Origin of the sequence: Chryseobacterium sp. RR2-3-20, from assembly GCF_017808115.1 — a bacterium.
Lineage (GTDB): Bacteria > Bacteroidota > Bacteroidia > Flavobacteriales > Weeksellaceae > Chryseobacterium > Chryseobacterium oryzae.
The window spans coordinates 1-57,671 of sequence record NZ_JADQBD010000006.1 but is presented as its reverse complement, the minus strand read 5'-3'; the positions used below and the strand labels follow the sequence as shown (position 1 = coordinate 57,671).

Annotated in this window: 59 protein-coding genes (1 of these 59 running past the window's edge); 24 read left to right on the top strand and 35 right to left on the bottom strand. The window is 34.8% G+C overall.

All coding sequences use genetic code 11. The features are described 5' to 3' along the window. The 3 genes from IV513_RS02770 to IV513_RS02760 form a co-directional block, all read left to right on the top strand. Positions 1 to 1,442, top strand: the 3' portion of a protein-coding gene (locus IV513_RS02770) for a cation:proton antiporter (protein ID WP_209388992.1). It extends 679 nt beyond the left edge of the window; only the last 1,442 of its 2,121 coding nucleotides appear in the window; its start codon lies off the left edge, out of view; the stop codon is at positions 1,440 to 1,442. 59 nt (positions 1,443 to 1,501) lie between these two features. Next, the gene (locus tag IV513_RS02765) at positions 1,502 to 1,855 is read left to right on the top strand and encodes a hypothetical protein (RefSeq protein WP_209388991.1); all 354 of its coding nucleotides are present in this window, start codon (positions 1,502 to 1,504) and stop codon (positions 1,853 to 1,855) included. Between the two features lie 213 nt (positions 1,856 to 2,068). Next, positions 2,069 to 2,302 carry a hypothetical protein gene (locus IV513_RS02760; protein WP_209388990.1) on the top strand — a complete coding sequence of 78 codons (234 nt, stop codon included), beginning with the start codon at positions 2,069 to 2,071 and terminating at the stop codon, positions 2,300 to 2,302. A 49-nt stretch (positions 2,303 to 2,351) separates the two neighbouring features. Here IV513_RS02760 and IV513_RS02755 read toward each other — a convergent pair whose 3' ends face one another. Together IV513_RS02755 and IV513_RS02750 are read right to left on the bottom strand one after the other, a co-directional pair. Continuing rightward, positions 2,352 to 3,461, bottom strand: coding sequence for a 5-(carboxyamino)imidazole ribonucleotide synthase (locus IV513_RS02755; RefSeq protein ID WP_209388989.1), 1,110 nt, complete (start codon positions 3,459 to 3,461; stop codon positions 2,352 to 2,354). Between the two features lie 76 nt (positions 3,462 to 3,537). After that, positions 3,538 to 4,113, bottom strand: coding sequence for a DUF1543 domain-containing protein (locus tag IV513_RS02750; protein ID WP_245168837.1), 576 nt, complete (start codon positions 4,111 to 4,113; stop codon positions 3,538 to 3,540). Between the two features lie 294 nt (positions 4,114 to 4,407). Here IV513_RS02750 and IV513_RS02745 point away from each other — a divergent pair, with 294 nt between their 5' ends. Continuing rightward, positions 4,408 to 5,238 (top strand): sulfite exporter TauE/SafE family protein, encoded by an 831-nt coding sequence (locus IV513_RS02745; RefSeq protein WP_209388988.1) that lies wholly within the window; start codon positions 4,408 to 4,410, stop codon positions 5,236 to 5,238. Then, a complete protein-coding gene (locus tag IV513_RS02740; RefSeq protein WP_209388987.1) occupies positions 5,235 to 5,618 on the top strand; it encodes a DUF1634 domain-containing protein in 384 nt (127 codons plus the stop codon). Before IV513_RS02745 ends, IV513_RS02740 begins: the two co-directional genes overlap by 4 nt. A gap of 59 nt (positions 5,619 to 5,677) precedes the next feature. On the opposite strand, the gene IV513_RS02735 is transcribed toward IV513_RS02740, so the two are convergent. Beyond that, a complete protein-coding gene (locus IV513_RS02735; RefSeq protein ID WP_209388986.1) occupies positions 5,678 to 6,055 on the bottom strand; it encodes a VOC family protein in 378 nt (125 codons plus the stop codon). A 173-nt stretch (positions 6,056 to 6,228) separates the two neighbouring features. Here IV513_RS02735 and IV513_RS02730 point away from each other — a divergent pair, with 173 nt between their 5' ends. Then, positions 6,229 to 7,314, top strand: coding sequence for an endonuclease/exonuclease/phosphatase family protein (locus tag IV513_RS02730; RefSeq protein WP_209388985.1), 1,086 nt, complete (start codon positions 6,229 to 6,231; stop codon positions 7,312 to 7,314). 86 nt (positions 7,315 to 7,400) lie between these two features. Here IV513_RS02730 and IV513_RS02725 read toward each other — a convergent pair whose 3' ends face one another. From IV513_RS02725 to IV513_RS02690, 8 genes are all read right to left on the bottom strand, one after another. Beyond that, positions 7,401 to 7,997 (bottom strand): TlpA disulfide reductase family protein, encoded by a 597-nt coding sequence (locus IV513_RS02725; RefSeq protein ID WP_209388984.1) that lies wholly within the window; start codon positions 7,995 to 7,997, stop codon positions 7,401 to 7,403. Between the two features lie 4 nt (positions 7,998 to 8,001). Further along, a complete protein-coding gene (locus IV513_RS02720; RefSeq protein ID WP_209388983.1) occupies positions 8,002 to 8,715 on the bottom strand; it encodes a thioredoxin domain-containing protein in 714 nt (237 codons plus the stop codon). A gap of 2 nt (positions 8,716 to 8,717) precedes the next feature. Beyond that, entirely contained in the window at positions 8,718 to 9,014 is a 297-nt protein-coding gene (gene trxA, locus IV513_RS02715; RefSeq protein WP_209388982.1) for a thioredoxin, read from the bottom strand. Between the two features lie 220 nt (positions 9,015 to 9,234). After that, the gene (locus IV513_RS02710; RefSeq protein ID WP_209388981.1) at positions 9,235 to 9,717 is read right to left on the bottom strand and encodes a DUF6691 family protein; all 483 of its coding nucleotides are present in this window, start codon (positions 9,715 to 9,717) and stop codon (positions 9,235 to 9,237) included. A gap of 11 nt (positions 9,718 to 9,728) precedes the next feature. Next, complete coding sequence (locus IV513_RS02705) at positions 9,729 to 10,292, bottom strand: YeeE/YedE family protein (RefSeq protein WP_209388980.1); 564 nt, start codon at positions 10,290 to 10,292, stop codon at positions 9,729 to 9,731. Positions 10,293 to 10,303: 11 nt separating this feature from the next. Further along, a complete protein-coding gene (locus IV513_RS02700) occupies positions 10,304 to 11,719 on the bottom strand; it encodes a rhodanese-like domain-containing protein (protein ID WP_209388979.1) in 1,416 nt (471 codons plus the stop codon). A gap of 141 nt (positions 11,720 to 11,860) precedes the next feature. Next, the gene (locus IV513_RS02695; RefSeq protein ID WP_209388978.1) at positions 11,861 to 12,655 is read right to left on the bottom strand and encodes a sulfite exporter TauE/SafE family protein; all 795 of its coding nucleotides are present in this window, start codon (positions 12,653 to 12,655) and stop codon (positions 11,861 to 11,863) included. Between the two features lie 67 nt (positions 12,656 to 12,722). Next, positions 12,723 to 13,355 carry a Crp/Fnr family transcriptional regulator gene (locus tag IV513_RS02690; protein ID WP_209388977.1) on the bottom strand — a complete coding sequence of 211 codons (633 nt, stop codon included), beginning with the start codon at positions 13,353 to 13,355 and terminating at the stop codon, positions 12,723 to 12,725. A 179-nt stretch (positions 13,356 to 13,534) separates the two neighbouring features. Between IV513_RS02690 and IV513_RS02685 the strand changes: the two genes are divergently transcribed. Together IV513_RS02685 and IV513_RS02680 are read left to right on the top strand one after the other, a co-directional pair. Then, complete coding sequence (locus tag IV513_RS02685) at positions 13,535 to 13,999, top strand: cytochrome c (protein ID WP_209388976.1); 465 nt, start codon at positions 13,535 to 13,537, stop codon at positions 13,997 to 13,999. A gap of 43 nt (positions 14,000 to 14,042) precedes the next feature. Further along, on the top strand, positions 14,043 to 14,456 hold the full coding sequence (locus IV513_RS02680; RefSeq protein ID WP_209388975.1) for an Rrf2 family transcriptional regulator: 414 nt from the start codon (positions 14,043 to 14,045) through the stop codon (positions 14,454 to 14,456). Here IV513_RS02680 and IV513_RS02675 read toward each other — a convergent pair. From IV513_RS02675 to IV513_RS02615, 13 genes are all read right to left on the bottom strand, one after another. Continuing rightward, positions 14,446 to 15,651: a hypothetical protein gene (locus IV513_RS02675; protein WP_209388974.1), complete on the bottom strand. Its 1,206-nt coding sequence runs from the start codon at positions 15,649 to 15,651 to the stop codon at positions 14,446 to 14,448. The two genes, IV513_RS02680 and IV513_RS02675, sit on opposite strands and share 11 nt — an antisense overlap. A gap of 2 nt (positions 15,652 to 15,653) precedes the next feature. Continuing rightward, on the bottom strand, positions 15,654 to 15,869 hold the full coding sequence (locus IV513_RS02670; protein ID WP_209388973.1) for a hypothetical protein: 216 nt from the start codon (positions 15,867 to 15,869) through the stop codon (positions 15,654 to 15,656). A 31-nt stretch (positions 15,870 to 15,900) separates the two neighbouring features. Then, positions 15,901 to 16,269 carry a DUF488 domain-containing protein gene (locus tag IV513_RS02665; RefSeq protein WP_209388972.1) on the bottom strand — a complete coding sequence of 123 codons (369 nt, stop codon included), beginning with the start codon at positions 16,267 to 16,269 and terminating at the stop codon, positions 15,901 to 15,903. Between the two features lie 24 nt (positions 16,270 to 16,293). Then, a complete protein-coding gene (locus IV513_RS02660; RefSeq protein WP_209388971.1) occupies positions 16,294 to 16,746 on the bottom strand; it encodes a hemerythrin domain-containing protein in 453 nt (150 codons plus the stop codon). Positions 16,747 to 16,811: 65 nt separating this feature from the next. Beyond that, positions 16,812 to 19,055 (bottom strand): nitric-oxide reductase large subunit, encoded by a 2,244-nt coding sequence (locus IV513_RS02655; RefSeq protein ID WP_209388970.1) that lies wholly within the window; start codon positions 19,053 to 19,055, stop codon positions 16,812 to 16,814. A 12-nt stretch (positions 19,056 to 19,067) separates the two neighbouring features. Continuing rightward, positions 19,068 to 19,793 (bottom strand): iron-sulfur cluster repair di-iron protein, encoded by a 726-nt coding sequence (gene ric, locus IV513_RS02650; RefSeq protein ID WP_209388969.1) that lies wholly within the window; start codon positions 19,791 to 19,793, stop codon positions 19,068 to 19,070. Positions 19,794 to 20,043: 250 nt separating this feature from the next. Next, entirely contained in the window at positions 20,044 to 20,469 is a 426-nt protein-coding gene (locus IV513_RS02645) for a c-type cytochrome (protein ID WP_168638225.1), read from the bottom strand. Positions 20,470 to 20,488: 19 nt separating this feature from the next. Continuing rightward, positions 20,489 to 21,052, bottom strand: coding sequence for an SCO family protein (locus tag IV513_RS02640; protein WP_209388968.1), 564 nt, complete (start codon positions 21,050 to 21,052; stop codon positions 20,489 to 20,491). A gap of 5 nt (positions 21,053 to 21,057) precedes the next feature. Continuing rightward, positions 21,058 to 21,894, bottom strand: a complete 837-nt coding sequence (locus IV513_RS02635) for a formylglycine-generating enzyme family protein (protein WP_209388967.1) — start codon at positions 21,892 to 21,894, stop codon at positions 21,058 to 21,060. Positions 21,895 to 21,935: 41 nt separating this feature from the next. Then, on the bottom strand, positions 21,936 to 22,973 hold the full coding sequence (gene nirK, locus IV513_RS02630; RefSeq protein WP_209388966.1) for a copper-containing nitrite reductase: 1,038 nt from the start codon (positions 22,971 to 22,973) through the stop codon (positions 21,936 to 21,938). 84 nt (positions 22,974 to 23,057) lie between these two features. Continuing rightward, the gene (locus tag IV513_RS02625) at positions 23,058 to 23,489 is read right to left on the bottom strand and encodes an Rrf2 family transcriptional regulator (RefSeq protein WP_209388965.1); all 432 of its coding nucleotides are present in this window, start codon (positions 23,487 to 23,489) and stop codon (positions 23,058 to 23,060) included. Positions 23,490 to 23,744: 255 nt separating this feature from the next. Next, entirely contained in the window at positions 23,745 to 24,794 is a 1,050-nt protein-coding gene (locus IV513_RS02620) for a glucokinase (RefSeq protein ID WP_209388964.1), read from the bottom strand. Positions 24,795 to 24,907: 113 nt separating this feature from the next. Beyond that, positions 24,908 to 25,480 carry a transporter gene (locus IV513_RS02615; protein WP_209388963.1) on the bottom strand — a complete coding sequence of 191 codons (573 nt, stop codon included), beginning with the start codon at positions 25,478 to 25,480 and terminating at the stop codon, positions 24,908 to 24,910. Positions 25,481 to 26,024: 544 nt separating this feature from the next. Between IV513_RS02615 and IV513_RS02610 the strand changes: the two genes are divergently transcribed. Both IV513_RS02610 and IV513_RS02605 read left to right on the top strand, forming a co-directional pair. After that, positions 26,025 to 27,395 (top strand): DUF1800 family protein, encoded by a 1,371-nt coding sequence (locus IV513_RS02610; RefSeq protein ID WP_245168836.1) that lies wholly within the window; start codon positions 26,025 to 26,027, stop codon positions 27,393 to 27,395. A gap of 56 nt (positions 27,396 to 27,451) precedes the next feature. Further along, entirely contained in the window at positions 27,452 to 28,642 is a 1,191-nt protein-coding gene (locus IV513_RS02605) for a DUF1501 domain-containing protein (RefSeq protein WP_209388961.1), read from the top strand. A 262-nt stretch (positions 28,643 to 28,904) separates the two neighbouring features. Here IV513_RS02605 and IV513_RS02600 read toward each other — a convergent pair whose 3' ends face one another. From IV513_RS02600 to IV513_RS02575, 6 genes are all read right to left on the bottom strand, one after another. Next, positions 28,905 to 29,237 carry a HopJ type III effector protein gene (locus IV513_RS02600; RefSeq protein WP_209388960.1) on the bottom strand — a complete coding sequence of 111 codons (333 nt, stop codon included), beginning with the start codon at positions 29,235 to 29,237 and terminating at the stop codon, positions 28,905 to 28,907. A 95-nt stretch (positions 29,238 to 29,332) separates the two neighbouring features. Further along, a complete protein-coding gene (locus IV513_RS02595) occupies positions 29,333 to 29,773 on the bottom strand; it encodes a hypothetical protein (protein ID WP_209388959.1) in 441 nt (146 codons plus the stop codon). A gap of 16 nt (positions 29,774 to 29,789) precedes the next feature. Then, on the bottom strand, positions 29,790 to 31,064 hold the full coding sequence (locus IV513_RS02590) for an alpha-amylase family glycosyl hydrolase (protein ID WP_209388958.1): 1,275 nt from the start codon (positions 31,062 to 31,064) through the stop codon (positions 29,790 to 29,792). A 140-nt stretch (positions 31,065 to 31,204) separates the two neighbouring features. After that, complete coding sequence (locus IV513_RS02585; protein WP_209388957.1) at positions 31,205 to 31,798, bottom strand: hypothetical protein; 594 nt, start codon at positions 31,796 to 31,798, stop codon at positions 31,205 to 31,207. A gap of 133 nt (positions 31,799 to 31,931) precedes the next feature. Further along, positions 31,932 to 32,963, bottom strand: coding sequence for a cell wall metabolism sensor histidine kinase WalK (locus IV513_RS02580; RefSeq protein WP_209388956.1), 1,032 nt, complete (start codon positions 32,961 to 32,963; stop codon positions 31,932 to 31,934). 48 nt (positions 32,964 to 33,011) lie between these two features. Beyond that, positions 33,012 to 33,689 (bottom strand): response regulator transcription factor, encoded by a 678-nt coding sequence (locus IV513_RS02575; RefSeq protein ID WP_209388955.1) that lies wholly within the window; start codon positions 33,687 to 33,689, stop codon positions 33,012 to 33,014. A 186-nt stretch (positions 33,690 to 33,875) separates the two neighbouring features. On the opposite strand from IV513_RS02575, the gene IV513_RS02570 reads away from it, so the two are divergent. Continuing rightward, a complete protein-coding gene (locus IV513_RS02570) occupies positions 33,876 to 36,365 on the top strand; it encodes a TonB-dependent receptor (RefSeq protein WP_209388954.1) in 2,490 nt (829 codons plus the stop codon). A 25-nt stretch (positions 36,366 to 36,390) separates the two neighbouring features. After that, positions 36,391 to 37,602, top strand: a complete 1,212-nt coding sequence (locus IV513_RS02565) for a hypothetical protein (RefSeq protein WP_209388953.1) — start codon at positions 36,391 to 36,393, stop codon at positions 37,600 to 37,602. Positions 37,603 to 37,703: 101 nt separating this feature from the next. Here IV513_RS02565 and mnmE read toward each other — a convergent pair whose 3' ends face one another. Beyond that, positions 37,704 to 39,089, bottom strand: a complete 1,386-nt coding sequence (gene mnmE, locus IV513_RS02560) for a tRNA uridine-5-carboxymethylaminomethyl(34) synthesis GTPase MnmE (protein ID WP_209388952.1) — start codon at positions 39,087 to 39,089, stop codon at positions 37,704 to 37,706. A 248-nt stretch (positions 39,090 to 39,337) separates the two neighbouring features. After that, the gene (locus tag IV513_RS02555) at positions 39,338 to 41,107 is read right to left on the bottom strand and encodes an aminopeptidase P family protein (protein WP_209388951.1); all 1,770 of its coding nucleotides are present in this window, start codon (positions 41,105 to 41,107) and stop codon (positions 39,338 to 39,340) included. A 267-nt stretch (positions 41,108 to 41,374) separates the two neighbouring features. Here IV513_RS02555 and IV513_RS02550 point away from each other — a divergent pair, with 267 nt between their 5' ends. From IV513_RS02550 to pruA, 4 genes are all read left to right on the top strand, one after another. Next, positions 41,375 to 41,812, top strand: coding sequence for a DUF6526 family protein (locus IV513_RS02550; protein ID WP_209388950.1), 438 nt, complete (start codon positions 41,375 to 41,377; stop codon positions 41,810 to 41,812). Between the two features lie 35 nt (positions 41,813 to 41,847). Beyond that, positions 41,848 to 42,015, top strand: a complete 168-nt coding sequence (locus tag IV513_RS02545) for a phosphatidate cytidylyltransferase (RefSeq protein WP_209388949.1) — start codon at positions 41,848 to 41,850, stop codon at positions 42,013 to 42,015. Positions 42,016 to 42,018: 3 nt separating this feature from the next. Then, on the top strand, positions 42,019 to 43,122 hold the full coding sequence (locus IV513_RS02540) for a DNA topoisomerase IB (RefSeq protein WP_209388948.1): 1,104 nt from the start codon (positions 42,019 to 42,021) through the stop codon (positions 43,120 to 43,122). Between the two features lie 116 nt (positions 43,123 to 43,238). Continuing rightward, positions 43,239 to 44,864 (top strand): L-glutamate gamma-semialdehyde dehydrogenase, encoded by a 1,626-nt coding sequence (gene pruA, locus IV513_RS02535; protein ID WP_209388947.1) that lies wholly within the window; start codon positions 43,239 to 43,241, stop codon positions 44,862 to 44,864. A 76-nt stretch (positions 44,865 to 44,940) separates the two neighbouring features. On the opposite strand, the gene IV513_RS02530 is transcribed toward pruA, so the two are convergent. Beyond that, positions 44,941 to 46,107, bottom strand: coding sequence for a class I SAM-dependent RNA methyltransferase (locus IV513_RS02530; protein ID WP_209388946.1), 1,167 nt, complete (start codon positions 46,105 to 46,107; stop codon positions 44,941 to 44,943). 142 nt (positions 46,108 to 46,249) lie between these two features. Between IV513_RS02530 and IV513_RS02525 the strand changes: the two genes are divergently transcribed. Both IV513_RS02525 and IV513_RS02520 read left to right on the top strand, forming a co-directional pair. Beyond that, the gene (locus tag IV513_RS02525) at positions 46,250 to 46,987 is read left to right on the top strand and encodes a cyclopropane-fatty-acyl-phospholipid synthase family protein (RefSeq protein WP_209388945.1); all 738 of its coding nucleotides are present in this window, start codon (positions 46,250 to 46,252) and stop codon (positions 46,985 to 46,987) included. Positions 46,988 to 46,995: 8 nt separating this feature from the next. After that, positions 46,996 to 47,712: a ZIP family metal transporter gene (locus IV513_RS02520; protein WP_209388944.1), complete on the top strand. Its 717-nt coding sequence runs from the start codon at positions 46,996 to 46,998 to the stop codon at positions 47,710 to 47,712. A gap of 74 nt (positions 47,713 to 47,786) precedes the next feature. Here the strand turns inward: IV513_RS02520 and IV513_RS02515 are convergent, their stop codons facing one another. Then, a complete protein-coding gene (locus tag IV513_RS02515; protein ID WP_245168835.1) occupies positions 47,787 to 49,190 on the bottom strand; it encodes an OmpP1/FadL family transporter in 1,404 nt (467 codons plus the stop codon). A gap of 52 nt (positions 49,191 to 49,242) precedes the next feature. After that, on the bottom strand, positions 49,243 to 50,352 hold the full coding sequence (locus tag IV513_RS02510; protein ID WP_209388942.1) for a prolyl-tRNA synthetase: 1,110 nt from the start codon (positions 50,350 to 50,352) through the stop codon (positions 49,243 to 49,245). 147 nt (positions 50,353 to 50,499) lie between these two features. On the opposite strand from IV513_RS02510, the gene proS reads away from it, so the two are divergent. From proS to IV513_RS02480, 6 genes are all read left to right on the top strand, one after another. Beyond that, positions 50,500 to 51,975, top strand: a complete 1,476-nt coding sequence (gene proS, locus IV513_RS02505) for a proline--tRNA ligase (protein WP_209388941.1) — start codon at positions 50,500 to 50,502, stop codon at positions 51,973 to 51,975. 128 nt (positions 51,976 to 52,103) lie between these two features. Next, positions 52,104 to 53,393, top strand: a complete 1,290-nt coding sequence (locus tag IV513_RS02500) for an OmpA family protein (protein WP_209388940.1) — start codon at positions 52,104 to 52,106, stop codon at positions 53,391 to 53,393. A 114-nt stretch (positions 53,394 to 53,507) separates the two neighbouring features. Next, positions 53,508 to 54,839, top strand: a complete 1,332-nt coding sequence (locus IV513_RS02495) for an Nramp family divalent metal transporter (RefSeq protein WP_209388939.1) — start codon at positions 53,508 to 53,510, stop codon at positions 54,837 to 54,839. A gap of 651 nt (positions 54,840 to 55,490) precedes the next feature. After that, positions 55,491 to 56,027, top strand: coding sequence for a nucleotide exchange factor GrpE (locus tag IV513_RS02490; protein ID WP_209388938.1), 537 nt, complete (start codon positions 55,491 to 55,493; stop codon positions 56,025 to 56,027). A 99-nt stretch (positions 56,028 to 56,126) separates the two neighbouring features. Then, positions 56,127 to 57,242, top strand: coding sequence for a molecular chaperone DnaJ (gene dnaJ, locus IV513_RS02485; protein WP_209388937.1), 1,116 nt, complete (start codon positions 56,127 to 56,129; stop codon positions 57,240 to 57,242). A 138-nt stretch (positions 57,243 to 57,380) separates the two neighbouring features. Continuing rightward, on the top strand, positions 57,381 to 57,593 hold the full coding sequence (locus IV513_RS02480; RefSeq protein WP_209388936.1) for a hypothetical protein: 213 nt from the start codon (positions 57,381 to 57,383) through the stop codon (positions 57,591 to 57,593). Positions 57,594 to 57,671: the final 78 nt, after the last annotated feature.

Sequence of the window (57,671 nt, the reverse complement as noted above, 5' to 3'; positions counted from 1 at the left end):
TTGTTCTGGTCATGATTTATCTAGCTGCATTATTGGCTGAGTTGGCGGGAGTTGAAGCCATTATCGGAGCTTTTTTTGCAGGATTGGCATTAAACAGATTAATTCCTCACACCTCATCTTTAATGAATCGCGTAGAATTTGTTGGAAACGCCATTTTTATTCCGTTTTTTCTAATAAGTGTGGGAATGCTGATAGATTTTAAAGTGTTTTTCAAAAGCTGGGAAACCTTAGAAGTAGCTGCAATAATGCTTATTGCATCTATCGGTGGAAAATACATATCGGCAGTAGCCACGCAAAAAACCTTCAGATTATCTAAAGAAGAAGGCAAACTCATTTTCGGGTTAAGTTCTGCTTCGGCGGCTGCAACACTAGCTTCGGTAATGGTTGGTTATAATATAATTATTTCTGAAAGCGAAACCGGAGAACCTGTTAGATTACTCAATGAACATGTTTTGAACGGAAGTATCTTGCTGATTTTAATTTCCTGTACAATTTCTTCATTTGTTTCAATGGCAAGTGCCCAAAAAATAGCTGAAAGCGATAATGAAGATACTGTTTCCGGAAATAATCACGAAGAAGAAAGCATATTATTGGCTCTCAATTATGAAAAAACAGTAGAAAGAATGGTGAATCTTGGAATATTGATAAAAGCTCATTCCAATATTCAGGATTTATTTGCTCTCAACATCATTAATGAAGAAAACAATGAATCTTCCCTAAAAAATGCCGAGAAGTTACTTCATACTGCTACAGACGCTGCCGCATCTGCAGATGTAAAAATTAAAACTTTAAAAAGATTCGACAATGATGTTATCAACGGTGTAAACAACGTTATTAAAGAACAGAAAATTACAGATTTGATTATCGGAATAGAAGATGAGAAAGGATTTTCTCCATCGTTGGTCTACAATCTTTATAACGGTTACCTTCAGAATGATGATGTGAATGTTTTGGTGTATCATGCAGCACAGCCTTTATCTACCATCAAAAGATATGCTGTAATGATTCCTGAAAATGCTCATAAAGAAGCGGGGTTCTTCCATTCTTTGGTAAGAGTATGGAATATTGCAAGAAATTCCGGAGCAACCATCATTTTTTATGCACCCGAAAACATTTTGGATATCCTTCAGAATATTGTAAAAAAAGCCAATATCGAAGCAGAATTTATCATCATGAATACCTGGAAAGATGGTGAGGAAACCGCAGCACAGCTGAAAGATGATGAAGCTTTAATTATTTTTATGGCAAAGAGAGGTATGAAATCTTATATACCGAGAATGCGGCTCATTCCTGATCTTCTGAATAGAAGTCTATCGGACAAAAATTATCTTTTAATTTTCCCTTATTCTGAATTTGATAAAAATAATTCAGAAAAAAGAGCCGTAGGAAACCATGATGATTTTATGGAAATAGGAAATGTTATCAAAAAAATATTTAAGTAAATGTAAAAACTTTAGCATAGTTTTGAACTGCTTTATTATTTAACATTTTAAAAAATTGAATGAAGAAGAAAGCCCTTATTATAGCCTTATCAGCAATAGCCATCATTGTTTTATCATTTATCGTGTATTGGAATCTTCCGATTGAAATTACCTACCACTCCGAAATCAAAAAAGGGAATACAATTGTGGAGAATATCGAAGATTATAAAAAGAATAGTTATAAACTTCCCGAAAATGATGATTGGCAAACTTTAGAGCAACTCGGTTTAGAAAAAGATCAGGCAGATAAACCTATTTATCAAAAATATGATACCGAAAATTATGAACTATATTACCCAGATCAACTTGGAGGACCTTATTTAATTTATATTTCAAAAGAGAAAAAATGGTCTGTTGATTTTCCTAAAAATTAAAAAACTTCTAACCTAATGAAAGAAATTGAAAAAATAAACGAAGAACTAAGAAACTATAAATTATTTAAAATTCAAAGAGCTAAAAAAAGAGAACAAGAATTTAATATTTTAAAAAATGATATTATAAAAATACAGAAAAAAGAATTTTTAAATTATTTTTTTATCTGTTTTAATACAATAATGATTATAACATTTATATACAATTGTTTTAAGATGATTATAAATCCTAATATTTATTATCAGAACAACAAAGAATTTATAATTTTCAATTTTATATTAGTTATTGTGGGGTCTTTTTATTTTACTTATCATTTTTTAAGAGTAAATTTCCAACTGAAAAAACATTTGAAAACTGCAGAAAATGCAGAATTATATTTCATCAATGAAAGCGAAAACCTAAAAAGTGTTTACGAGGATTATGTAAATAATTATCTTCAAAGAAATTAAAAATGAAAAAAGACTGCTTATTCGCAGTCTTTCTAATTTTCAAACGATCTTAAGCAATAACTCTTACCATAGATTTCACTTTTATCAGTTTTTCCATGAGTTCTTCGCGCGAATCTGCTAAAACATTAATGTGTCCCATTTTTCTTCCGGGTTTAGTTTCGGTTTTGCCGTATAAATGTACATACGTTTTGGGAAGCTTTAAAACCTCATCCATTCCTTCATAAATAACTTTTCCCGAAAAACCTTCTGCTCCTACCAAATTGAGCATTCCACTGAATGTGAAAGTATCGGTATCTGCCAAAGGAAGATTTTTTATCACACGATACATCTGCTCAAACTGAGAATTGGCATTGCCTTCCTGGCTTTGGTGTCCCGAATTGTGAAGTCTTGGAGCTGTTTCGTTTACCCACACTTTTCCTTCTTTATCTAAAAATAATTCAATAGCAAAAAGACCAGGAGAATGTACTGTATTGAGGAATTTCTCGGTAATACATTTAATCTGACTGTCGATATCTTCACTCAAAAAAACCGGACAAACATTAAAATCCAGAAGATTAAGCTTAGGATCTGCCACCATTTCTGTTACCGGAAACGTTTTTGTTTCTCCATTTTCGTTTTTTGCAACAATAACAGAAAGCTCTTTATCAATATCCACAAGTTTTTCGATGACAGAATCCTGCACCCAAAGGTTTTTCATATCCTCGTTATTTCGGATCACCTGTACCCCTTTTCCATCATAACCTCCGGTATTCATTTTTTGCACGAAAGGAAGAGGCATTTTTATTTCGTCTGAACTTCCGTCCATAATTTCAAACTCCGGACTCGGAATATTATTTTCTTCATAAAACTTTTTCTGAAGAATTTTTTGCTGAATTGTTTTTATAATTCTTGAATTTGGAACCACTTTAATACCCTTATTTTCCAGTTCTGCCAATGCATCTGCATTTACATGTTCTATTTCTATGGTTACTACATCCTTATCTTTACCAAATTCTAAAACGGTTTCATAATCATTAAAATTTCCTTGAGTAAAATAAGAAATATGATGACATGGTGCATCTGAAGCCGGATCTAAAGTATAAAATTCATCATCATATTTTAAAGCTTCCTGAATGAGCATTCTTCCCAATTGTCCGCCACCTAAAATTCCTATTTTCATTTTTAAATTTTATTTTTTGTTAGATTTATTTCGTTAATAAAGAGATTATCCTGTAAATTCCGAATAAAAAATGATTTTATATTTTATCAATTTTCAAATACCCGGTTTCTGTAGGATTTAACTGATTGTTGCTTGTAGATTTTTTTAACACAATCGAATATTGTTCTTTCATTTTTTGAGGAAGTATATCATGAACATTAAAAATATCATCAATATCCACTCCGTGTTTATCGTCTATATGACTTACTGCACCTTCAAACCCCATCGTTTTGTAAAAATGGGTGTTTTTTGCCTTTTTAACAATTTCTGCCATAGAATTTCCAACCATTAAATGTTGCTCGTGAAATTCTTCAAAAAAACCCTTTTTATATCCTCCTAAATTAATGAAGTACAGTTTATCTTCTGAAACCTGTTCCGTTCTTTCTACAATTTCAACTTCAAAACCATCTGCAAAAAGAACTTCCTGATAACAGTCGATATGGATTTTACCATCGGCTTCTTTCCAAAATTCTTTCATATCCGGAACGAGTTCTTTCAGGCTTTGGGCAATGCCGAAAAAAACATCGTGCTGCTCAATATTTCTACCTTTAGGAGTCGCTCCCAAAATAACATAAAAAAGTTTTAAACCTGTCTTCATGGTACAAAAATACATCAAATTTATTTTTTTCCATGAGTTTAGGATCAGCTTTTAAATTACATCTCAAAATCAGTGGTGAATATTAAATTTTGTATTTCGGAAATAATTGAAATAACTTTTTTAACCTTTATTTTAGTATTTTTTTAATCCTTAAAGAAATACAACCGTTGAAAGAAAGTTATTTGAATTTTAAATACTAAGTTGATACATACATTTAGATTCTATTTTAGTTATTTAAAAAAAAATTAAAAATGATGTTTCTGTTATGTTTTGTTTGTCGGAAAACCTCAAGAGTTTTATATTTGTAACATGTCGGAGATCATCATACTTTTTCTGGGCGCTATTTCAGCAGGTCTTTTAGGTTCGCTTACCGGTTTAGGAGGTGGGGTTATTATTATTCCATTATTAACGCTTGGTTTTGGCGTTCCTATGCATTATGCCATTGGTGCATCCCTTATTTCGGTTATCGGAACTTCTTCGGGAGCTGCCGTTGCATTTGTAAAAGAAGGTTTTACCAATATGCGGATAGGAATGTTTCTGGAAATCGCTACCACAGCAGGAGCCATTGCAGGAGCTTTGGTTTCCGGAATGCTGAATCCTAATACCATTGGAATTATTTTCGCCAGTATTCTTCTGTTAACGGTAATCTTAAATTTAAAAGGAAAACCCGATCATCAGGAACCTCTTATCAAAGGGAGCCTTGAAGATAAGCTGAAACTGTACGGCACTTTCCCAGACAAAGGCGTAATTAAAAGTTATGCAGCACGAAATACCATCCCTGGTTTTTTTATGATGATGTTTGCAGGAGCCATGTCCGGGCTTTTAGGAATAGGTTCCGGAGCTTTGAAGGTTTTGGCAATGGATAATATGATGAGACTTCCTTTTAAAGTTTCTACTACCACAAGTAATTTTATGATTGGCGTAACAGCAGTTGCAAGTTCGCTTATTTACTTCCAGAGAGGAGAAATTATTCCGGTAATTGTAGCTCCTGTTTTAGTTGGTGTTGTAGTAGGAAGTTTTATAGGATCTAAAACCTTAATGGTATCTAAAACCAAAAAACTGAAAACCTTTTTTGCAATAGTAATAACGATTCTTTCAATTTACATGATGTATAACGGTATAAGAAGCAATTTCTCATGAGAAAAGATTTTACAGACCTAGACCTCAACCGTTCTGTCGGGAATCTTCTTCGTTTAGGAGTTATTCTTTCGGTGAGTACTTCCATCATTGGCTTTATAAAGCTTTTTACTGAAGGTTTTAAAATGCCAAGAAAATATACCATGCTGGAAATGGGAAATTCTTCGGAAAAAGTATGGAGCCATTTTTGGGAAACACTCATGAAAGGTGATGGTATGGCAATTATTCAGTTGGGAATTCTGATGCTTATTTTCACCCCTTTAATGAGAATTATTTTCGCATTAATCGGCTATATGAAGGAAAAAGACTACGTATATGTCGTAATATCTACAATTGTTTTGGCAATTATGGCGATTAGTTTCTTTACGGGTTATGCCCATTAATAATCATTAATGATTAATGATTGATGATTGATGATTGATGATTGATAACGGTAACTGATTTAATTCTCATAAAATTCAAGCGGTAAATAATCCGGATCTTGGGTAAAGAAAAATTCTTTTCCAGTAAACTCATCGATACGGATTTCTTCACATTTTAATCCTTTTCGAATTAATTCTTCGCGTTTTTCATTAACATTTTCCACAGAAAACGCTAAATGCCTCAAACCACATGCTTCTGGTTGAGATGAACGTTTTGGAGGGTTGGGAAAAGAAAAAAGTTCAATAACATAGTCCTCTCCTATTCCAAGATCTAATTTGTATGACTGTCTTTCTTGGCGATACACTTCACGGAGGATTTTCAAGCCCAAAACTTCTGTATAAAATCTTTTAGATATTTCGTAATCTGAGCATATAATTGCAATATGATGAATTTTCATTTCTATTTTTATAGGTTTTCAAAACTATACATTAATCTTCAAAAAGACAAAATTCCGGTTTATAATTACTTGATTTAAACGAAACTTAAAATGTAAAAAAGTTTTCAAAATTTTAAATCTCATCAACACGAAATTGCGGAGAAAAACCTATTTTTATCGCTTTATAAAAAAATATGCAGACTGCTTATTATATACTTGTATTTTTATTGTTTTTATTTTCTGTACTTCCAAAAATCCCAAGTCAGCACTGGATTTTCAGGGTGCCAGATTCCGGAAAAATTCAGGTAACCATTATTGCTGCATTTGTTTTTTTTTCGGCATTCCTTATTCAAGATAAATTCCCTCATTTTTGGTATTATCAGGCATTTTTACTGTTTTTATTAATTTATCACTCTCTAATTCTTATTAAATATACACCGCTGTATAAGATTAAAAAGCATAAACCCGGTAAAAATTCTTCAGAAAAAATTCATTTTATATCTGCTAACGTTTATCAGTTCAACAAAGATTATCAACGATTCATCCATTTAATTAACGATTGTAAACCAGAAATGTTTCTCACGATGGAAAGCAATGGGAGTTGGGAAAATGCCTTAACGGTATTAGAAAAAAATTATCCTTTTCACCATAAAGTAACGCTGGAAAACACGTATGGAATGCACTTTTATTCTAAAATAAAAATTGAACAATCTAAAACTCATTTTTTCGTTGCCGATGATATCCCAACCATTGAAGCCCATTTGAAAACTGATGACGGCTATAAATTTGTATTTTTTGGAGTTCATCCACCGCCGCCAAGTCCTACTGAAGAAGAAACGTCTAAGGAAAGAGACGGCGATTTGTTATCCACTGCAAAAAGGGTGCGCCAAATAGAACAACCCGTGATTGTTGTGGGAGATTTCAACAATGTAGCATGGTCTAAATCTTCTATATTATTCAGAAAAACAAGTGAGCTGATTGATCCCAGAATTGGTCGTGCTTTGGTTTCTACATTTCATGCCAAATATAGACTGTTCAGATTTCCTATAGATTTAATGTTTCACAGTGAAGAAATTTTTATCGAAGACCTGAAAACATTAGACAATTTTGGTTCTGATCACCTTGCTGTTTTTTGTGAATTTTTTATCGATCATAAAAATGATGAACAGGAATCTCAAATTGAAACTGCTGATTTTCAAGAAAAAGCAGAAGCCGAAGAAATGATTCTGGAAGGAAAAAAAGAAAGCAGCGAACGTGAAAAAATTGCTACCGAAGACTAATTTTTTTAAATATTTTTCATTAAAATACCATCAAAAAAAAACAGAAAATCTAATGATTCTCTGTTTTCTGGAAATTTATATTGAAATTACTCATTCAAAAGACGATTAATTTCTTCATAAAATGAATTTTTACTGTAATCTGCCATTCCATTATGCTGCATTCTGATTTTTCCTGATTTATCTAAGATTACTGTGGTTGGAAGAGATCCATTGAAATATTTTTCTGAAATAGAACCACTCGGAGTTAAAAACGGAATACTGAATTTTTCTTTTCTAAGATACATTTTCCCGGCACTCGGATCATCATCCAAATTTACCGTTAGAAAAACCAGATTTTTATGGTTCTTATATTCATTGTAAAACTTTTGAATTGAAGGAAATTCGGCACGACACGGAGGACACCATGATGCCCAGAAATTGATGAAAACTACCTTACCTTTAAGATCAGAAGTCTGAATAATTTCATCATTTTCATTTTTAACGATTAAATTTTCTGATTTTTCTTCTATCTTTTCAGTACTCGTTTCGTTTTGTTCTTCAATTTTCGGATTGAATATTCCGGTTGAAAGAATTTGTCGCATCGTCCATGCTTTTGCATCTTTATTCACCAGTAATACTACAAATAATGAAAAAAGTAATACTGTACTCCAATTTTTTTTAAGCCAAAGTTTAAACTTTTCCAAAATTTTAACGTTTGATTTCTGAGATTTGCTTTTTCACCTGTTCTTCTGTTACAAAACCAAGATTATCCCAAACCAACTGATTGTTTTTATATAATTTAAGAACCGGAAGTGCAGAAACCCCCAATTCTTTACATATCTCGGTATTTTCGTCTGCATTAATTCTTACAATTTTTACTTTATCCGGCATTTCCGCAGACATTTTCTTTAAATAAGGTTCCATTTTTTTGCACGGAGCACACCATTCTGCATAGAAATCTACCAAAACAGGAAGATCATTTTTAATCATTTCATTAAATTGAGCTAAACTTATTCCTTTGGAAGTAGACTTTTTAATTTCAGAAAGATTGGCACTCCTCCATTTCATCATTCCACCTTGCAAATCATAAACATTTTTAAAACCCATTTCTTTTAATTTGGCAGCTGCAGCGGTACTTCTTGGACCGCTCATGCAATAAACAAAAACAGGTTTTTCTTTATTAAGAGTTTTTACTTTATCCGTAAAATCTTCTGCATTCCAGTCGATATTCATTGCATTTTTAAGATGCCCGTTCTGGAATTCTCCGGGCGTTCTCACATCTACTAACTGTGCATCTTTGGTCTGTTCCAGCTTTTTAGAAAAAACAGCAACGGAAAGACTGTTTTCATTGGTATTTTGTGCATTTCCGACTCCAAAAAATGCAATAACAAACAGAATTGTGATTATATTTTTTCTCGACATTTTTAGCTGTTTTGTTTAATGAGTTTTTCCAATTCCTCTGCCTGAAAAACACCAGACTGCTTCCATTTTACTTCTCCGTTTTTAAAAATCATCAAAGTAGGAACACTTCGAATTCCGAATTGTGCAGCAACTGCCTGATTTTTATCAACATCAATCTTAACAATACTTGCATCATCACCAATTTTCTTTTTCAAATCCTGAAGAATAGGAGCCTGCATTTTGCAAGGACCGCACCATTCTGCAAAAAAATCTACCAAAACAGGTTTATCCTGATTAATAAGTTCCTGAAATTTATTCATTATATTATTTTTTAATTTATTTTCCGTTTCGAGTGTAAATTGAAATTTTAACTTTATAAAATGTTCATTTATTGCATTCTATGAATCAAAAATTTCTCCAAAAAGAATGAATATAGAGTTTTTATTATATCTTTTCTAAAATATGAACTAAAATACAAATTTCAGTTTTTAAAGTTGACTCTGCATTCTTTTTTTCAATTAAATTTACATTATCTACACGTCAATGCGGTAATTTTTCCCGGAAATATCCGTAAACCCATGTTCCGAAAACAGCACTTAATAAGGTAACCGTTATAGCCAAAGCTCCTGTTCCTATTTGTGCAAAAAGTGGCCCCGGACAAGCTCCGGTAATTGCCCAGCCAAATCCAAAAATAAGTCCGCCGTAGATTTGACCTTTGTTAAACGTTTTCGGAGCAATAGAGATTTTCTCTCCGTAAATAGTTTTGATATTGAATTTTTTGATGATGAAAACCGATAGCATTCCCGTAACAACAGCACTTCCAATAACACCGTACATGTGAAAAGACTGCAAGCGGAACATTTCCTGAATCCTGAACCAACTGATAACTTCTGCTTTTACAAATACAATCCCGAATAAAATGCCCAATACAAGATATTTCAGATTGTGATACCATTGGTGCTTCAGATGGCTTTCGTTGGTACAAACACTGTCCTGATGACGGATATCTTTTTCTTTTTCCATTGATTTTAAAATTAAAGTGAAAGAATAATGGGCAGAATTACATTCGCCATGAAAAAGCCACCTACCATAAAACAAACTGTTGCCACCAAAGACGGCCATTGCAGATTAGACAACCCCATAATAGCGTGTCCGCTGGTACAACCACCCGCATAGCGGGTTCCGAAACCAACTAAAAATCCGCCGACCACCATCATTATGAAACCTCTTAATGTTAATAAACCTGCAAAATTCATTAATTGAACCGGGACAAGATTGCTGTAATCTGTAATTCCGTAATTTGCAAGTTCTGTTTTAAGTGCAGGATTTACGGACATTTCTCCGGGATTCATTAAGAAATGGGAAGCAATGATTCCGCCTAAAAAAATTCCGAAAACAAAAAAAAGATTCCAAAGCTCTTTTTTCCAGTCGTATTTGAAAAAACCGATATTGGCCGGGACACACGCTGCACAAATATGCCTGAGCGATGAACTAATCCCAAATGATTTGTTACCCAAAATAAGCAAAGCCGGTACAGTAAGCCCAATTAAAGGACCTGCAACATACCACGGCCAGGGTTCTTTTATAATTTCTAACATTGATGTTTTTATTAAATATTTAAAATCTTGGTTTGACAAACAAAATCACTTTTAGGAATATCTGTTTGTGCAATGGCATTGAAACCGCCCTCAATTTCGGAAAAATTTCTGTAACCTCTTGCCTGAAGAATGCTTGCAGCCATCATACTCCTGTAACCTCCGGCACAATGAAGGTAAAAATGCTCTGCAGGATTTATTGTATTTATCCAATCATTAATATAAGCCAAAGGTCTGTTGAAAGCCTCCTGAACATGTTCTGCATTATATTCGGATTCTTTTCGCACATCCACAATTGTTGCTTCTTTTCCTTTTATTTCTTCTTCAAATTCCTTCGCAGAAATTCTGTTGACTGAGTCTATTTCTTTTCCACTATTTTTCCAATCTTCAAAACCACCTTGCAGAAATCCTAGAACATTATCGAAACCAACTCTGCTCAGTCTTGTTACCGTTTCTTCCTCTTCATTTCTGTTGGTAATGAGAAGAATTGGCTGCTTTACATCTACCATCAACGCGCCTACCCAAGGTGCAAAATCACCATTCAGCCCAATATTGATGGATTGTGGCACAAAACCTTTCGCAAAATCGCCATTTTCCCTAACATCCAATACCAACGCTCCGGAATGTTCTGCCAATTCTTCGAACTTATCAGGGGAAAGTGCCTGTAAACCTTTAGATAAAACCTCATCGAAGCTATCGTATCCTTTTTTGTTCATTGCTACATTCATCCCGAAATAAGCAGGTGGCGGTAAAAGACCATCCGTAACTGCTTTGATAAAACTTTCCTTATCTTTCTGATTCAGTGCATAATTGGTCTTTTTCTGGTTTCCCAAAGAGTCCACCGTTTCTTTCTGCATATTTTTACCACATGCAGAACCGGCTCCATGCGCTGGATATACGGTAATATCATCATCCAGAGGGAGAATTTTATTATATAAACTCTCGTAAAGCAACCCAGCCAACTCTTCCTGAGTCATATTTGCCGCTTTTTGTGCCAAATCCGGACGGCCCACATCGCCCAAAAACAATGTATCTCCGCTAAATAGGGCTTTATCTTCACCATTTTCATCTATGAGGAGAAAAGAAGAACTTTCCATGGTGTGACCAGGCGTGTGCAGAACTTTTATTTTGATATCACCTACCCAAAAAACCTGATGGTCTTCTGCAATAATAGCTTCGAATTCTGGTTGTGCAGTGGGACCGTAAACTATGGGTGCATTGGTTTTGGTACTTAAATCCAAATGTCCGCTTACAAAATCGGCGTGAAAATGTGTTTCAAAGATATATTTGAGCTTCACATTGTCTTTTTGCAATCTGTCGAGATACGGTTGAGTTTCTCTTAAAGGGTCAATAATGGCAGCCTCACCATTAGAAACGATATAATATGCGCCCTGTGCAAGACATCCTGTATAAATCTGTTCTATTTTCATTTTTTTATGATTTAAATTTTATAATTGATTTTATTTGATACAAATTTCCAGGTTTATGATTTTCTGTACAGTCACTTTTGTTACATAAGAAATTCATTTCTAAAACAGAGAATTTCTCGTGGCTCGGTGAAGCCAAAATATTTATAAGAAGATTTCCTTTATAATGATATAAATTCCCATCACCAAAATAAACCAACCGAATGCAGGTTTCAACTTTTTACCATCAATTTTTTTTGATAATTGTGACCCGATAATAATCCCTACAATAGCAATGGATGAGATTGTTAAAAGTAATTTCCAGTTGATTGCCAAATTGTTGGCCGATACAAAAAATCCGATGAGCGAATTGAGTGAAATGATGACGAGTGAAGTTCCAATGGCAATTTTCATAGGTGTTTTGAGAAGATTAACCAATGCCGGAATAATCATAAAGCCACCTCCTGCACCTACCAAACCTGTCAGAATGCCGACAACTGAGCCTTCGCCCACCGCCAAAAGCGTATTATCTTTCTGAAATCCGGGGTTTTTAGCCTTGTTTTTAGAATTTTTGATAATCATTTTATAGGAAGCCAAAATCATAAGAACAGCAAAAACCAGTAATAGCAAAATATTTTTGGTTAGAACGAAACTATTGACAGTAAAAACATTATTCGGGATTATCGGTAAAATATAATTCCGGGTAAGAAAAATAGAAATGATGGAAGGAATCCCGAAAACCAAAGCCGTTTTAAGATTAACCAAACCGTTTTTAAAGTAAGATACAGAACCGACTAAACTACTTATTCCTACAATGAAAAGTGAGTATTCTGTTGCCAAAAAAGCATCCATCCCAAAAAGATATACCAAAACGGGAACGGTAAGAATACTTCCGCCGCCGCCGATTAATCCCAATGAAATTCCTATAAAAACTGAAGCGATATATCCAAAAATTTCCATTTCTCAACTTTATGCTGTAAAGATGAAACTCCTGGAAAAGGTGTACCGCTACTTTTGTTACATAAGACTAGATTGTACTTAAAAGTTCGATTTTGTTTCTTCCCAATTTCAGTTTTCCTGAATATTCCAATTGTTTTAACAATCTCGAAATGACTACTCTTGCAGTTCCAAGTTCGTTGGCGAGTTGCTCATGCGTTACGGAAATCGTTGTAGAATTAAGGATTTCGGATTTTTTATGGAGAAGATTCAGTAATCTTTCGTCCACTTTTTTAAATGCAATAGCATTGATAATATCCAGCAATTCTTCAAAACGCTTGTGATAAAGCCTGAAGATATAATCCAGCCATTCCGGATATTCTTTAATGAAAAGAGAAACTTTGTCCACGGGGAGAAAAAGAATTTCGGTATCTTCCTCAACTTCAGCTTTTACAATGCTTTTTTCGTTGTGCATTCCGCCGAGAAAAGACATAATGCAGCTTTCACCCGCTTTAATGTAGTACAACAGAATTTCTCTACCGTCTTCTTCGGTACGGATGACTTTCAGCATTCCATTCATCACAATCGGAATAGATCGGATTGAGGCATTTTCATCTAAAATAATATCACCTTCACAATACGTTTTTGCAACACCGTTTTTGTAAAGTTTCTCTACCAGTTCTGGCGAAGAAGTAAATTCTGAATTAAGAATAGATGACTGCATATAACGAATTTAGCATTATAAATCTGCAAAGTTCACTAAATTTTATGTTTTATACAATTCCATCATGATTTTTCCCATAAAACACTGTTTATTTTTTTAAATAAGATACTTTTATCCGATTAAAGAACTACCTTTGCTATGATAAAAAATATTCATATTCAATTTCAAATACAGTCAAAATGTATAAAAAAATCACCATTGTAGCTTTAATTATTTCCCTTGTGGCAAACGCAGTCCTCATTTACAAATTCTTTTATCAGGGCGAAAAAGTTGAACTTGCAAAAGATGGAAGAACAGAAATAAAAATGCCTAAAGAAAACCGAGAGTTTATAATGAAAGAAATGCGAGGTTTTTTGGAAAGTGTACAGCAAGTTAATGAAGGTATTGCTAAAAATGATCCTCAAATTATTGCTAAAGTGGAAAAACAATCCGGAACCTGCAAAATAAATGAAGTTCCACAAGGGATGATACGTTCCCTGCCTCTCGGATTTAAAGAAATGGGCTTCAATACCCACGAACTTTTTGATGCTATGGCAAAAATGGCTCAAAAAAATTATGACCGACAACAGATTCAGGAAAAAATGAACCAACTCCTCAACAACTGCGTTTCCTGCCATAAAACCTACAAAATAACTGCTGAGTAATTTAACCACAAATACTTAACTTTGCTATACTTGAAAAATGTAAATGCTGATTTTTTCCAACACCTGTCAATACGCAATTAAAGCCTGCATTGTTCTCGCCAACGAGAATGAGAAAACCGGAATAAAAGCTATTTCTGAAAAAATTGGTACACCTGCAGCGTTTACTTCCAAAATTTTGCAGCAACTTACAAAAAAAGGACTTATCTCTTCCGGAAAAGGAAAAGGAGGCGGCTTTTTTATGACCGAAGAACAAGTTGAGAAATTAACGATACAGGATATCTATGAAAATTTTGAAGGAAAAGAAGTTCTCTCTTCATGTCTTTTAGGGCTGAAAACGTGCAATTCGCAAAACCCTTGTCCCATACATCATTTAGCGGCTGAAATAAGACAGAAAATCATCATGATGTTTCAGTACAAAATTAAAGAATTGAAGGACTTCGGAACTCTTATGATTTAAATTTCAATGTTTTGAACAAAGTAACAATGGAAATCATCATCACCAACGAAGCAAATAACAGCCAAAATTTCGCACTTAAAAAAGGAATGTAAAAGACAGAAAATATCCCTGAAAGTCCTAAAATCAGTTCATTCAAAACAATTCCGAACACAAGCATTAGAATGCTTATTTTAAGTATTTTATTGATTTTGATGTTGGATACCGTTACGATGTTCCAAATCAGAAAAAGGCTTATTCCCATTAGCAAAACCAAATGAAGATAGGCAATAATCAGATTTATATTGTTGAAGAAAAATACACCCAAAGGTGGTATTACCGACAAACTCTGAAGAACGAATTTCCCCAAAAAAGCCAATCCAACCACAGACAAAAGTAATTTACCCGTAAAATTCTGATTCTGAAACCAATTGATTTTTCTTATCCAGTTTAGAAATAAAACCGCTCCAAGTAACTGAACAATGGCAATCAAACCGAAGAAAAAGAGCCAATAATCACTCATTTTTATCCACAAAATAGAAAGTCCATATCCGAAGAAACAGCCTATTGAAAGTAAATAAAAAACCGTTTTATTCCATTTTTCCGAAATGTTGATTTGATATTTTTTTAAAGCAATCAAAAACAAACCAATGCACGAAAACAAAAAGAATCCGTTGTACTGGTAATGCAGATAAAAATAAGTGGAAGCTCGGAAAAGCACTTCAAACTCATCTTTCTTCGATGAAAAATAAGCCAATCCAAAAATTCCTATCGCAGAAAATGTGGCGAAAAAAGCACCGGTTTTCAGCCAGATCATTTCGGGATTCTTATTATGTTTGGTATCGGAAAGTAAAAATCCAAAATAGGCAAAACCCGTAAACAATGCCACAGAAGAAAAAACGATGGAAAGCCAAAAATAACCGCCATATAAAAAACTGAACAACATCCCATAAGAACCTATCTGATTGAAAATCATCATCCATTGGTATTTTTGGAGATTGATTTCTTTTTTACTTTCGCTGAGATATTTCGTCACAAAAAGATAAATCGCAGCACTTACCCAACCGTAAAATGCAAAATGGGAATGCGATTCCTGCATAAACTGATGAGAAAACCAAGGAAGGGAAAACGCCATTTCGTACCGCATCATCACGCCCACAACCGACACAATGAAGAAATTGAAAAGGCAGAGTTTTACCCAAAATCCAAAGTTTTTCATAGTTAATCCGCGATTCTTTCCATGGTGCGACATTTGGCTTTATCACCAGTTTTCACCACCGAAACATCCAGATATTTTACAGTTCCGGAGCTGGCTTTTTCAAACTGTTTTGCTTTTTTGTCGGCATAATCGTAGGTGTATCCAATTCCCATTACCACTTTGTGTCCGTTGCACTCTCCCATTGCCAGATAAAGATAATCTCCTAAAGTATGATTCATTTAAGTTAAAGTTTTTAATTTAATATCAAAGTTATTTTTTTGATTTGCTGTTGAGCAATTGTTCCAGATAGTCTTTCAAAACCAAAGGATGACAATGTTTTTCATCTTTTGCTGCATAAACCAACGTGATTTTTTCCTGTTGCCCATTTTTTTCTAAAAAAGGCTTTCCGGGATTTCGCTCCAAAAGCTCTTCTTTATATTTCCGGGAAAACTCGTCCCAAAGCAAAGGATCGTGATGAAACCACTCCCGAAGTTCTGTTGATGGTGCAAGATCTTTGTCCCACTCATCCAAAGCGGCTTTTTCTTTTGAGATTCCTCTTGGCCAAATCCGATCTACCAAAACACGGTAACCATCTTCGGGAGAAGCATCTTCGTACACTCTTTTTAATACGATTTCCATTGATTTATTTTTTAAAATTGATGATTATTTCCAAAATTCATCCTCATAATCATCTTCTTCTTTGTGATGATGTTGGCTTAATTCTAAACCTATTGTATCCATCTGTTCATCGGAAAGATGTTCTTCAAGATAAGGAAAAACACTTCTTTCCTCAAAACGGATATGTTTGTATAAAGCATCAGCAAAATCTGATAGCAACTGTTGGTTATTTGATTGATTGATACTTCCAATTAAACGGCTAATTTCGCGATGTTCTTTCTCCATTTGGTTCTGTAAACCCTCGTTCGACAATTCCGGAAGCACATCATCTTCAGTCTTGAAATGGTTATGAAGATTCTTTTCCCAATAATAATTAATGTAATTTTTGATTCGTTCGTAAGAAACCTCTTTTTTGATGCCCTGACGGATTTTCCAGCAACAAAGCAAACCAAAATGATGGTCTCGGGAAAGCAGGATTAAATTTTCGTTTCTTTTCATAACTTAAAATTTAAAAAGAACTGCCACTACAAAAGCAATGACAGTTCTCATGATTAAATAATTGATTATCTTTTCTCTTTAAGCGACCAGCCGGTTTTCAGTCCGATAATGAAAATTACCAACAGCATCTCTCCTAGCGCCAGTAAAATGTCACCGGGAACACGCAGCCAACGTAAAGTATGCATCATATCGGTCTGCATAAATTCTGCGGAACGAGCGTACCAATATCCTTCTTTAATAGAGGCTACGGATTGCATAATTCCTATCGGCAACAAACTGATGGTTACCATTACTAACAATCCGATATTTGTTAGCCAAAATGCCCAGCCGATGAGTTTATCATTCCATTCTCTGTCAGGATATAATCCTCTCAACATAAACATCATTAAACCAATTCCCAAGATTCCATACACTCCGAACAGTGCGGCGTGGCCGTGAACTGCGGTTGTATTGAGTCCTTGAATATAGTACAATGCAATCGGTGGATTGATGGCAAACCCGAAAATACCTGCACCAAGGAAATTCCAAAAACACATGGCGATGAAACAGTAGATTGGCCATTTGTATGCTTTGATCCATTTGGTAGATTTACTGATCTGATAATTTTGATAAGCTTCAAACCCAATTAAAACCAAAGGAACAATTTCAAGTGCGCTGAATGTAGCTCCCAAAGCCAAAACTGCTGTTGGCGTCGCACTGAAATACAAGTGGTGGAACGTTCCCAAAATACCTCCCGCTAGGAAAATAATGGTTGAAAATAATACAGCATGAGTTGCTGCCTTTAATCTTAATAATCCCAATCTTGTAAATAAAAAGGCTGCTACAACGGTTGCAAAAACTTCGAAGAATCCTTCTACCCAAAGGTGAACCACCCACCATCTCCAGTATTCTGCAATGGCCATATGGGTTTGTCTTCCGTACATCAATCCGGCTCCATAGAATAGGGCAATTGCTACTGCGGAAAGTGTGAACAATAATAGTAAATGTCTGTCACCATCTTTCTTTTTCAATGCGGGTAAAAGTGCTCTTACCATAAGAATTAACCAAAGAATTAATCCTACTAACAATAAGATCTGCCAAATTCTACCCAGTTCTACATATTCGTAACCCGAATGTCCCCAAAGAAAATTATCTACATATCCTAATTTCTGCATTACTCCTAACCATTGTCCTGCTAAAGAACCGAAAACAACAATCAGTAATGCTCCAAATAAAATATTGACTCCTAAAACCTGATACTTCGGCTCATAGCCTGAAACTGCGGGAGCAATGTACAATCCAGTGGCTAACCAAGATGTTGCAATCCAGAAAATGGCTAATTGTACGTGCCAACTTCGGGATATTGATTGTGGTAAAAATTCATCCAAAGGAAAACCATAGAATCCACTTCCCTCGACTCCGTAGTGCGCTGTGATGACACCGGCAAGCATCTGCACCAAAATCAGTAATGCCACTACCCAAATATATTTCAGCGTTGCTCTCATAGAAGGTGTTGGTTTCATATTTCTGAGCGGATCTTCCAAAGGCAGCATCTCGCTTATCTCTTCTTCTTTATTTTTAGCATGATAGAAAACCAATAATCCAACACAGCCCAATAACATTAATACACTGAAACCCGACCAAAGGTGCAATGATGGCGGCGGAATATTTCCAATCAATTCATCGTGTGGCCAGTTGTTGGTGTACGTTACATCGTCACCAGGACGATCCGTGATGCAAACCCATGCTGCCCAGGAGAAAAAGGCATTCATTTTTGCCATTCTTTCCGGAGTTTTTACCGTATTTTTCGGGATGGCGTACTGATCTCTCAGTTTTGCCATTTCCGGCGCATTCATAAATATTTTAGCGTAGTAATCTGCCAGTTCTGCCTGTACTTTTGCTCTTTCAGGAGAAATCACAATTGTATTGGTAGCTTCGTCTAAGGTATTTTTACGAAGTTCTTTTTTCAGTAATACCTGATATTTTGCCTGCTCGTCATCCGGTAAATCTTTATAGACTTTCCCCTCTTTTTTAGCCAGTTCTTCCAGAAGAAGCAAAGATTCACGATGGAGATAATCGGCACTCCAATCGGGTGCAATATAGGCTCCGTGTCCCCAAATACTACCGACAGTCTGTCCGCCGATAGATTGCCAAACATTCTGACCGTCTTTGATGTCCTGCCCGGTAGCTATGACTGTTCCGTCAGTAGTAACAACCTTATCCGGAACAGGCGGGATTTTCCTATAAATATCTACGCCATAGTAGATCAGTACGGCAAAAGAACCTATGATGACGGCTGCAAGCCAGGTCCATAATTTTTTGGTGGTCATACTTTTCTCAATTTAGTGTTCTACTGAAAATTCTTTTTCTAATTGAATCGCTTTTGGAAAGAGAATATTATTTTCTAAATGAATATGTTTATGCAAATCATTTTCAAAATCCTGAAGCATTGCGAATGTCACTTTATACGTATTACAGGCATCTGCAGGAGGCGTATATTCGTTTGTAATATCTGCGATTTTTCTCAATCGTTCTCCTTCAATGGTATGCTCGTGCTTCATCATATTGACGGGATTTTCTACAGATCCAAAAGGTGGTTGCGGAATAGCTTCATTAGAAATTTTCGCCTTCACCATATTTTTCACAAAAGGGAAAAGAATCAATTCTTCTTTTTTCATGTGTGCTGCCAAATCCTGTGCAGACGCAAAAAACAAATCTCTAATTTCGAATAACTCCGGATGTGCGCCACCGTGAACTTTGCATAATTTATCTAAAAACTGTTGTAGAACTGGCGTTTTTTCTTCCACATAACGGTGATGTGTTTTCTCCACATAATCTGCCAAAAGATCCAAGGGCCAACTGTTGAAATCGATAGAATTTCCATCCGTTTTCGGAAGATTTTCTATGTCTGAGTAGATTTGATCTTTATCCAAACTCTTCGGACTACAAGCTTCCTCTATTGTTCTTCCGCCTTTACAGCAAAAATCAATGCCGTATTTTTTAAAGATTGCTGCGGTTCTGAAATCTTCAGCGACAATCTCTCCTATAAAATCTGTCTTGATATTCATAATTAAATACTTTTTTATCTTTTATTATTTTAAAATTTTTTTATGTTGATTTTCTGGTTTTTAGTTTTTGAATTGGATATAGTTCATTATCAATAAATCTTCTATTTAACTATAAACAACTCTGTTTTAGTTTTATTCAAGCCTATTATTTGTCATTCCGAAGGAATCCATTCAGAATAAGTCCTTAATTCATCATCAGTAAATTGAGATTCCTACGGAATGACAAAATAGTATTGATTAAGTTGGTAATCTATTTTTTAAGTGAAAGGATATATTTTACCATTTTCTGAGCGTTCTCTTTGCTGAGTCCGGCGTGCGGTGTCATCGGGATATCGCCCCAAACACCTTTTCCGCCATCAATCACTTTTTGTGCAAGATGGTCGATATCGGCATCGGTATATTTTGCTGCTACGTCCTGATAAGACGGTCCCACCAATTTAGAATCTACCTTGTGACAAGACAGGCAGTCTGCGCCTTCTACAAGAGCTTTGCCTTCGTCTTCGGGCTTTGCTGCGGCTGTTGTTGAAGCAGTATCAGCAGATGCTGCAGGTTTTGGTTCCTCCATCATTGTATTGGATTCTGTTGTGGGCTGCTGTTCTGCTACTTGTTCTTTTTTTTCTGAGCAAGAAGTGATGGTAAGAGAGAGCAAAATTGCTGTAAAAAATAAGTTTTTCATTACTAAAGATTTTTATGGATTATAATTCTATTTGTTTTTTAATTTCTTTTACAAGGTCATCATCGCCGGAGTCCAGACCTTCTTTTTGGTAAGCTAAAGTTCCTTTTTTGGAATAGACACTGATGATATTGGAGTGGGAAAACTCTATCGGCGAAATTTCTTTGTATTTAACAGCCATTACGTTGGCGAGTTCCCGCGTATCATCCTCGTTGCTGCGGATAAATGTCCATTGTTTTTCATCGAATTTATTGGTATCCAGATAAGCTTTCATTACTTGGGGCGTATCGTTTTTCGGATCAATGGAAATCAAAACATACTGGATGTCTTCCGGATTGGTTTTTCCTACTTTTTGGGAGATGGTTTTCATCTCGGCAGTGAGTCTCGGGCAAGCGGTTTTACACGATGTAAAAATAATTGCAGTAACCAGAACTTTCCCTTTCATATCAGAAAACGTAATGGTTTTACCGTCCTGTTTCTCCCATTTGGAACTGACATTATAAATGGAATCCGGACTTATTTCTTCGTTTTTTTTGCTGCAGGACAAACTTGCCATTGCCAACAAAATATAAAGTAAGTTTTTCATTTTTTTTAATTTTCAAAATCTCTTGCACATCGGAAACCGAGATTGTTGAGACAGTTGTTAGCTTTGATACTTCCGCGAAGTGCATAACGCACAAAGGCAGCATAATTTCTAAGATCCGAAGCGGTAATGGCACCACCGGCACAAAACAAAGACTCGTTGGTGGTATTGTCTTTTCTGGATTCTCCGCTCATCATCACCGAATTGAAATCGTACGTCCATTCCCAAACCATTCCGTACATATCGTAAACGCCGTAAAAATTGGGTTCACCTTGTCTTACCACTTTATTAATATTGCTTTTCCGCTGTTGGTATTCTCTAAGTATAAAATCTGTAAAATGAGGTTTATCAGAAGCATTTTTAGAAGTGCGGTCTGCAAGTCCTACATATTCCCATTCTTCTATTGTTGGAAGCCTTTTGCCCACACTTTTAGCATACGCTTCTGCGGCAAACCAGGAAACATTGGTGACGGGAGCGTCGGGATTTATTTTTTCCGGAAGCTGATAATCGCCTTTCCAATGTTTGAGGTATGTGCTGTCTGCGTATAACCGAAGCACTTTGCTTCTGGTCCATTGAGGATTAGCTTTCAGAAATGTGAGATATTCTGCATTGGTCACCGGGCTGTTATCAATATAAAAAGATTTTACTTTAATAATATTGTTAGAATCTTTTCCGATAAAAGCTCTGTACGATCCGCTGTCTATTTTCATCATTTTTTTTGAACTGGAAATGAATTCTAACTGATGATCTGCTACAGACGTACTCTGATGACTTTTGGGAGATTGTGAACAGGAAGCTAAACCCAAATTCAGGATGACTGCACAAATGAAGACAAAAACTCTCATTGCTTTGTATTTGCTAAACCTCAATGAAACAAGAAAAAAAATTATGGATTCTTTTTAAAAACTGCAGGATTATCCGGTCCTGTAACTTTAATTTTGCCTAAAGCTCCTTTGTTGAAAGCTCTGAAAATTGCGTGGTCAACAATCACATATTCACCGGGAACGGTTGCTTTGAACTCTACAATAGACGCTCCACCAGGAGGAATAACCGTGGTCTGTACATTTTCATTGATTTTGCTGCCGCCTTCCATATATACCTTGTCAAAGATTTCCCCGATAACGTGGAAAGAAGACGTAAGGTTCGGGCCACCGTTTCCTACGAAAAAACGTACAGTTTCACCTACTTTTGCCTGCAATTCGCCATCGCCCAAAAGAGCTCCGGTTTTTCCGTTAAATACAACATATTCCGGATGTTCTGAAATGGCTTTATCCATATCGAATTCCTGAAGACCTTTGTCACCAAATTTCCCTTTGGTGTAGAAATCGCCCTGCATAATGTAGTATTCTTTATCCACTTTTGGCAGTCCGCCTTCCGGTTCGATAAGGATGAGACCGTACATTCCGTTGGCAATGTGCATTCCTACAGGAGCTGTGGCACAATGGTAAACATACAATCCAGGATTAGTTGCTTTAAAATTGAAAACTTTTTCCGTTCCCGGCGCTACGAAAGTGGCTTCTGCACCGCCACCGGGACCATTAACAGCGTGGAGGTCGATGTTGTGAGGGAATGTATTGTTTTCATTATTTTTTAAGTGAAGTTCGATTTCATCGCCTACCCTTGCACGGATAAAACTTCCCGGAACTGTTCCGTTGAAAGTCCAGAAATTATATTGCGTACCGTCTGCCAATTCGCCAGTCTTCTCAATGGTTTCGAGACGAACGACAACTTTCTTTGCTGCTCGATCTCCAACAGGAGCCGGCACATTGGGCGGTGCTACAGATTTTTGCTCTTCTACGGAACCGTCCGTTTTAATTTTCTCTGTATCTGAATTATTTTCAGAGCTTGTAGAATTGTTTTGTTTACAGGAATTCAGACTGATGAAAGCTGATAAAACTGTTGCGATGATGAATGTCTTTTTCATAACTGAAATATTTGAGTAACATTTAGTACCAATAAATTAAAAAGATAAAAAACACCTTTTAGTATTTTATTGTAATAATTTTTTTTATTGTTTTAGGAATGTCAGTTTTAAATCCAGATTTTCTACAAAAAGTTGAATTCTAGATTCTTCCAACATTGTTTTTATTTCCTGTCGTATGTGTTTAAAATCATTATGGATAGGACAAGGGTGATCTTCCGAACATTCTTTAAGACCAAGACCGCAACCCGAAAATAGTTTGTCACCATCTATTTCTCTCACAATATCAGCTACAGACTGTTCAAGATTGGCATCATCCATATAGAAACCACCGTTGGGTCCTTTTGCCGATTGTACAAAACCTTTTCTACTGAGATCCTGAAGTATTTTTGCAATGAAATATTCCGGAGAATCTATACCCGATGAAATATCTTTGATGCTTATCCGACTTCGATCTTTCGATTTCTGCGCAATAAAGATCAAGGCTCGTATGGCGTATTCACAGGTTTTAGAAAACATTATCTCTTATTTTATGTGACAAAGTTAGGAATAAATTTCAAATAAAAGAGTAAAAGGTATTTTATTTATTATGATTAATATCAATTGTTTTGAAAAGAAACTTCTTTAGCAAATAAATAATATCAAACTCATTAAAAAATCATTAGAGAAATTCTTCAGATTAAAACCTATGAAGGAGAAAAATTTAAAATGAGGAATTAAAATTTTAGAAAATACTAAAAATAAAAACTCCGGAATAAATCCGGAGCAAAAATTTTATTCTGTAAAGTAAGCGGTGTAAAGTGCAGCACCATTAATACTTATACTATCTGTATTTACGATATAAATCGGGATATTTTTCAACATATCCTCCATTTTATCACTGATTTTGAACTTCTCATAAAACTTATCTCTGTCTATGTAATTTCTTATAATCTGAGGAATATCTCCTGCAATAAGCAAACCTCCGGTTGCTTTCAGTTTAAGAGTAAGATTGTTGGCTTCTCTTGCTAAAAATTCAAGGAAAGTATCTAACGCAATTTTACAGATCATAACGTCTTCTTCCATTGCAGCTTTATACAATTCTTCAGTAAAATTACCGTTGGCAAGACGTTCTGCTAACCACTCAGGTTCTGGGTGTCTCTTTACATCTCGTAAAAATCTGTAGATATTAAACAATCCTGTTTTGGAAAGCACAGATTCCCAACTTACAATTCCGTAGATGTTATTAAGAAACTGATAAAACTCTACTTCTACATTTGTTCTTGGTGAAAATTCTGAGTGTCCTCCTTCTGTAGCAAATGGTCTTAAATATTTACCATCGAAGAAATATCCTGCTTCTCCCAAACCATTTCCCGGAGCAAGAATAGCAACATTTCCTTTTTCAAGATGTCCGCTGGTATAAATGGCATCCAATTCAGAGTCGTCTAAAAGACCAATTCCGTAAGCAGCAGCTTCCTGGTCATTCAGCATATTTACTTTCTCAAATCCGAATTTTTCCTGATATTCTGAAATATCTAAATTCCAATTTAATCTTGCAGGATGGCTTTTTCCATCGATTACAGGACCAGGAACAGATATCCCTAATCTTTTCACATTCTCCAGCTGAGATTCCTGAATAAACTGGGCAAGAACATCCGAAAACGAAGCGTATTCTTTAGTGATATATGTTTTTTTTAACTGAAGTTCTATACCTGCATTTCCAGAAATATAATACCCTATCGTAGTGGTATCTTCTCTTAGATTTGCTCCGATAATAGAGACATTGTCATTGGTATTATTTTTTACCCCCGGTAAATAAAGAGGAAATTTTGGATTTAAGTTCATAATCTCAAATTTTATCAAATATAACAATAGTTTTGATATTTTCTGTATCCTAACAAAAAACCTTTTCAAAAAAACGAAAAGGCTTGGTTAATAATTGTTTATATCTCGGTTAATTATTTTCCTAAAGGAATATTATAAGAAAATCCTGCTCCAATGCTTCCCACATTGTAGTCTTGTGAAGCTGGAGAAACAATATCTCCATTGCTTCCTGCAAAAACCTTTTGGTACTGAAGGAAGAAATTCCAGTCTCTATTGTGATATCCTACCTCTGGTTTAAGGTAAAAACCTCCGTTGGGTCTGCTAACATCAGAATTACTTGCCACCTTATCATCTCCCAACAAAAATCCGTAACCTAAATCTGCACCGAAATAAAATCCTGTCTTTTTAGGGTAAACTCTAAAAAGTGCAGCTACCGGAACTACTCCTACATCGTTGTTTTTATATCCGTTGTTATCTTTACCAAAATAATGTGTATATCCTGTTGCAATACCCAATCCGAAACCTGGAGTAATTAGATTCTGATAAGCTACATCTACTCCAATTGCAGCCGAAAGATTATCTGCGGGAACTGCCAAACCTGCGGTAGCCCCTACTTTAATCATGTTATTCATACTTACATCCTGTGCACTTACTAATCCTGCAGTTAAAATCCCCGCTGCTAAAATGCTTTGTTTAATCATTTTCATAACTCTGATTTTTAAATTTTACCTTTTGCTGGATGTAAAAATCATGCCAATAAAAAAATAAGATTCAACAAGATTTAAATAAAAATATATAATTAATTCCAAATCAAAACATTATACACGAATGATTTTTTTTGATTTTAGGCTTTGTTTAAATCTTGATTGTTTATTCTTTTTAAACATTCAGGTTTTTAGATTATTGAGATAAAAATGATTAACAAATCAATTTGTTGATTTCTTTTAAGTAATTTAAGTATTTAAGATAAGTAATCTTAATTTCTTACTGTAAAATAAGTTTGAAATTTAAACCTTTAAAAAAATATAATGGATGTCCGTTTTAAATCATAATTCTCAAAAATCAACAGGCATTGTCATTCTGAAAAAATACAGACATACTGAAATACAATATTTTAGATTCTTAAGAAATGATAAAAGTAATGCTGAAAACTAAATTATCGCTCATTGCACAAAAGCAGTAAAATATATTAAAGTCTGTTAATATAATTTAACCCGAACGTACATAATGGCTCTAAAAAGAAAAACAGCAATGAGTTCAGTACTAAACAATAAACATCTTATTTCCAGAGCAGGTTTTGGAGTAAGCATTAATCAAATTAACAATATGGAAGACTGGACTCCTCAAAAGTTGAGTGATGTACTATTCCGCAATTATAATTTTACTGAAATTACTTACCAAACTCCAGATTTTGTAAAAACAGAAACAGATGATCCTAAACTGATTGCCAACCAAAAAAGACGGCAACTGAAAACATTTCAAAAGCAAAATGAAGAACTTAATCTGAATTTTCTAATGAATATGGTTCATAATGAAGACCAGCTTTTGGAAAAAATGGCTTTTTTTTGGCACGGTCATTTTGCAACGAGAATCAATAATTCTCAATTTAACCAGCAGCTTCTCAATTTTATTCGAAAAAATGCATTGGGAAATTTTAAAGATTTGCTTATTGGAGTAAGTAAATCTCCGGCAATGCTTAATTTTTTAAATAATCAGCAGAATAAAAAAGATCATCCCAACGAAAATTTTGCACGAGAGGTAATGGAGCTTTTTACACTTGGAAGAGGCAATTATACAGAAACCGATATTAAAGAACTTGCCAGAGCTTTTACGGGATGGTCTTATGATAAAGATGGTAATTTTCAGGAAAGAAAAAAACAACACGACAATCGGGATAAAACATTTCTCGGCAAGAGAGGCAACTTCAATGGAGATGAGGCTTTAAAAATAATTTTAGAACAGAAAACAACGGCAAAATTCATCACAGAAAAAATTTATCGCTTTTTTGTGAATGAAATTCCGGACAAGTCTATTATTGATAAGCTAAGCACAGATTTTTACGCTTCAGATTATGATATTAAAGGTTTAATGAAAAACATATTTACCAGTAAATGGTTTTATGATGAAAAAAATATCGGAAACAGAATAAAATCTCCTACGGAACTTATAGTCGGGATGATGCGAATATTACCCATGGAAATTAAAAATCCTGAAAATATTGTTGTCTATCAAAAACTTTTGGGACAGATGCTTTTATATCCGCCCAATGTTTCGGGATGGCCTAACGGAAAATCTTGGATAGACAGTTCTTCTCTCATGTTGAGAATGCAGATTCCGCAGATTTGGTCGGGAATACGCCCAATGGAATATTCTGCCAAAGAAGATGATGATATGGATATGGGAATGAAGTCGAGAGAAGCACTGAATAAATCTTTCAAAAATCCAAATATTATAATTGACTGGAAAAAAGTTGAAAATACTTTTAAAGACAAAAAACCCGAAAATTATATCATCATCAATTCCGGAAATATTAATATGGAAAGTGTTAAACAGTTTTCAGATTCAGATAAAATTAAGGCAATCATCAATATGATGTCTACTCCAGAATACCAGTTGATGTAGATTACAGCACAAAGTTTTGGCAAACAATTATTTATTTTTCACTAAAAACTTACGTTATGCTCATTAAAAGAAGAGATTTTTTAAAGATAAGTTCCCTTGCAAGTGCATCTTTGCTATTACCTGGTTTTCTAAAGTCTATGACTTTTGAAGGAGCTCTAAACCCTACGCAGAAAAAGCTGATTGTTCTTCAGTTTACTGGAGGAAATGATGGCTTAAACACCATTATACCTATAAAAAATGACATTTACTTTAGAGAACGAAACAAAATAGCAATACAGGATTCTCTCAAATTAAATGATGAAACAGGAATAAATCCTGCTCTCAGTTATTTCAAAAACCTTTATGACAGTGGAGAATTATCTGTAATGAATAATGTTGGTTATCCCAATCCGGACAAATCTCATTTCAGAAGTATGGATATTTGGCAATCTGCAAGCCGAAGTGATGAATATCTGGATACCGGTTGGATAGGAAGATTTCTGGATGAAGAATGTTACCGATGCCAACATCCGACCCAAGCTTTGGAAGTAGACGATATGCTAAGCCTTGCTCTAAAAGGAGAAAACAATAAAGCTTTTGCTTTTAAAGATCCTAAGAAATTGTACCAAACCAGTCAGGAAAAATATTTCAAGTCGATTTACGATCATCATCACAGCCATGATGACGAAACGGTTTCTTATCTATATCACACATTGGGTTCAACCATCAATAATGCAGATTATATTTTCGATAAAAGTAAATCGGTAAAAACAGCAGAAGATTATCCAAACACCAAATTGGGTAAAGACTTCAAAACCGTTGCTTCTTTAATAAAGTCTGATATTAATACTCAGGTATATTACCTATCGATCGGCAGTTTCGATACTCATGTGAACCAAAATGAAAGACAGCAAAAGTTATTTGAAGAAATAAACGGAGCCGTAGAGTCTTTTGTAGCAGACATGAAAAAGAACGGACTTTTTGATGATATTCTTCTGATGACTTTTTCTGAATTTGGAAGAAGAGTCGCCCAAAATGCCAGCAACGGAACCGATCACGGAACCGCCAACCAAATGTTTTTTATAAGTGGCGGATTAAAAAAGAAAGGATTATTAAATGATTTGCCCAATCTTGAAAAACTGAATGACGGCGATCTGATTTACACAGAAGATTTCCGAAAAGTGTATGCTACAGTTCTTAAAAAATGGCTTAGTGCAGATTCTTCCAAAATTTTGGGCTGGAAGAACGGAATGTACGATTTTATATGAAAAAACCTTACAAAAGTAAGGCTTTTCTCATTTAGTGGGGAGAAGGAATTTGCTTATCAGTAGTTTTCACTTCCTTCTTTCCTGTTACTTTTTTTATTACATAATCTATCACAATAGGTGCGAGAAGAGTAAGAACTGTTCTTAAAATTCTTGATTTCATATTTGAATTGTTATTTTGAATTAATATGCAATTTGAATTGCTTTTTTTTAAATTACAAAAACAGTTACAAGAAATAAGCCAATTGCAATTCTCACTTAAAAGTTATTTCAGTTGTAAAGCTTCTCCTTCAAAAGAAATTCCGTTCCAGCCAGACTCAATAAAATTTCTGATGTTCTGATGATCTGTACCTTTTGGATTTTGTAAAACATCTATTCTGTAAAAATCCCCAAACAACGCTAATGTTTCTTCTTTTGATAAGTTATTCAATTTTGCAAAACTGAAAACTTTACAAGAACCATTGTTCTGATTGGCTTCGTTTACTGTATTTCCGTTGGTGAATTTTTTGGGCGTAAAATCATATTTCTCATCAATGAAAGCAATGACATCTTTAAAATCGATACTTTCCGATGAATTTTTAAGTTGCTCTAATATCATTTTAATAAATTTATTTTCCAATTAATAATAAAAATACAATTATTTAACTATCAACTATCTAAAAACACTTAACACATGAAGATATTGTTAATATTTTATTCAACAGTTAAGATGGTATGATTAATTCCATTCAAAACAAAACTTTCATTTGCCGATTTTCCCTGCATGGCTTTTGCTAAAGGAGATTCTAATGAAATTGACATTATTTTTTGGGTATCCAACATAATTTCTCCCAAGGAAACCGAAATAAAAAACAATCCTTTTTCCGTAATCACCAAAGCTCCTTTTTCAACTTTTTGAAGCGGATTTAAAGAGATTCCTTTAAGATATTCCCGCTGTTGGAAAACCGCATTAAGCTGCGCCTGAAGATTATTGATTTGTTGCTGCAACATTTCTCTTCCAGTTTCATACTTATCGCCCATAGAACTTTTTGTATCATTATTGGATGCTCTGGTTTCTGCGATAAGATTTTCCAGATTTTTGATTTTTTCTTCTATTTTTTGATGCAGAACATCAATCAGATCTTGTTTATTCATTCCTAAAATCAATCATTTACCTTTCAAAAACAGCATAATCAGACACTTTGAAACTGAAGTTTCTACCTTCATTAAAATTTCTTTTCATCCCGTCAAAAACATTTTTAAATATTCCCGACACACGATCATCATCAATATTAAAATCTACTGGTTGTTTCGAAAAATTAAGAACAGTAAGAACTTCATTTTCTCCGTTTTTACGGAGATAGGCTAAAATTTTATCATTTGCCGTAGTGTTTAGAAGATAAGTAGTAACGTTTGGATCGCCGCCTCTTAATGCAGGATGAGAAGATTTCAGTTCGAGCAATACTCTGTAAAAGTCTGCCATTTCATAATTGTTGGTCCAGGATATGGTATCTTTTTCAAAAAACTCAAGCCTTTTAAGATTGGGAAGCTCCTGACCGGAATACAACAGAGGAATTCCGTTCCATGTCATCGAAAAAACAGCCATAGGCAAAGCAATATCGCCATATTTTTCGTATTCTGTTCCGTTCCAGGAGTTTTCATCATGATTGCTGGTAAACCAAGCCCTCATAGAAGAATCGCCTATCTGAGAATATTGTTTGAGTAAATCTGTCAATTCATGCAAAGGCTGATTATGTTTATAAAAATCTGCAGATTTGTGCATCCATTTCCAAGAATAGCTTGCATCGAACACTTTTCCATATTCTGGATTTTCGAGTTCGTCGAATTCTCCAATCCAAAAAAGAGGTTTCAGTTTTTCTACTTCCGGTCTGGCTTCTTTCCAAAAATCTACTGTAACCCAAGATGCCAAATCGCAACGAAAACCATCAATATCTGTTTCTGAAATCCAGAATTTCATAGCTTCAATCATTTCTTTACGAACCTGAGGATTTTCATAATCCAGCTCAATAATATCATCCATCCCGGAAGCTTTTTTGAAATCTCCGTGGTCGTCTTTCTGATAAAATTCAGGATGGATTTTTGTCCAAACATGATCCCAACCTGTATGATTGGCAACCCAGTCTATAATTACCTTCAATCCTAATCGGTGAGCTTTTTTCACCAATCTCTTAAAATCTTCCAAAGATCCGAATTCGGGATTAACAGAAAAGTAATCCGCCGCCGCATAAGGACTTCCTAAGCTTCCTTTTTTATTTTTCTGTGCAATAGGAGTAATGGGCATGAACCAGAGTGTTTGAACTCCCATATTTTTAAGGCGCGGCATTTCTTTTTCGAAAGCCTGAAAAGTACCTTCTGGTGTATATTGCCTTACATTAACTTCGTATATATTGGTAGTATGTTTCCAGTCTTGGGATAAATTCATCATTTTTTCTTGATTTTTCGAGGTAAAGAATTGCTGTTGATTGTGCAACTGTATATTCTGAAACAAAAATACTAATTAAGAATTTTTCTGCTCTGTTTTCAGGCATAAAAAAACCCTGAATTTCCAGGGCTTGTATTTATTTTTTATCTTTCGTTATCTTCATCATCATCATCGAAAACATCGTCATTGTAGTCGTCTTCATCATCATCAAAATCGTCGTCTTCATCTTCGAAATTATTGCTTCCTCCAAAATCTTCATCGAAATTAAAATCTTCATCGAACAAAGGCATTGCAGACTTTTTGTTTTTTGAACCTGATGAATTTCCACTTTTCACCGGTGCTTTAAGAGGTGCATTACCAAATCTGTATGTCGTAATCGGGTAATTTACTCCTTTTGTTTCCTCTACAACCTCAACAAGTTCGCAGAAAAATTCCCAAAGATCTAAAAGCCCGTACTGAAACTGTGCTTTATCTCCCGCAGCTTCAAATGCTTCATCCACATATACGTCCGACATTATTTCGCCATCGCCATCATCACTCATATCTTCAAGAGGAACACTTTTTACTACTGTCCCATCTTCTTCAAGAAGATTAAAAGTAGACAGCTCATCTCCACTAAGATTGAATGCACTTTTAATACCCAAATGTAAGTTCCACAGTGTCTGTTTTCCTTTGATTTCTACATCTCGGAAAATATCTTCTTTCGTATCTAATATTACACGGATTTTGTAAACCATATCAGTATTTCAATTACTTTTTTTGCCTTATTTATTATGATAAATTCTCGTTGCAAATATATAATAATTGATATTTCGCCAAAAATAATTATTCTTTTTTTAGAAAGTTTTTTTTTCTTACATTTCGCAGCAATCATTTGCTTTTTTCTAGCATGAAGCTGAATTTTGTTCCTTCCAGATAGACACTTTCTACGGTAATATTTTCATTGTGAGCCTCCAGAATGTGCTTTACAATCGCAAGTCCCAAACCAGATCCTCCCTGTCTTCTGCTTCGGCTGGTTTCAACTCTGTAAAAACGTTCGAAAATTCTTGGGAGAAGTTCGGCTTTTATCCCCATCCCATTATCTATGACCTCAATGAGCACTTTATTTCTAAGCACACTGGTTTTTACCACTACCTTTGCCTCTTGTCTGTTGACATAATGTATAGCGTTGGATATTAAATTAATAAAAACCTGCGAAATTTTCTGCTTATCTGCCTCCACAAAAATCTGTGGTTGTAAGGTCTGAATCTGTAATACGGTATTTTTTTTCTCTGCTTCGAGATCCAGCAGATCAAAGATCTCTCTAATTAAAAGATTGACATCAAATTTAGAAACATTAAGGTTTATTTCTCCGGCTTCCAGTCTGTTAATCATATCCAGATCATTCACTATTGCAATGAGTCTTTCTACGGAATTGTCTATTCTTTCGAGATATTTATCTCTTATATTCAGATTATCAACGCCACCGTCCATTAACGTTTCAACATACCCTTGAATTGAAAACAAAGGAGTTTTAAGCTCATGGGAAACATTTCCTATATATTCTTTCCGGTAGCTTTCCATTTCCTTCATCATGTCCATTTCTGTGACTTTCTGCTGGTTGAAATCTGAAAATCTCTCTCCCAGTTCTTTCAGGGTGATGTTATTCTGATCGCTGTATGCTATTTCGTCCGGTAGTATTTTAGATATTTTTCTTACCTGCTTTTTGGCGTAGTAATTAAACAGCAACTCGATAACCAAATAATTGATGAAAAACATCAGCACAATTCCCACAATAAAACCTATCGTAAACTTGAATGTAGGATAGTAAATGTCTTTGAGAGCATCGAAACTGATGACCAAAACGAACATGACGATCGTTAAAAGACAGGCAGATACAAAGGTAAGTCTGTAAAACTTCAATTTTACATTTTTTTTGGATTAGGTGTAAATGTAAGAAATCGGAATTATTTAAACGATAAGTTTATATCCTATTCCTTTTAAAGTCTGTATGGTATTAATACCCAGTTTTTCGCGAAGCCTTCTGATATGAACATCTATTGTTCTTTCACCAACAATAACATCATTTCCCCAAACTTTTTCCAGAATTTCTTCTCGTTTAAAAACTTTTTCGGTGTTGGAAGCTAAAAGATACAACAAATCAAATTCTTTTTTTGGCAATAAAAACTGCTGTCCGCTTTTAGAAACCCTGAAATTATCTTTATCAATAATTAAATCTCCTATTTCTATCAGTTTAGATTGATCTGAAACCTGAGAAGTGAGTTTAAGAAGAGCATTTACCTTAGATATAAGAATTTTAGGTTTAATGATTTTCACGATATAATCATTCGCTCCCGCCTGAAAACCGGCCAACTGAGAAAACTCTTCGCTTCTTGCAGAAAGAAATACAATAAGTGTTTTTTGCAGTTCTTTTATTTTACGAAGTTCCTGACAGGTTTCAATACCATCTTTCTCCGGCATCATTACATCCAGCAAAATAAGATCCGGGATAATTTCTTTTGCTTTTTCTATTCCTTCATTACCATTTGTAGCGGTGAATATGTGATAACCTTCTTTTTCCAAATTATAAGAAAGAATTTCAAGAATATCCAATTCATCGTCTATTAGAAGTATTTTCTTTTGGCTCATTTTAAATTTTTACGTTTCAAAGTTAACAATTTTTGAATGATGAATTAACATAATGCTTATCGTTCATATAAAGTTAACAATTATAAAGCTTTCGTAATGTTTAGTTAAGAAAAATTTAAATTTTACTAAACCAGACAAAGCACGAAACTTTTATTCCTTTGCACCGAAAGTAATAGTAAAAAGAAAATGAATTTTAGAAAACTGAGTATCGCTGCTTTATTCCTTACTACAACAGGAACATTGTTTTACGCTCAAGAAAAGAATGACACCCTGAAAAATGAGAAAAAAATTGAAGGGGTAGTTATTAAAGGATCTACCAAAAAATCTACTGAAGCCAACCTTATTAATATGCAGAAAAAATCTGTTGAGGTAATAGAAAGAGTGGGTGCTGTGCAATTGGCAAAACAAGGTGTGGGCGATGCAGCAACAGCTGTAACAAAAGCAACAGGAACTACAAAACAAGAAGGTAGCGGGCAGATTTTTGTAAGAGGACTTGGTGACAGATACAATAGTACAACATTAAACGGATTGCCAATTCCTTCGGACGATCCGGAATATAAAAACATCAATCTTGAGATTTTTAAAACTTCAATGATTGAATATCTTTCTTTAGATAAAGTTTACAACCCAAAAATGTTGGGTGACTTTGGAGGTGCAAGTGTAAACATTGTTTCGAAAGAACATACAGGAAAACCTTATTTTAAAATAGGTTTAGGAAGCAGTATCAATCTTCAAACTTATAATAAAAAAGATTTCAAACTTCAAGACGGAGGACCTGGATTTTTTGGATTTAAAGAAAGTAAATTTATTAAAGGAAATCCTTACCAAACCTACCCTTTTACCACAAAATGGAATTTTAAAAACGCAGACAATCCTTTTAATTCTGACATGAACATTGAAGGAGGTGCGAGTTTTGGAAAATTTTCAGTTTTTGCTTATGCAGGTTTTGAAAACTCTTATGAATTTAGCCAAGGACAAGAAGGTTACTATTTCCGTGACAATACTCCGAGCAAAAAATTTACAGATGTAGAACGTTCGAAATATACAACGAATACAACTGCATTATTAAATTTAGCATATAAATTCAATGCTAATAACAAAATTAACTTTACTTCAAACTTTATACATTCTTCTGATCAGTCTGCGAAAATCTACAAAGGATATTCTTATGATGTTGATAGAGATGTAATCATCAACAGAGGTGATAATAAAATCACAAATACATGGGTAAATCAGTTATTAGGAACTCACAAGTTAAACGACAGCTGGACTGGAGAATGGGCAGTTGGATACAATATGCTAAACAGCAAAAGACCAGATCGTTTGCAAAATACCATCGATGCAACAAATATGCAGCTTATTGCAGCGAGTGCCATTAATAACCACAGATATTTTGATGAACTGAAAGACAATACTGTTTTAGGACATGCATATCTTACAAAAAAATTAGACAGATTTAAAATTACCTTAGGATACGACGGCCAATATAAAGACAGAAGATTTGAGAATACTACCATCGGTATGAACTACAATCTTGTAACGCAGATTGACCCTAATAATATTGATGCTTTCATCAATCCGATGAATAATTCTTTATTTGTTTATCAGACATTTCAACCTACAGATAAATTATTTACTCCTTTCTTTTATACTGCAAAGCAGAACATCCAATCTGGCTTAGCAAATGTAGATATTAATATTTCAGACAATTTTGTTGTACAGGTTGGAGGACGTTTCGACTACATCGATATGAAAATGAAATGGTTAGACGCGATAGCTGGAGAAGGTAATAAAAATAAACAATACAATAAGTTTTTACCTGCTCTAAATGCAAAATATAGCGTTAACGACAAACAAAATCTAAGATTAGCTTTCTCTAAAACGTACACTTTACCACAAGCAAAGGAAATCATACCGATTGCATATTATGACGTAACAAACAACATTTACGGTAACGAATATCTATATCCTTCGGATAATTATAATGCAGATCTTAAATGGGAATTTTTCCCGAAATCTGGTGAAGTAATTTCTTTAACCGCTTTTGGTAAATATATCCAAAATGCTATTGCAAGAACTTCTTATGCGAGTTCTGCACCAAGTGATATGTCGTATTTCAATGTTTCAGATTGGGGATACATTGCAGGTGCTGAAGCAGAATTCAGAAAAGACATTTATTCTTGGAACAATTCTAAATTGTACACATTCATTAATGCTACATATATGCATTCTCAACAGAAATTTAAATCTGAAGATCAAATTTCAAGAGAAAATGGTGGTGAAAAAGACATCACTCGCGGAAAAAGAATTGTTTTCAACACAGAAAAAGATGCAATGCAAGGTGTGGCAGACTTTATTGCCAACGTTAATTTAGGATACAACTACAAATGGAACAGCAATCTAAACAGTTTAGATTTTGTAGTTTCTTATTCTCACATAGGAAAAAACCTTTACACAGTAGGAACTGGAGGTATTGGTAACTTTTATGAAGTACCAAGAGAAATTCTGGATGCTAACATAACATTCAACTTAAAGAATATCGGTATTGGTATTTCTGCAAGAAACCTATTAAATCCTCATTTCAAAATTGAACAAGAAAATACTTCTCAGACTTTTATCCATAAAGATTATACAAAAGGACGCCAATTAGGTCTGAACTTATCTTATAAATTTTAATAAAAAATAAATCAATAAAAGAATTATGAAAAAAACATTTTTAAACGCAGCTTTATTCTTATCAATGGTTGCCACAGTTTCTACAACGGCGATATCGTGTAGTAATTCTGATGACGATTCTTCACAAACTGTTTCTTCTTTAGATCCTTCTAACTTCAAAGGAAATATTGCAGCAGGAACTATAGTAACACTAGATGCTTCAAAAGTATATACCATTACAGGTAGAGTTTTAGTAGAAAACGGTGCTACTCTTATTATTCCTGAAGGAACAAGAATTACTGTAGCTGAAGGTGCTAATTATCTTATCGTAGATAAAGGTGGTAAAATTTTCATGAACGGAACAGCAGCAAAACCAATCGTATTCGAAGGTACTGCACACAAGCAAGGACATTGGGGAGGTATTGTTATCTTAGGAAATGCTCCTACAAACAGAACTGCTGCAGGAACTTCTACTTCTGAACTTGGAGATTTAACATACGGCGGTACTAACACGTCTGATAATTCTGGAGTTATGAAATACGTAGTAATTAAAGACAGTGGTTTCAAATACAATCCTGAAAAAGAATTTAACGGTCTATCTTTATTCGGAGTTGGTAGCGGAACAACAGTTTCTTATGTTGCTGTAATCGACGGTGCAGATGATGGTATTGAATTTTTCGGTGGAAATGTAAACGCAGATCACTTACTTGTACTAGGTGTTGGTGATGACAGTATAGACTGGACTGAAGGATGGCAAGGAAGCGCTAACTATATTTATGCTGCAAGAAAAAAACAATATCAAAACGCTGCAGAGCCAGGAAACAGAGGTATTGAAGCAGATACTCAGGATACCAATCCAAATACAACTTTTGGAAACGGAGTTTCTAATCCAAACATTACCAATGCAACTTTCTTAGGAAACACTTCAGGTTCTGAATCTCAAGGTATGAAAGTAAGAGCAGGATCAAACGGAAAATTCGACAATATCGTTTTAGCAAACTTCGCTACAGGTTTAGATTTTGAAACTGACAGAACATTATCTTGGTTCCAAGGTGGTTCTTACATTAAAAACCTAAACTTCGTGAACGTTACAACGAAATCTAAAGCTAAAAACACAGCAGGAACAGCAGTAGATATTTCTTCAATTTTCTCAGAAAATGCAAATGCAAACGGTGCAGGAAGCGGAACTGCTTTACCAGATTGGGCTAAATCTTGGAGCGGAGTAAGCTCTTTCGATACTACCGATGCAATGAATTAATAAAATTCAGAAAAGACACTTCATATTAACAAAAATAGCACTTGAATATTGTTCAAGTGCTATTTTGTATATTTTTAGAGATAAATTTCTAAGCAGCCTTTTTACTTTCCGATACAAAACTTAGAAAAAATATTTCCTAACACTTCGTCATTAGTAAATTCTCCTGAAATTTCTCCTAGATTTTCTAAAGCATTGCGGAGTTCGTAAGACAATAGCTCTGTTGTAATTTGAAAATTGACAGCTTCTTCCACTTTCCTTACGGAAGTAAGGGATTTTTGCAAGGCTTCATAATGCCGCTGATTAGTAATGATAACATTTCCTTCTTCAGATTTCAGTTGCTCTACATAGGAAGATAATTCATTTTTCAAATCCTGGATATTCTGATTTTCAACTGCTGAAATTTTGATAAAATCAAATTCCTGAGTGATAGATTCTCTTAAAACATTTTCTATGCTTTCATATTGATCAGGAATTACTTCATCAATTTTTGTGGCACAAATAATCAGTTTCAAATCTTCCCTCAATAAAGATTTTAGCACTTCTATATCTTCCGAAAAATCTTGGGTTGCAGCGTCAATAAGATAAACAAGAACTTCTGCATTTTCTACTTTTTCTTTAGCTTTTTTGACCCCAATAGCTTCAATTTCATCTGAAGTTTCGCGTAAACCTGCTGTATCAATCAGTCGGAAAGCATGACCTTTTATATGAAGAATTTCCTCAATCGTATCTCTTGTAGTTCCTGCAATATTGCTCACAATAGCTCTTTCTTCTTTCAAAAGAGCATTTAAAAGTGTAGATTTTCCGGCATTCGGTTTCCCGATAATGGCAACCGCAGTTCCATTTTTGATGGCATTTCCGTATTGGAAACTTTCAATCAGAGAATTCAGTTTTTCTTCAATTTTAGAAAGCAGAGATTTCAGTGCAGTTCGGTCGGCAAATTCTACATCTTCTTCTGCAAAATCCAGTTCCAACTCAATAAGTGAAGTAAAATTCAGCAAATCGTTTCTTAGGAAAGAAATCTCATTAGAAATTCCGCCTTTTAACTGATTTAAAGCCACTTTTCTACTCGCCTCATTCTCAGATGCAATCAAATCTGCAATAGATTCAGCTTGGGAAAGATCAATCCTTCCATTCATAAAAGCACGCATGGTAAATTCACCTGCTTTTGCCATTCTTGCTCCGTTTTTTATTAAAACCTCAAGAATTTTTTTGGCAATATAAGGCGAACCGTGAAAAGAGATCTCCACAGAATTTTCTGTTGTAAACGTTTTCGGGGCATGAAATACCGAAACCATCACTTCATCAATTACCTCATAATCATCTTTTATAAAACCATACTGAACGGTATGAGAAGCTACTTTAGTTAGATTTTTACCTTCAAAAACCGCATTTACAATTTCAAAAGATTTTTCTCCGGAAATTCTGATAATTCCGATTGCTCCCATTCCGTTGGCGGTTGCCAGTGCGCAGATTGTGTCCTGATTCATAATGCAAAATTACGGAAATTTAAAAAGTGAAAGCTTTAATTTTCGAGGATGTGGATGCAGAAACATAACTTTTTAGATTTTCATATTTTTTAGGAGCCGGGAACCTGCTTTCCGTTTCAATTCTCGCTCGGACGGCTCCGCTTCGCTCCGCCGCCTCACTGCGGGATTTCCACTACAATCAGGGTTATTAACTGTAAAAAAAAATCACCTTCGAAAAGGTGATTCATAAATAAAATATTGTTTTCAAGCTACAAAGGGCTCACCAAATGCAAAAACCACTCTTTTACTTCGCCTTGCAGATGTGGTGCAAGCTTTTCTTCACAGGTTTTGTGGTAAGTATTCAGCCAATTAATTTCTTCAGAAGAAAGAAGCTCTTTTACTACAGTGTCTTTAAAAAACGGACAAATCGTTAAGGTTTCGAATTCATAAAAAATTCCGTTTGCAGTAGCTTCAGATTCTTTTACGGCAATAAGATTTTCATGACGAATCCCATATTCTCCCTCTACATAATATCCAGGTTCGTTGGAACACACCATTCCTATCATTAATTCCTGAGGATTCAAATCTTTTCTTATATTTTGAGGTCCTTCATGTACATTCATAAAACTTCCCACACCGTGTCCTGTTCCGTGGTTGTAATCTTTACCGTTCATCCACAAAGGCAATCTTGCGATAGCATCCAGCTGAACTCCTTTGGTACCTTTAGGAAATTTCACCATTGATAAACGAATCATCCCCTGCAAAACCAACGTAGAATTGATTTTAAACTCCTCCGAAACTGCCCCTAAAGCCAAAGTTCGGGTAATATCGGTTGTTCCTTCTAGATACTGACCTCCGGAATCTACCAAAATACTTGCATCATTGCTAACTTCATTACTTCCTTCAGATTTGGCAGAATAATGAATCACAGCACCATTATTTTTATATCCTATGATGCTTCCGAAACTTTCTCCCACGAAGTTTTCTTCTGCCGCACGAAACTCTCTTAATTTTTGCCCGATAGAATATTCATTCATAGCTTCTTTGCCGGCATTTTGGGTAAGCCAGTAAAGAAATTTCACCATAGCAACGCCGTCTCTTACCATCACTTTTCTGAAACCATCCAGCTCAGTTTCATTTTTCTGAGCCTTCATCAAATTTCCAGGAGGATTAGCTTTTATAAAGGTATTGCCCGCTTTTAAAGCTTCAAAAACAGATTGATTGCTGTTTGGAGACACCAAAATATTTTCATTGCTGAAGTTTCTCAAATGACTGTAAAAATCTTCATAAGGCATCATTTTTACGAAAGATTCATCCATCTGCTTTCTGGCTTCCACATCCATTTTATCAAGATCTGTGAAAAGAATAGCATCATTTTTTGTAATGATAATATACCCTAAAAATACAGGATTGCTTTCTACATCACTGCCCCTAAGGTTCAAAGTCCATGCAACATCATCAAGACTTGAAATAATATGAACCGTAGCTTCCTGCTCTTCCATTTTCTGGCGGATTGCAGAAATTTTATCACTTACAGATTTCCCTGCTCTTTCTATAGGATGCGTATAAATCGGATTTTTTGAAGGAGTACCTCTTTCTTTCCAAATTTCTTTTAATAAAGGGAGATCTACCAGAGTTAAATTTTTTGCATTCAGTTTCTGATGCAAAAGTTCCCAGTTGGAGTGGGAAGTTGCCAAAGCATTTACCGCAACTTTTCCGTTGGAAGGAATTTCAGAAATAATCCAGTCGATATAATTAGGAGTTCCCTCCATTCCGTCTTTAAAAAGATCAATCCCCGAACCAGCCAGTTCTACAGGAGCCTGAGTAAAATATCTTCCATCTGTCCACAGCCCTGCTTTATCTTTTGTAACTACCACAAAGCCGGCAGAACCCATAAATCCCGAAAGCCAAGCTCTCTCCTGCCATTCCTGAGGCAAATATTCGCTCATGTGAGGATCTGCAGAATATACTATAAACGCATCAATATTGTTTTTCTGCATTTCTTCACGAAGTGCAGCTACTTTTTCCTTTGAAGTCATTTTTTTACCAATTTTAAAGATGGAAAGTTACGGAATTTTAAAATTTTGAAATCATCTGAACCGTTAAAAAAAACCTAAGATTATACCGTTTTGCATTTCAAATTTTGTTTTTCAGAAGTAAATGAAACGGTTTTGTTTGCCTTTATTTTCAGTATTTTTTTAAAATTACTTGTCTCTACTTGCGTTTTTTTCATTATCAGAACATGTTTTTCTCTTTTTGCTGATTCAATTTTAAAAATTTGGAAAGGTTATTGCTATTCTGCTCTTATGAAACCACAGAATTATCAAAACCACAGAAAATTTTATCCGCTACACCACTTCGTTTTATTGCCGATACTTTTCTTTTTAGAAATATTGGGGATTTATAAAGTTTTTAAAGATTCTGAAAACGAACTTATATGGATTTTGTTTTCCGTTCTCATTTTTTTAATTCTTTTTTTTAGCATTATGGTTCGCCAGCATTATGCATTAGGACTTCAGAACAGAATCGTAAGGCTTGAATTTAAACAGAGATATTTTGAAATCTATGGTGAAAGATCAGATGAAACTGAAGGAAAACTGAAATTCAGCCAGATTGCAGCTTTACGTTTTGCTTATGATGATGAATTTAAAATTCTTCTGGAAAAAACATTAAAAGAAAACCTGAGCGGTGATGAGATTAAAAAATCTATTAAAAACTGGCGGGGTGATTATCACAGAATTTAAACAATATTAAAACAAATCAATAAAATTAAATTATTATGAAAAAATTAGCTTTATTCAGCGTTACATTAATGTCTTTAATGCTTTTAACAAGCTGTGAGGCGGTAGAAACAATCTTCAAAGCCGGTATGTGGTGGGGAATTATCGTAGTGGTAGGAATTCTGGGTCTTATCTTGTGGTTATTTTCAAGAGGTAAAAACTCATAAATCATGGAAAATTCTGATCTTGAAATTATTTCGCACCTAAAACCTTCCAAGATCATCAAAATTACGAAAGATCCGGTGGCTTCTGCAAAAGCGGTAAATTTAATTTACACCTCAGATGCAGAAGCTTCCGGCATTATCCGCCGAAAAAGAGGAAAAAAATTTCAGTATTTTAAAAACGATGAGAAGATTAAGGATAAAGATGAAATTAAACGCATCAACAGTTTGGTAATTCCTCCTGCTTGGGAAAATGTATGGATTTGTGCATTAGATAACGGGCATCTTCAGGCAACAGGTTTTGATGTAAAAAAAAGAAAGCAATACCGTTATCATCCTTTGTGGAGTGCTCTCAGAAACCATACCAAATTCTACAGAATGCTTCAGTTTGGGTATGCTTTGCCCGAAATACGTTTACAGCTTGAAAAAGATTTAGCCTTAAAAAATTTTGAAAAAAGGAAAATTTTAGCCTTAATTGTAAGTTTGATGCAGCGTACAAATATCCGTATTGGAAACAACATTTACGAAAAACTTTACGGATCTTTTGGACTGACTACTCTTAAAGAAAAACACGTAAAAATAGAGGGGCAAAAGATTAATTTTTCTTTCAAAGGTAAAAAAGGGGTAATGCACGACGTTAATCTGAAAAGTAAAAGGTTGGCAAAACTCATCATGAAATGTAAGGAAATCCCGGGAAAAGAGCTTTTTCAGTATATTGATGATGAAGGAAAAAGGCATTCTGTAGATTCCGGAATGGTAAATGACTATATAAAAGAACTGAGTGGTGAAGATTTCACGGCTAAAGACTTCAGAACATGGTCGGGAACGGTGAATGCTTTAATTGCTTTTAAGGAAATTGGTTATGCCGAAAATAATTCTCAGTATAAAAAGAAAATAAAAGCAGCTCTGGATATTGTGGCAGAACATTTGGGAAACACCAGTACCGTGTGCAGAAAATACTATGTACACCCATTAGTCATCAACCTTTATGAAAATAATACCATAAAAAAATACCTGGACGAACTGGAAACTATTGAGAAAGATGACGGAAAAGCAGGATTAACTCACGAAGAAAAGCTCGTTTTAAAAATTCTTGAAACAGAGAAAATGTAAATTTCAGATTCAATGATTCCAAACTTATTTCTGAAATAAATCACGTCAGAGAATCTTTCATCATAAGTTTTAAAAGTTGTAAATTTGTGAAAAAGCAAAACAAACAATACAACGATATGTCAAAAGCAATTTCGCAAGTCCCTTTTGCAGTAAACGAGCCTGTAACATCTTATTTACCAGGATCTTCAGAAGTAAAATCTCTTCTTGCCACTTACAAAAAAATGTGGGCAGAAAAAACTGAAGTACCGATGATTATTAACGGTAAAGAAGTTAAAACGGGAGATAAAGTACAACTACAGTCACCACAGGATCACACTCATGATTTTGGATTCTACCATAAAGGAACCATGCAGCATGTAGATGATGCCATTAATGCCGCTTTAGCAGCAAAAAAACAGTGGAACGAACTGGGTTGGGAACAGCGTGCAGCCATTTTCTTAAAAGCAGCTGATCTTTTGGCAGGACCTTACAGAGACGTAATTAATGCTGCAACCATGATTGGGCAGTCTAAAAATGTTCATCAGACTGAAATTGATGCAGCGTGTGAATTGATAGATTTCCTAAGATTCAACGTAGAATTTATGACGGAAATGTATTCTGAGCAACCAGTCTCTGATGCAGGAATCTGGAACAGAGTAGAATACAGACCATTAGAAGGTTTCTGTTTTGCAGTAACTCCGTTCAACTTTACAGCAATTTCAGGAAACCTGCCAACCTGTATGGCAATGCTCGGGAATGTAGTGGTCTGGAAACCATCAGACAAGCAAATTTATTCTGCGAAAGTAATTATGGATGTTTTAGCAGAAGCTGGTCTTCCTGCAGGTGTTATTAACATGATTTTTACAGACGGAAAAGAAACTGCTGATAAAGTTTTGGCACACAGAGATTTTGCTGGACTTCATTTTACAGGTTCTACAAAGGTTTTTCAGGGAATGTGGAAAATGATTGGCGATAATATTCATAATTACAGAACGTACCCTAGAATTGTAGGTGAAACGGGAGGAAAAGATTTTGTGATTGCCCATTCTTCTGCTAATGTGGAGGCTGTAGCTACAGCTTTGGTAAGAGGTGCTTACGAATATCAGGGGCAGAAGTGTTCGGCAGCTTCCAGAGCATATATTCCTAAATCTATTTGGAATGATGTGAAAAAAGTAATGGAAACTCAGATTTCATCTATAAAAATAGGTTCTCCTGAAGATCCTTCCAATTTTGTGAACGCTGTAATTGATAAAAACTCTTTTGAAAAATGTAAAGGATATATCGACAGAGCCAATGCTTCTATCGAAGCCAACGTAGTAATCGGTGGTAAAACAGATGATTCTAAAGGTTGGTTTGTTTACCCTACCGTAATTGAAACCACAAATCCTCATTACGAAAGTATGGTTGAGGAAATCTTTGGTCCTATTTTATCTATCTATGTATATGAAGATGAACAATGGGCAGAAACTTTGCAGCTGGTAGATTCTTCATCTCCTTATTCCTTAACGGGATCTGTTTTTGCACAAGACAGATATGTAATTAATGAAGCATTCAAAGCTTTGGAAAATGCATCAGGAAACTTCTATATCAACGACAAGCCAACGGGTGCCGTTGTAGGGCAACAGCCTTTCGGCGGAGGAAGAGCTTCCGGAACCAATGATAAAGCCGGTTCTAAGATGAATCTTTTGAGATGGACTTCAGTAAGATCCATCAAAGAAACTTTTGTTTCTCCTAAAGATTACAAATATCCATATTTGGGATAAAATTAAAATATCATTAACAAAAAAAGCCTTGAAAATAAATTTTTAAGGCTTTTTTACTAATATGTTTAATAAAATATTATTTTTTATCTTCTAATTTATGTACTTTTTTGGTACCTTCATACATTTCGTATTGTAAAAATCTTGTTTCCAATTTTCCGTTGAAAAGTTTAATTTTTCTTGAAGGACGAAGTCCAATTTTCTTTACCGCTTCCAGATCAGAAGAAATGAGCCAAGCCAAAGTATTTGGATAATTCGTTTTAAAAGTATCCCCTATTTTCTTATAAAAATCGTCATCATTAATGGAAATTCTCTCGTCATATGGAGGATTGAAAACCATTAACAAAGGGAAAAGATCTTTTTTAGAATCGAAGAAATTCTGTTTTCTCACTTCAATAATATCTTCCATTTCTGCAGATTCTACATTGGTTCTTGCGGCATTCAGCATTCTCGCATCAATATCATAACCAACAATTTTACCTGTAAATTCTTTCACTCTGTTTACCCTTACTTCTTTAATCTTAGAAAACAAATCTGCATCGTAGTTTTTCCAGTTCTGGAATGAAAATCTTCTTCTGAAAATCTGAGCAGGCAAATCGAGTGCAATCATTGCAGCTTCAATTAAAAGAGTTCCCGAACCACACATTGGATCCAGAAAATTTCCTTTTCCGTCCCAACCAGCCAACTGAAGCATACCGCTTGCCAAAACTTCATTAATAGGAGCTTCTCCCTGCTCTTTTCTGTAACCTCTTTTGAAGAGCGGATCGCCGGAAGAATCGAGAGAAATGGTAACCAATTCACGATCAATATGCAAGTGAAATTTTATATCCGGAGATTTTGTTTCTATACTTGGTCTTTTATGGTATTTGTTCTGAAAATAATCTACAATGGCATCCTTCATCTTAAAAGTCATGAATTGGGAATGCTTGAATCTTTCAGAATTTACCGTAGAATCTATTGCAAATGTTTGATCTACGTCCATAAACTCGTCCCATTCAAACTTAAAAAGCTTATCGTAAAATTTACTTTCATTGAACGCTTTAAATTCGAGAATAGGAATAATAATTTTAAGAGCAGTTCTAGCAGAATAATTTATTTTGTATAAAAAGCCTAAATCGCCTTCACAGTTTACTGCACGATTTTTAATTTCTACGTTTCTTCCGCCAAGCTTTTTTATTTCTTCCGCCAAGATAACTTCCAGTCCGAAAAATGTTTTTATCTGAATTTTGAGATTTTCTGTATCCATTCTGCAAAAATAGTCAAATTTTACTCGTTAAGTTGTGTTGATGGGTTTTGAGTATAAAATAATCTCATAATCTCATGAATACTGTTTTGATTCATGATTTTGCTTAGGTTAAGCTTCCAACAAAAATCCTTACTTTTGCAATATGGAATGGTTTGAATCTTGGTTTGATACCCCTTATTATCACATACTTTACAGCAACAGAGATTACACAGAAGCAGAAAATTTCATTACTGCATTAACATCTGAACTTCAACTTGCAAAATCATCAAAAATAATAGATTTAGCCTGTGGCAAAGGAAGACATTCGGTTTTTCTGAATCAGCTTGGTTACGATGTTTTAGGCTTGGATCTTTCTAAACAAAGTATTGATCATAATAAAAAATTTGAAACTCATGGCACTGAACCTGCACTTCATTTTCAGGTTCATGATATGCGAAATCCCATAAAAGCCAAACCTGTAGACGCAGTTTTTAACCTTTTTACAAGTTTTGGATATTTTGATAATGAGGAAGATGACCGAAAAGTTTTTCAGTCTGTACATGAAATTCTTAAACCAGAAGGTTATTTTGTTCTCGATTATCTTAATGAACAGTTTGTAAGAAATACTTTAGTTCCTGAAGCAACTGTAACCAGAGAGGGAATTGATTTTAAAATTTCCAAAAAAATCGAAGGGAGACACATCATAAAGGATATACAATTTGAAGCTGATGGTAAATCTCATCATTTTTTTGAAAAAGTGAAGCTTCACACTTTAGAAACCATTGAAAATTACGCTCAAGAATGTGGGTTTGAAAGAATCACAATCTGGGGAGATTATCAACTGAACGATTTTGAAAAAGAAAAATCTCCACGTTGCATTAACCTATTCAGGAAGAAATAACAGCCTTTATGATTTTTATTTTACTTATATTAAGTGTTGTTGCTGGAGTTTTACTGGGAAAATACTTTGGTAAAAAAGAAAAGTTCGCAAAAAATCTTTTAATTGTAAGCGCCGGTTTTTTAATTACAATCTGCCTGAACGAAGTTTTTCCGGAAGTTTATCACAGCGAAACTGAAAATTTAGGCATTTTTGTTATCGGAGGTGTATTGCTTCAAATGATTTTAGAGGCTCTTACAAAAGGTTTTGAGCACGGACATTTTCATCATCACAGCGAAAACAATATCTTGCCTATGGCTCTCATGGTAGGGCTTTTTATCCATGCATTTATAGAAGGAATTCCTTTAGGAAATGAGGAAAACCCTTTTTCTCCGTATTTAATGGGAATTTTGGTACACAACATCCCGATTTCTTTTATATTGGGAGCATTTTTATTTAATAGAAAGAGCACTAAAGCATCTTATCCATCAATACTCATTGTCGCTTTATTTGCGTTGGCTTCACCTTTTGGAATGCTGTTAGGAAATTATTTCAATCCAGAATGGCAGCCTTATTTTCTGGCTATTGTAGGAGGAATTTTTCTTCATATTTCGTCTGTAATTATTTTTGAAAGTAATAAAAATCATAATGTAGACTGGACGAAAATTGGATTGGTGCTTTTAGGCGTTTCTCTTGCATTAATGATACATCTGTTCCATGTACATCCTCATTCAGAACATATTCATTAAAATCATCAATAACGAAAATAAAAAAGGCTTCAAAATTATCTTTCGAAGCCTTTTTTTATACTAACTTATTGATATTAAAATTTCCAACCAACAGTTACAAAAATATTATTTCTCACATTTTTCACATCCGAAACAACAGAATTTGGAGTTGCAACATCAAAATCTGAAGAATAATATCCTGTTCCGAAATCTGAATGACCTGCTAAGAACGGATTTTTATAATTTGAAGTAATATTCTGATAAGCAGCATCTATATAGAATTTTCCAAAATCATAGCCCAATCCTGCCCCAATCATATTTCTATCACCCAAAATCATATTGCTGAAATTGGTCTGAGCAGTAGATCCTGAGTTGGTAAATGCGCTAACCGTCATATTATCAAACGGGCTAGATGTATAAGAGTATCCTCCTCTTAAACGGAAAGATTTAATTCTATATTCCGCTCCCACTTTTATTTCAGATAAATTTTTGTAGGTATCACTGAAAAAAGAGTTTAATTCTTTTTCAGCATCTCCTTGAACTTTATAATGTGGTTTTGTAATACCCAAGGTATAATCTACATTAATGGCAAAATTCTTACTTGCTACAAAAGCTCCACTTAAAGTTGCTTTCATTGGAGATCTGAAAGTTCTGTCTTCAACAAAGCTATCCTGATAAACGTATCCGTCTGTTCCAGTATAATAGTCTGTATAAACTCTATCCAAAGACCACCAAGTAGGAGTTTCTATAGATGCTCCCAATCTAAGCTGATTTGTAATTTTTCCTAAAACTCCGACCGTTGCAGAAAACCCGTTAGATTTTTCTGAGAACGGAGTATATTGTTTATTGAATGTATATGCCGTTTTATCTAAATCTAGACCAAAACTAGCACTGTCGTACTGTTGTAAATCTACATAATGCATATTTACACTAGCTCCCAAATAAAGTGAGTTATTGTAATTGGCACCAACACCTAAATTAAATTTAGTTTGAGTTCCGTATCTGTTATAAGCATGTCCTAAATAGGATAAATTTCCTACTACATTATTTCCAGAACCATCCACAAGATTTTTAGAAATAACAACATTTGAATTTCCCGGAGATTCTACATAATTTTCCAAAGATGTTGTGGACATATTTGCTCCTAAATTGATGAATTTCCAAGGTGTTTCTGTCATCAATTGAAATGCTGCCACACCTCCTACATTCCCAAGATTAACTTTGCTGATGTTATAGTTAACCGAATTTCCGGCTAATGTACTTGTATTTTTATTGTTTTCCACAGAAAGCGTTACGGAAACATCACCCGCAATAGCCACACCTAATCCGGCAGGATTGGTAAGTAAAGAAGAAGCATCTCCTCCTAAAGCACCATTAGAACCCGCCATTGCGTTAAATTTAGAGCTTCCCGTCATAGGTGTGTTAGAATACACATCTACTGAATTTCTGATTACCGATATATCCTGAGCCTGCAGATAAAAAGCTGCAGTAACACTCATTAGTACAAGAGATTTTTTTAACATTATTTTCAAGAATAGTTATTAATTTATATTATCTACCACCAGATCTAAAACCGCCGCCTCCGCCGCCAGATCTGAAGCCGCCTCCACCGCCTGAAGAACCACCTCTAAATCCACCACCGCTTCCGGAGTTAAAACCACCAGATCTGAATCCTCCATTATCGCTTGGTCTGCTAAAGTTGTCATTTCTTCTTGGTTGAGACTGAGGTCTGTAATCGTAGTTAGGTCTTTGCTGATTCATGTTACCGTTAGGATTTCTCATCCCTGGCTGATTTCTGAATCCGCCATTATCCGAACCTTGTCGGAATCCGCCGTTGTTAGCACCTTGTCTAAATCCTCCGTCTCCACTTCCTTGTCTGAATCCTGAATTATTACCACCTTGACGATAGCCATTAGCATTTCCGGATCTGAAACCATTTGTATTATTACGGAATCCTGAAGCTGTATTCATATTTCTATATCCATATAAAGCTCCTCCATTAAAGCCAGATCTGCCATTTGCTCCGCTTCTTCTATACGAAGGAACATAATAATTTCCTCCCCAATAACCATTTCTCCAACCCCAATAAGGATTGCCATACCATCCACCATAATAAGGGTTTCCCCAGCTATTCCAGCCCATTCCCCAATAAGGATTGTAGCCTCCCCATCCCCAACCGGATCCCCAGCCGAAAGACATGCTCATACCCCAACCAGAACCCCAGCCCCAGTAAGGATTATATCCCCAACCCCATGGAGAACCCCAACCCATCATTCCGTAACCGTAGCCCCAAGAATTATCATAATAATTGGTTTGGCTTCCTGCAAAATTTCCCCAATCGGAATCTGTTGCATTGTTATTCCAATTGGTATTGCTCCAATCGTTATAACGGTTATTCTGTTGTTGCTGGTTAATTTGAGAATTTTCAATTACACTGCTGTCGCTATAATAATCGTAGTAATCTCCTACTCTGTTTCCTTCATTATTAATAATTACACCTTCCGGAAGAGTATCTTTATTGGGATCGTAATAAACACCGTCTGTTTCACTGTATCCTCCCATTTGGGCACCACATGACATTAACAATAAACCACTTGAAACAGCTAAAATACCTTTAGATTTTAGAGTTTCAAATAAAAATTTATGTATATTTCTTTTCATGATAATGTATTATTTTTTTTAATTTAAATTATATTTGCATTCGGTACCAAAAATATACCAATTGTTGGTGCGAAAAATCTATCAAAAATAAATCTTTATTTTTAGATTACATAATTTTACAAAAGTTAAAATATTAAAAAAAAATTAATGGCAAAATTAACTTCAAGAAGCGAAGATTACAGCAAGTGGTACAATGAGTTAGTTGTAAAAGCAGATTTAGCAGAAAACTCCGGAGTAAGAGGTTCTATGGTGATAAAACCATACGGATACGCAATTTGGGAGAAGATGCGTGACGAAATGGACAAAAAATTCAAAGAAACGGGTCACGTTAATGCTTATTTCCCTCTTTTTGTTCCCAAAAGCTTGTTTGAAGCTGAAGAAAAAAATGCCGAAGGGTTCGCAAAAGAATGTGCAGTTGTTACCCATTACAGACTGAAAACCGACCCTAGCAATCCTCATAAACTAATCGTAGATCCAGATGCAAAGCTGGAAGAAGAACTTATCGTAAGACCTACTTCCGAAGCCATTATATGGAATACCTACAAAAATTGGATTCAATCTTACAGAGATTTGCCAATTCTTATTAACCAATGGGCAAACGTTGTAAGATGGGAAATGAGAACCAGATTATTTCTAAGAACTTCAGAGTTTCTTTGGCAGGAAGGTCATACAGCACACGCTACTCGTGATGAAGCCGTAGAAGAAGCAGAAAAAATGAATAAGGTATATGCAGATTTTGCAGAAAATTTCATGGCCATTCCTGTTATTCAGGGATTAAAAACTCCTTCGGAGAGATTTGCGGGAGCTGATGAAACATATTGCATTGAAGCATTAATGCAGGACGGTAAAGCTTTACAGGCAGGAACTTCTCACTTTTTAGGACAAAATTTCGCTAAAGCTTTTGATGTTAAATTTACCAACAAAGAAGGAAAAATAGAATATGCATGGGCAACTTCTTGGGGAACATCAACACGTTTAATGGGAGCTTTAATCATGACTCACTCTGATGATTTCGGTCTCATACTTCCTCCAACATTAGCTCCTATACAAGTGGTTATTGTTCCTATTTTCAAAGGAGAAGAACAGCTTAATGAAATAAGTAAAGTTGCTTTGGAAATTCAGAATAAATTAAAATTAAAAGGTATCTCGGTAAAATTTGATAATGATACCCAAAACAAACCAGGTTGGAAATTTGCCGAATACGAACTAAAAGGAGTTCCTTTAAGAATTGCCATCGGACCGAAAGACTTAGAAAATAAATCTGTTGAAATTGCACGAAGAGACAATCTTACAAAAGAAGTACGCCCTTTAGAAGGGTTAGATTCTTATATTGAAGACCTTTTAAAAACTATTCAGGAAGATATTTATAAAAAAGCGTTCACTTTCCGTGAAGAAAACATTACAAAAGTAGATTCTTACGAAGAATTCAAAAAAGTTCTTGAAGAAAAAGGAGGATTTATTTATGCTCATTGGGATGGAACGGCTGAAGAAGAAGAGCAGATTAAAGAAGAAACAAAAGCAACCATACGATGCATTCCTCTGAATGATGATATTGAAGAAGGAGTTTCTATGGTAAGCGGAAAACCTTCTAAAAGAAGAGTTTTATTTGCTAAAGCTTATTAAACTTAACATAATAATTTACTAAATCTATAAAAATTTTTAAAATTTTTATAGATTTTATATTTTACAACCATTTTTGGATGAATTTTTGTTTAATTTTAAATAACATTAATTTTAAAAAATAAATTATTATGGCATTAAACATTATTGATCTTATTAAAGGGCAACTTGGAGCCGCATTAGTTTCTCAGACAGCCTCACAACTGGGAGAAAGCGAATCGGGAATTTCTAAAGCTATTTCAGGATTACTTCCTGTGGTGATTGGAGGTTTGGCAAACAATTCAGACAACCCAACTGTATTAGATACTGTAGCTAACTCGTCTTCGAACGGAATTTTGGGGAGTTTATCGAGTGCAACATCAGGTAATTCTTTTATATCGGGATTATTAACATCAATTTTTGGAGATAAACTAATCGGAATTATCAACAGCGTTGCTACTTATGCTGGAATCAGCAACAATTCTTCTTCATCTTTATTGAATATGGTTACAGGAGCAACCGTAGGATCTATAGGAAAATATGCTTCTGAAAACAATTTAGACCGAAACGGAATTACATCTTTATTAAATGACCAAAAAGGAATAATTTCTACTTTATTACCTGCAGGTCTTTCTTTAGCATCCCTTAATGTAGGAGATTGGGCTAAAGGATATGGTTTTGAAGGAAATGAAAATCCTGCAACAAAGCCAGTAGTTGATGCTCCACCGCGTGTAGAAGTAACAAGAAGTACGGCAGAAACAGGAACTTTTTCGGATAGAACTACTTCTTCAGAAGGTGGATCTATATGGAAATGGCTTTTACCAGTCATTCTTTTGCTTGCTGCATCTTATTTTCTTTGGCAACAATGTCGTAAGAGCGAAACTACCACTACTACAAGTGTAGAAGGCGATTCTTTAAAGACCAAAACCGATACAACTACTGTGAATTCCACAGCAACTACCACAAAAGTAGATGAAGATATCGACCTTAATGGTACAGCACTTAAAGGATACAGAAACGGTATGGAAGATCAAATGATTTCTTTCCTTAAATCTGGAGAATACACCAATGCAAAAGATGACGCTGCACTAAAAAACAGATGGTTCGATTTCGACCATGTAAATTTTAAAATGGGAAGTGCAAACCAACTTGAAGCAGGTTCAGAAAGTCAGTTACAAAATTTAGTTGCTATTTTAAAAGCTTTTCCTGATGCAAAAATAAAAATTGGTGGTTACACCGATAAAACAGGAAATGAAGCTAACAATTTAAAACTATCTGCTGAAAGAGCTAACTTCATTAAAGATTGGTTATCTAACCAAGGAGTAGCATCACAAGTAATTGCTGCCGATGGATATGGAAGCGAATTTGCAAAAGTAGACGCAAAAGCTTCTGATGCAGAAAGAGCAGTAGACAGAAAAATGTCTGTAAGATTTACAAAATAAACTTCATTTAAAAAATAAATGATTAAATCCTGAAAAATTTTTCAGGATTTTTTTTGATACCTGCAATAGAATTCGTTTAATTTAATTAATTTTGTTAGTATATTCTAACAATACATGAATTTCAAAATAAAAGAAGGCTGGAGAAAAGAAAAAGTATCAGATTCCTTGCCTGAAGTTTTCTCTTCTATTCACATCCCGAAAAAATCAGGATTTTGGCGAAAGTATCTTGCATTTGCAGGACCAGGCTTAATGATTGCAGTTGGGTATATGGATCCTGGTAATTGGGCTACCGATATTGCCGGTGGTGCTCAGTTTGGATATACTCTACTTTCTGTAATTCTTATATCCAATATTTTTGCTATGGTTTTACAGCACCTTTCCGTAAAACTTGGGGTTGCAACCGAACGAGATTTAGCGCAGGCTTGTAGAGATCACTTTTCTCCAACTACGAATGTTATTCTTTGGATTCTTTGCGAAATAGCAATTGCTGCTTGCGATCTTGCCGAAGTTATCGGGTCTGCAATCGCACTCAATTTACTTTTCGGAATTCCATTAACATGGGGTATTGTTATTACAACTATCGACGTACTTTTAATATTATTACTTCAGGCAAAAGGATTCAGATGGGTGGAAAGTATTGTTGGAGGATTAATTTTTATCATTCTAATTTGTTTTGGGTATGAACTTATCATTTCAAAACCAGAAATTAATCAGATTTTAGGCGGTTTAGTTCCACAGAAAGAAATCATCACCAATCCTGCTGCACTTTATATCGGAATAGGGATTTTAGGTGCCACAGTAATGCCCCATAACTTATATCTTCACAGCAGTATTGTGCAGACAAGAGATTACGATAGAGATAGAGCAGGAAAAAAAGAAGCTATAAAATTTGCAACTTTAGACAGTACAGTTTCCCTTTTAATTGCTTTTTTCATTAACGCTGCAATTCTTATTTTGGCTGCAGCAACTTTCCATACGACGGGAAATCAGCACATTGCAGATATTCATGATGCCTATAAAATGCTGACTCCAATTTTGGGAGCTTCCATGGCGAGTATTGCTTTTGCCATTGCTCTTTTAGCATCCGGACAAAATTCTACACTTACAGGAACGCTTGCCGGACAAATCGTAATGGAAGGATTTCTGAACATCCGTCTGAAGCCATGGCTCAGAAGGCTAATTACCAGACTTATTGCGGTGATTCCTGCTCTTATTGTAGCAATACTTTACGGAGAACAGGGTACTACAGATTTATTGGTTTTAAGCCAGGTTATTCTATCCATGCAACTGAGTTTTGCCGTAGTTCCTCTGGTAATGTTTACCAACGACAAATCTAAAATGGGAGAATTTGTGAACAAACCCATTCTAAAAATTTCTGTATGGATTATTTCAGGAATTATTATTGTGCTTAATCTATACCTTTTGTATCAAACAGTTTTCGGGTAATTTTTCAGGAGCTTTTTCCCGCTTTCCGTTGCAATCTTTTTTTTCAAAAAAGGATTTCCACTGCAATCGGGGCTAATGATGAATACTTTTGAATGATAGAACTACTATTGTAATTTAAGGATTTCAACTTTCAATATTTATTAATTAACCTGAGTTTGGGATAAGGATTTATAAAACGCAAAGCTAAACAAAAGATTAAAATTTTTGATTTACATATCTTGTAAGATAAACCAAGACGTATAACTTAGCAAAGTAACACAAGGTTTTGTGTTATTTTGCTAAACAAAGTGCCTTTGTATAGCTTGAAAGCATTTCAAAAAGTAAACTTCTCTTTGTTTTTATTTGCGATAAAATAATTAATATCGGAATATCAGAACTATTTAAAATATTTCTTATCCCAACTCACGTTAATTATGTTTCAAAAAAAAAGAGATTTTTAGCCCAGATAGTAACGGTTACCCCGCAACTTGTAAGGGACAGCTTCGGAATAAGCCAAGGAAAGATTGGGCGTGAGGAGTATGAGTGGATAGCTGGAAATAGCTCCTTGAAATCTTAATTACTTTCATATTAGAAAATAAACTCTGCCTAATTGTCATTATTTTTTATTTGGCAAACTGTTTGACAAATCACAATGTAAAAAGTTATTGAATTATGGAAAATCAGGATATCAACGAAGAAAACATCAATAAACACGAAGAAAACGCAAACGAATCTCAGAATAATCAACAGGAAAATGTGGCAGAAACCCCAACTGCAGAAGAACTTTTGGCAGTGGAGAAAGATCGTTACATTAGATTGTATGCGGAATTCGAAAATTATAAAAAAAGAACTTCCAAAGAAAAAATGGAATTCTTCCAATATGCAAACCAAGACATGATGATTTCTATGTTGGGAGTATTGGATGATTTCGAAAGAGCTCTAAAAGAAATTGCTAAAAACGGAAGTGAAGCAGATCTTCAAGGTGTTGAATTAATTTATAATAAATTCAAAAATAAACTTACTGAAAAGGGATTAAAAGCAATGGAAGTAAGAGCAGGTGATAATTTTAATGTAGATTTTCATGAAGCTATTACGCAAATCCCGGCTCCAACGCCCGAACTAAAAGGTAAAATAGTAGATGTTATTGAAACAGGATACACTTTAGGAGACAAAGTAATCCGTTTTGCTAAAGTAGTAACCGGAAACTAAAATTCGTTAATGATAAATGATGAGTGATTATTGAAGAAAATTTTCACTTAGTATTATGAAAAATCAATAATCATTTATCAACATCAATTATAATATATCATGTCAAAAAGAGATTATTACGAGGTTCTAGAGATAAGCAAATCTGCCAGTTCCGAAGAAATAAAGAAAGCATACCGAAAAATGGCTATTAAGCATCATCCAGACAAAAATCCGGGTGATAAAGTAGCTGAAGAAAAATTTAAAGAAGCAGCAGAAGCTTATGAAGCTTTGAGTGACGACCAAAAACGTGCTCGATATGACCAGTTCGGTCATGCCGGTGTTGGAGGAAACGGAGGCTTTGGAGGCGGAGGCTTCGGCGGAGGTATGAACATGGAAGATATTTTCAGCCAGTTTGGAGATATTTTCGGAGGAGGTTTCGGAGGTTTTGGCGGCGGAGGCGGCCGTCAACAGGTAAAAGGTTCTAATTTGCGAGTTAGAATTAAACTAAATCTGGATGAAATGGTGAACGGAACCCAGAAAACTCTCAACGTAAAAAAAATGAAGCTTGCGGAAGGTGCAACTTCAAAAACATGTCCTACATGTAACGGTTCCGGGGTTCAAATGAAAGTAATGAACACCATGTTCGGACAAATGCAAACCCAAACTACCTGCGGAACTTGCCAGGGAATCGGGAAAGTTGCAGACAAAATTCCGGCAGGAGCCAATGCTCAAGGATTGATAAAAGATGATGAGGAAGTTACAATCAGTATTCCTGCAGGAGCTAGAGACGGAATACAGCTTAACGTAAGAGGAAAAGGTAATGATGCACCTTTTGGCGGAGTTCCTGGAGATCTTTTGGTTATTATTGAAGAGGAAGCAGATGCTACTATAAAGAGAGAAGGCGATAATCTTCATCAGGAATTATATATTTCTTTTGCAGAGGCAGCTTTGGGGACTAAAAAAGAAATCCCTACAGTTGGTGGTAAAGTGAAAATTACCATTGATGCAGGAACACAATCCGGAAAAATATTAAGATTAGCAGGAAAAGGATTACCAAGCATAGACAGCTACGGAAAAGGCGATATGTTTATTCATATTAACGTATGGACTCCACAAAAGCTTACAAAAGACCAAAAAGAATTTTTCGAAAAACAAATGAACAGCGGAGAAATGGTTGCTGAACCCTCTGGTAAAGAAAAAACTTTTTTCGACAAAGTAAAAGATTTATTTAATTAAAAATAGGAGGCTTTTTACAAGCCTCTTGTCTATTTTATCATAAAAAACTTATCCACAAACTGCGCTAGAAACTACTGAACTCATAAATAGATCTTAGATTTTTTTGTAATTTCGACGCGCAATTTAAAACTATTTCAAATGAATTATCAGCTTCAGCTGCGAACGCCCGAGTCTAATCTTACCCTTGTTTTTCATGCTATTGTGTTTGATTCTTTCAAGGTGAATGTTATTGAAAGATATACCGGGAAAGGAACAAAATTGTGCGAGGTAGTACTTAAGGTAAGAACCTTGGATGACCAAATTGTCCACAGAAAAGATGGATTTATAAAAAGGTTTATTAGTCAAAAATAGTTGGTAAAATTCTTTGTACTACTGATTGTTACTGATGATATAGAAAGTTTATTGAACTTTGTTTCAATAAACTTTTTT

Coding starts and splice junctions, on each gene's coding strand:
- IV513_RS02765 (WP_209388991.1), top strand. CDS start 1,502: ATGAAGAAGAAAGCCCTTATTATAGCCTTATCAGCAATAGCCATCATT.
- IV513_RS02760 (WP_209388990.1), top strand. CDS start 2,069: ATGATTATAAATCCTAATATTTATTATCAGAACAACAAAGAATTTATA.
- IV513_RS02755 (WP_209388989.1), bottom strand. CDS start 3,461: ATGAAAATAGGAATTTTAGGTGGCGGACAATTGGGAAGAATGCTCATT.
- IV513_RS02750 (WP_245168837.1), bottom strand. CDS start 4,113: ATGTATTTTTGTACCATGAAGACAGGTTTAAAACTTTTTTATGTTATT.
- IV513_RS02745 (WP_209388988.1), top strand. CDS start 4,408: ATGTCGGAGATCATCATACTTTTTCTGGGCGCTATTTCAGCAGGTCTT.
- IV513_RS02740 (WP_209388987.1), top strand. CDS start 5,235: ATGAGAAAAGATTTTACAGACCTAGACCTCAACCGTTCTGTCGGGAAT.
- IV513_RS02735 (WP_209388986.1), bottom strand. CDS start 6,055: ATGAAAATTCATCATATTGCAATTATATGCTCAGATTACGAAATATCT.
- IV513_RS02730 (WP_209388985.1), top strand. CDS start 6,229: ATGCAGACTGCTTATTATATACTTGTATTTTTATTGTTTTTATTTTCT.
- IV513_RS02720 (WP_209388983.1), bottom strand. CDS start 8,715: ATGTCGAGAAAAAATATAATCACAATTCTGTTTGTTATTGCATTTTTT.
- trxA (WP_209388982.1), bottom strand. CDS start 9,014: ATGAATAAATTTCAGGAACTTATTAATCAGGATAAACCTGTTTTGGTA.
- IV513_RS02710 (WP_209388981.1), bottom strand. CDS start 9,717: ATGGAAAAAGAAAAAGATATCCGTCATCAGGACAGTGTTTGTACCAAC.
- IV513_RS02705 (WP_209388980.1), bottom strand. CDS start 10,292: ATGTTAGAAATTATAAAAGAACCCTGGCCGTGGTATGTTGCAGGTCCT.
- IV513_RS02700 (WP_209388979.1), bottom strand. CDS start 11,719: ATGAAAATAGAACAGATTTATACAGGATGTCTTGCACAGGGCGCATAT.
- IV513_RS02695 (WP_209388978.1), bottom strand. CDS start 12,655: ATGGAAATTTTTGGATATATCGCTTCAGTTTTTATAGGAATTTCATTG.
- IV513_RS02690 (WP_209388977.1), bottom strand. CDS start 13,355: ATGCAGTCATCTATTCTTAATTCAGAATTTACTTCTTCGCCAGAACTG.
- IV513_RS02685 (WP_209388976.1), top strand. CDS start 13,535: ATGTATAAAAAAATCACCATTGTAGCTTTAATTATTTCCCTTGTGGCA.
- IV513_RS02680 (WP_209388975.1), top strand. CDS start 14,043: ATGCTGATTTTTTCCAACACCTGTCAATACGCAATTAAAGCCTGCATT.
- IV513_RS02675 (WP_209388974.1), bottom strand. CDS start 15,651: ATGAAAAACTTTGGATTTTGGGTAAAACTCTGCCTTTTCAATTTCTTC.
- IV513_RS02670 (WP_209388973.1), bottom strand. CDS start 15,869: ATGAATCATACTTTAGGAGATTATCTTTATCTGGCAATGGGAGAGTGC.
- IV513_RS02665 (WP_209388972.1), bottom strand. CDS start 16,269: ATGGAAATCGTATTAAAAAGAGTGTACGAAGATGCTTCTCCCGAAGAT.
- IV513_RS02660 (WP_209388971.1), bottom strand. CDS start 16,746: ATGAAAAGAAACGAAAATTTAATCCTGCTTTCCCGAGACCATCATTTT.
- IV513_RS02655 (WP_209388970.1), bottom strand. CDS start 19,055: ATGACCACCAAAAAATTATGGACCTGGCTTGCAGCCGTCATCATAGGT.
- ric (WP_209388969.1), bottom strand. CDS start 19,793: ATGAATATCAAGACAGATTTTATAGGAGAGATTGTCGCTGAAGATTTC.
- IV513_RS02645 (WP_168638225.1), bottom strand. CDS start 20,469: ATGAAAAACTTATTTTTTACAGCAATTTTGCTCTCTCTTACCATCACT.
- IV513_RS02640 (WP_209388968.1), bottom strand. CDS start 21,052: ATGAAAAACTTACTTTATATTTTGTTGGCAATGGCAAGTTTGTCCTGC.
- IV513_RS02635 (WP_209388967.1), bottom strand. CDS start 21,894: ATGAGAGTTTTTGTCTTCATTTGTGCAGTCATCCTGAATTTGGGTTTA.
- nirK (WP_209388966.1), bottom strand. CDS start 22,973: ATGAAAAAGACATTCATCATCGCAACAGTTTTATCAGCTTTCATCAGT.
- IV513_RS02625 (WP_209388965.1), bottom strand. CDS start 23,489: ATGTTTTCTAAAACCTGTGAATACGCCATACGAGCCTTGATCTTTATT.
- IV513_RS02620 (WP_209388964.1), bottom strand. CDS start 24,794: ATGAACTTAAATCCAAAATTTCCTCTTTATTTACCGGGGGTAAAAAAT.
- IV513_RS02615 (WP_209388963.1), bottom strand. CDS start 25,480: ATGAAAATGATTAAACAAAGCATTTTAGCAGCGGGGATTTTAACTGCA.
- IV513_RS02610 (WP_245168836.1), top strand. CDS start 26,025: ATGAGTTCAGTACTAAACAATAAACATCTTATTTCCAGAGCAGGTTTT.
- IV513_RS02605 (WP_209388961.1), top strand. CDS start 27,452: ATGCTCATTAAAAGAAGAGATTTTTTAAAGATAAGTTCCCTTGCAAGT.
- IV513_RS02600 (WP_209388960.1), bottom strand. CDS start 29,237: ATGATATTAGAGCAACTTAAAAATTCATCGGAAAGTATCGATTTTAAA.
- IV513_RS02595 (WP_209388959.1), bottom strand. CDS start 29,773: ATGAATAAACAAGATCTGATTGATGTTCTGCATCAAAAAATAGAAGAA.
- IV513_RS02590 (WP_209388958.1), bottom strand. CDS start 31,064: ATGATGAATTTATCCCAAGACTGGAAACATACTACCAATATATACGAA.
- IV513_RS02585 (WP_209388957.1), bottom strand. CDS start 31,798: ATGGTTTACAAAATCCGTGTAATATTAGATACGAAAGAAGATATTTTC.
- IV513_RS02575 (WP_209388955.1), bottom strand. CDS start 33,689: ATGAGCCAAAAGAAAATACTTCTAATAGACGATGAATTGGATATTCTT.
- IV513_RS02570 (WP_209388954.1), top strand. CDS start 33,876: ATGAATTTTAGAAAACTGAGTATCGCTGCTTTATTCCTTACTACAACA.
- IV513_RS02565 (WP_209388953.1), top strand. CDS start 36,391: ATGAAAAAAACATTTTTAAACGCAGCTTTATTCTTATCAATGGTTGCC.
- mnmE (WP_209388952.1), bottom strand. CDS start 39,089: ATGAATCAGGACACAATCTGCGCACTGGCAACCGCCAACGGAATGGGA.
- IV513_RS02555 (WP_209388951.1), bottom strand. CDS start 41,107: ATGACTTCAAAGGAAAAAGTAGCTGCACTTCGTGAAGAAATGCAGAAA.
- IV513_RS02550 (WP_209388950.1), top strand. CDS start 41,375: ATGAAACCACAGAATTATCAAAACCACAGAAAATTTTATCCGCTACAC.
- IV513_RS02545 (WP_209388949.1), top strand. CDS start 41,848: ATGAAAAAATTAGCTTTATTCAGCGTTACATTAATGTCTTTAATGCTT.
- IV513_RS02540 (WP_209388948.1), top strand. CDS start 42,019: ATGGAAAATTCTGATCTTGAAATTATTTCGCACCTAAAACCTTCCAAG.
- pruA (WP_209388947.1), top strand. CDS start 43,239: ATGTCAAAAGCAATTTCGCAAGTCCCTTTTGCAGTAAACGAGCCTGTA.
- IV513_RS02530 (WP_209388946.1), bottom strand. CDS start 46,107: ATGGATACAGAAAATCTCAAAATTCAGATAAAAACATTTTTCGGACTG.
- IV513_RS02525 (WP_209388945.1), top strand. CDS start 46,250: ATGGAATGGTTTGAATCTTGGTTTGATACCCCTTATTATCACATACTT.
- IV513_RS02520 (WP_209388944.1), top strand. CDS start 46,996: ATGATTTTTATTTTACTTATATTAAGTGTTGTTGCTGGAGTTTTACTG.
- IV513_RS02515 (WP_245168835.1), bottom strand. CDS start 49,190: ATGAGTGTTACTGCAGCTTTTTATCTGCAGGCTCAGGATATATCGGTA.
- IV513_RS02510 (WP_209388942.1), bottom strand. CDS start 50,352: ATGAAAAGAAATATACATAAATTTTTATTTGAAACTCTAAAATCTAAA.
- proS (WP_209388941.1), top strand. CDS start 50,500: ATGGCAAAATTAACTTCAAGAAGCGAAGATTACAGCAAGTGGTACAAT.
- IV513_RS02500 (WP_209388940.1), top strand. CDS start 52,104: ATGGCATTAAACATTATTGATCTTATTAAAGGGCAACTTGGAGCCGCA.
- IV513_RS02495 (WP_209388939.1), top strand. CDS start 53,508: ATGAATTTCAAAATAAAAGAAGGCTGGAGAAAAGAAAAAGTATCAGAT.
- IV513_RS02490 (WP_209388938.1), top strand. CDS start 55,491: ATGGAAAATCAGGATATCAACGAAGAAAACATCAATAAACACGAAGAA.
- dnaJ (WP_209388937.1), top strand. CDS start 56,127: ATGTCAAAAAGAGATTATTACGAGGTTCTAGAGATAAGCAAATCTGCC.
- IV513_RS02480 (WP_209388936.1), top strand. CDS start 57,381: ATGAATTATCAGCTTCAGCTGCGAACGCCCGAGTCTAATCTTACCCTT.